This is a genomic window from Frankia nepalensis (assembly GCF_016786325.1).
Taxonomy (GTDB): domain Bacteria; phylum Actinomycetota; class Actinomycetes; order Frankiales; family Frankiaceae; genus Pseudofrankia; species Pseudofrankia nepalensis.
The window spans coordinates 1-42,520 of record NZ_JADWYU010000152.1; the positions used below are offsets into that span (position 1 = coordinate 1).

At 73.0% G+C, this 42,520-nt stretch carries 33 protein-coding genes and 1 pseudogene; 13 read left to right on the forward strand and 21 right to left on the reverse strand.

The features are described 5' to 3' along the window. Positions 1-73: 73 nt before the first annotated feature. The 4 genes from I6A81_RS23760 to I6A81_RS23775 form a co-directional block, all read right to left on the reverse strand. Positions 74-1,687: an AMP-binding protein gene (locus I6A81_RS23760; RefSeq protein ID WP_407661354.1), complete on the reverse strand. Its 1,614-nt coding sequence runs from the start codon at positions 1,685-1,687 to the stop codon at positions 74-76. Between the two features lie 199 nt (positions 1,688-1,886). After that, the gene (locus tag I6A81_RS23765) at positions 1,887-3,170 is read right to left on the reverse strand and encodes an amidohydrolase family protein (protein WP_203005333.1); all 1,284 of its coding nucleotides are present in this window, start codon (positions 3,168-3,170) and stop codon (positions 1,887-1,889) included. 266 nt (positions 3,171-3,436) lie between these two features. Next, positions 3,437-4,297 (reverse strand): mycofactocin-coupled SDR family oxidoreductase, encoded by an 861-nt coding sequence (locus tag I6A81_RS23770; RefSeq protein WP_203005334.1) that lies wholly within the window; start codon positions 4,295-4,297, stop codon positions 3,437-3,439. 57 nt (positions 4,298-4,354) lie between these two features. Further along, entirely contained in the window at positions 4,355-5,737 is a 1,383-nt protein-coding gene (locus tag I6A81_RS23775) for an acetolactate synthase large subunit family protein (protein ID WP_203010308.1), read from the reverse strand. 142 nt (positions 5,738-5,879) lie between these two features. On the opposite strand from I6A81_RS23775, the gene I6A81_RS23780 reads away from it, so the two are divergent. From I6A81_RS23780 to I6A81_RS23795, 4 genes are all read left to right on the forward strand, one after another. Further along, on the forward strand, positions 5,880-6,632 hold the full coding sequence (locus tag I6A81_RS23780) for an NIPSNAP family containing protein (protein WP_203007970.1): 753 nt from the start codon (positions 5,880-5,882) through the stop codon (positions 6,630-6,632). A gap of 61 nt (positions 6,633-6,693) precedes the next feature. Continuing rightward, entirely contained in the window at positions 6,694-7,800 is a 1,107-nt protein-coding gene (locus tag I6A81_RS23785) for an acyl-CoA dehydrogenase family protein (RefSeq protein ID WP_203007969.1), read from the forward strand. An 84-nt stretch (positions 7,801-7,884) separates the two neighbouring features. Then, positions 7,885-8,187, forward strand: a complete 303-nt coding sequence (locus I6A81_RS23790) for an ArsR/SmtB family transcription factor (RefSeq protein WP_203007968.1) — start codon at positions 7,885-7,887, stop codon at positions 8,185-8,187. After that, a complete protein-coding gene (locus tag I6A81_RS23795; protein ID WP_203007966.1) occupies positions 8,184-9,155 on the forward strand; it encodes a threonine/serine dehydratase in 972 nt (323 codons plus the stop codon). Before I6A81_RS23790 ends, I6A81_RS23795 begins: the two co-directional genes overlap by 4 nt. Positions 9,156-9,225: 70 nt before the next feature. Here I6A81_RS23795 and I6A81_RS23800 read toward each other — a convergent pair whose 3' ends face one another. The 6 genes from I6A81_RS23800 to I6A81_RS23825 all read right to left on the reverse strand — a co-directional run bounded on the left by I6A81_RS23800 (position 9,226) and on the right by I6A81_RS23825 (position 18,477). Then, the gene (locus I6A81_RS23800; protein ID WP_307874865.1) at positions 9,226-9,993 is read right to left on the reverse strand and encodes an enoyl-CoA hydratase-related protein; all 768 of its coding nucleotides are present in this window, start codon (positions 9,991-9,993) and stop codon (positions 9,226-9,228) included. A gap of 117 nt (positions 9,994-10,110) precedes the next feature. Continuing rightward, a complete protein-coding gene (locus I6A81_RS23805) occupies positions 10,111-10,956 on the reverse strand; it encodes an SDR family oxidoreductase (protein WP_203003778.1) in 846 nt (281 codons plus the stop codon). Positions 10,957-11,292: 336 nt separating this feature from the next. Continuing rightward, positions 11,293-12,162 carry a mycofactocin-coupled SDR family oxidoreductase gene (locus tag I6A81_RS23810; protein ID WP_203003777.1) on the reverse strand — a complete coding sequence of 290 codons (870 nt, stop codon included), beginning with the start codon at positions 12,160-12,162 and terminating at the stop codon, positions 11,293-11,295. Positions 12,163-12,344: 182 nt separating this feature from the next. After that, positions 12,345-13,394, reverse strand: coding sequence for a beta-ketoacyl-ACP synthase 3 (locus tag I6A81_RS23815; protein ID WP_203003776.1), 1,050 nt, complete (start codon positions 13,392-13,394; stop codon positions 12,345-12,347). A 358-nt stretch (positions 13,395-13,752) separates the two neighbouring features. Next, a complete protein-coding gene (locus I6A81_RS23820; protein ID WP_203003775.1) occupies positions 13,753-14,688 on the reverse strand; it encodes a Panacea domain-containing protein in 936 nt (311 codons plus the stop codon). 282 nt (positions 14,689-14,970) lie between these two features. Further along, complete coding sequence (locus I6A81_RS23825; RefSeq protein ID WP_203010309.1) at positions 14,971-18,477, reverse strand: BTAD domain-containing putative transcriptional regulator; 3,507 nt, start codon at positions 18,475-18,477, stop codon at positions 14,971-14,973. A gap of 262 nt (positions 18,478-18,739) precedes the next feature. Here I6A81_RS23825 and I6A81_RS23830 point away from each other — a divergent pair, with 262 nt between their 5' ends. The 3 genes from I6A81_RS23830 (at position 18,740) to I6A81_RS23840 (ending at position 22,130) form a co-directional block, all read left to right on the forward strand. Next, a complete protein-coding gene (locus I6A81_RS23830; RefSeq protein ID WP_203003773.1) occupies positions 18,740-19,426 on the forward strand; it encodes a hypothetical protein in 687 nt (228 codons plus the stop codon). A gap of 4 nt (positions 19,427-19,430) precedes the next feature. Then, positions 19,431-19,928, forward strand: coding sequence for a cupin domain-containing protein (locus I6A81_RS23835; protein ID WP_307874866.1), 498 nt, complete (start codon positions 19,431-19,433; stop codon positions 19,926-19,928). A 75-nt stretch (positions 19,929-20,003) separates the two neighbouring features. After that, positions 20,004-22,130, forward strand: coding sequence for a WD40 repeat domain-containing protein (locus I6A81_RS23840; protein WP_203003772.1), 2,127 nt, complete (start codon positions 20,004-20,006; stop codon positions 22,128-22,130). A 54-nt stretch (positions 22,131-22,184) separates the two neighbouring features. Here the strand turns inward: I6A81_RS23840 and I6A81_RS23845 are convergent, their stop codons facing one another. The 6 genes from I6A81_RS23845 to I6A81_RS23870 all read right to left on the reverse strand — a co-directional run bounded on the left by I6A81_RS23845 (position 22,185) and on the right by I6A81_RS23870 (position 31,011). Then, positions 22,185-22,796 carry a TetR/AcrR family transcriptional regulator gene (locus I6A81_RS23845; RefSeq protein ID WP_203003771.1) on the reverse strand — a complete coding sequence of 204 codons (612 nt, stop codon included), beginning with the start codon at positions 22,794-22,796 and terminating at the stop codon, positions 22,185-22,187. Between the two features lie 103 nt (positions 22,797-22,899). Further along, positions 22,900-24,831, reverse strand: coding sequence for an acyclic terpene utilization AtuA family protein (locus tag I6A81_RS23850; RefSeq protein ID WP_203003770.1), 1,932 nt, complete (start codon positions 24,829-24,831; stop codon positions 22,900-22,902). Beyond that, entirely contained in the window at positions 24,828-25,625 is a 798-nt protein-coding gene (locus tag I6A81_RS23855; protein ID WP_203003769.1) for a TIGR03084 family metal-binding protein, read from the reverse strand. Before I6A81_RS23855 ends, I6A81_RS23850 begins: the two co-directional genes overlap by 4 nt. Beyond that, on the reverse strand, positions 25,625-27,775 hold the full coding sequence (locus I6A81_RS23860; protein WP_203003768.1) for an ATP-binding protein: 2,151 nt from the start codon (positions 27,773-27,775) through the stop codon (positions 25,625-25,627). The genes I6A81_RS23855 and I6A81_RS23860 overlap by 1 nt, the downstream gene beginning before the upstream one ends. A 359-nt stretch (positions 27,776-28,134) precedes the next feature. Then, complete coding sequence (locus I6A81_RS23865) at positions 28,135-29,766, reverse strand: acyl-CoA carboxylase subunit beta (protein ID WP_203003767.1); 1,632 nt, start codon at positions 29,764-29,766, stop codon at positions 28,135-28,137. A 528-nt stretch (positions 29,767-30,294) separates the two neighbouring features. Further along, the gene (locus tag I6A81_RS23870) at positions 30,295-31,011 is read right to left on the reverse strand and encodes an endonuclease V (protein ID WP_203003766.1); all 717 of its coding nucleotides are present in this window, start codon (positions 31,009-31,011) and stop codon (positions 30,295-30,297) included. A 690-nt stretch (positions 31,012-31,701) separates the two neighbouring features. Here I6A81_RS23870 and I6A81_RS23875 point away from each other — a divergent pair. Together I6A81_RS23875 and I6A81_RS23880 are read left to right on the forward strand one after the other, a co-directional pair. Beyond that, on the forward strand, positions 31,702-31,938 hold the full coding sequence (locus I6A81_RS23875) for a hypothetical protein (RefSeq protein WP_203003765.1): 237 nt from the start codon (positions 31,702-31,704) through the stop codon (positions 31,936-31,938). Continuing rightward, positions 31,935-32,339, forward strand: coding sequence for a type II toxin-antitoxin system VapC family toxin (locus I6A81_RS23880; RefSeq protein ID WP_203003764.1), 405 nt, complete (start codon positions 31,935-31,937; stop codon positions 32,337-32,339). The genes I6A81_RS23875 and I6A81_RS23880 overlap by 4 nt, the downstream gene beginning before the upstream one ends. A gap of 118 nt (positions 32,340-32,457) precedes the next feature. On the opposite strand, the gene I6A81_RS23885 is transcribed toward I6A81_RS23880, so the two are convergent. Continuing rightward, the gene (locus tag I6A81_RS23885) at positions 32,458-33,984 is read right to left on the reverse strand and encodes an NAD(P)/FAD-dependent oxidoreductase (RefSeq protein WP_203003763.1); all 1,527 of its coding nucleotides are present in this window, start codon (positions 33,982-33,984) and stop codon (positions 32,458-32,460) included. A gap of 125 nt (positions 33,985-34,109) precedes the next feature. Here I6A81_RS23885 and I6A81_RS23890 point away from each other — a divergent pair, with 125 nt between their 5' ends. Both I6A81_RS23890 and I6A81_RS23895 read left to right on the forward strand, forming a co-directional pair. Continuing rightward, positions 34,110-34,805, forward strand: coding sequence for a TetR/AcrR family transcriptional regulator (locus I6A81_RS23890; protein WP_307874867.1), 696 nt, complete (start codon positions 34,110-34,112; stop codon positions 34,803-34,805). Between the two features lie 323 nt (positions 34,806-35,128). Next, positions 35,129-35,401: a type II toxin-antitoxin system VapB family antitoxin gene (locus tag I6A81_RS23895; RefSeq protein ID WP_203003762.1), complete on the forward strand. Its 273-nt coding sequence runs from the start codon at positions 35,129-35,131 to the stop codon at positions 35,399-35,401. Between the two features lie 71 nt (positions 35,402-35,472). Here the strand turns inward: I6A81_RS23895 and I6A81_RS23900 are convergent, their stop codons facing one another. From I6A81_RS23900 to I6A81_RS43810, 4 genes and pseudogenes are all read right to left on the reverse strand, one after another. Beyond that, positions 35,473-35,790: a hypothetical protein gene (locus tag I6A81_RS23900; protein ID WP_203003761.1), complete on the reverse strand. Its 318-nt coding sequence runs from the start codon at positions 35,788-35,790 to the stop codon at positions 35,473-35,475. 105 nt (positions 35,791-35,895) lie between these two features. Beyond that, on the reverse strand, positions 35,896-36,984 hold the full coding sequence (locus I6A81_RS23905; RefSeq protein ID WP_203003760.1) for an amidohydrolase family protein: 1,089 nt from the start codon (positions 36,982-36,984) through the stop codon (positions 35,896-35,898). 104 nt (positions 36,985-37,088) lie between these two features. Further along, positions 37,089-38,447, reverse strand: a complete 1,359-nt coding sequence (locus I6A81_RS43805; protein WP_238429340.1) for a CaiB/BaiF CoA transferase family protein — start codon at positions 38,445-38,447, stop codon at positions 37,089-37,091. Next, positions 38,392-39,813, reverse strand: a pseudogene (locus I6A81_RS43810) (CaiB/BaiF CoA transferase family protein); the annotation flags it as partial. The gene I6A81_RS43805 and the pseudogene I6A81_RS43810, both read right to left, overlap by 56 nt. Positions 39,814-39,908: 95 nt before the next feature. Here I6A81_RS43810 and I6A81_RS23920 point away from each other — a divergent pair. Beyond that, complete coding sequence (locus I6A81_RS23920) at positions 39,909-40,592, forward strand: TetR/AcrR family transcriptional regulator (protein ID WP_203003758.1); 684 nt, start codon at positions 39,909-39,911, stop codon at positions 40,590-40,592. A 207-nt stretch (positions 40,593-40,799) separates the two neighbouring features. Next, complete coding sequence (locus I6A81_RS23925) at positions 40,800-42,101, forward strand: ABC transporter substrate-binding protein (RefSeq protein ID WP_203003757.1); 1,302 nt, start codon at positions 40,800-40,802, stop codon at positions 42,099-42,101. Positions 42,102-42,520: the final 419 nt, after the last annotated feature.

Consider the following 42,520-nt stretch of genomic DNA (forward strand, 5'->3'; position numbering starts at 1 on the left):
GTGCTGGCCGGCGACGCGTCGCCGGCCAGCACAAACGAAACTCCAGGCGGATCAGTGAACTGGGGCCGGCTGGTCAGGCTGTGAACCGCTTGCGCAGGGCGTTCTTGGCGATCTTGCCCATGTCGGTGCGCGGAAGCTCGTCGAGGAACTCGAGCTGCTCGGGAAGCTTGAACTTCGCGAGGCCGGCCGCCAGGCCGTGCGCCGCCAGGTCCTCCAGCGTCACGGGGGCCGCGCCGTCGGCGAGCCGGACGACGGCGCAGCAGCGTTCGCCGGTGCGGGGGTCTGGCAGGCCGATGACGGCGACCTCGGCGACGGCCGGGTGGGTCTCGAGGATCTCCTCGACCTCGACGGCGGCGATGTTCTCCGCGTTGCGGATGATGACGTCCTTGCGCCGGCCGGTGATGCGGACGTGGCCGCGCGGGCCGACGACACCCAGGTCGCCGGTGCGGAAGAAGCCGTCGCCGTCGAAGAGGTCCGCGATCTCGCGAGCCGGCACGCCGAGGTAGCCGGCGAAGAGCTGCGGGCCGCGGACCAGCAGTTCGCCCTCGACGCCGGGCGGGCAGCCGGCGCCGTCGAAGCCGACGACCCGCAGCTCGACGCCGGGAGCCGGGCGGCCCTCGGTGACCGTGAGCTCGTCGTCGGTGTCGTCGAGCCGCGCGTGCGTGGCCAGCGGGAACTCGGTCATTCCCCAGCTGGAGAGCACCCCGCGCCCGCCCAGCTCGCGCGCCACCTCCTCGTGCAGGCCGGCGGGCTTGGGGGCGCCACCGCTGTAGGTTGCCCGCAGCTTCGGGTAGAGCACGACACCAGGATCCTTGGCCCTCTCGGCCGCCTGGGCGCCGATGTAAGCCCGTAGGAACGGCAGCGCCGAGCCGAGCATCGTCGCGCCATGCGCGGCCATCGCTCGCGGCGTGGCCTGTGGGTCGAAGCTGTCGATCAGCATCAGGCGCAGGCCGGACAGCAGCGACGAGGCCAGCATGACCGCGCCGCCGATGTGCGCGATCGGGAACGCGATCGGGTAGAGGTCGGCGGGCGTCGGCTCCGCCCCCGCGACGTTGCCGCGCGCCGCGACCGACACGGAGACGTCGGTGTGCAGGACGCCCTTCGGGGCGGCGGTGGTGCCCGAGGTGGTGTAGATCCAGCGGGCCTCGCCCGGGCCGGACGGCGGTGCCGGTGGCGGGACCGGCTCCCCCTCGGCGACCATCGGCAGGGCGAGCCCGCCCGCGGCCGCGGCGGCGCGGTGGTCGACGAGCAGCAGGTCGGCCGTCCCGCCGCGCTCGGCGATGATCGCGCGGAACATCGCCTCGTGGTCGAAGCCGCGCCAGGTCGGCACCGTGATGAACACCGAGGTCGCGGCCTTCTCGGTGACGTAGGCGACCTCGCGCTCCCGCAGGGTCTGGATGATCGGGTTCTGGACCGCGCCGAGGCGGGCCAGCGCGACCATCAGCACCGCCGTCTCGAGCGTCGTCGGCAGCTGCCAGCTGACGACTGTGCCGACGCCGATCCCCCGCGCGGCGAGCGCCGCGGCGACGCGCTCGGCGGCGCCCTTGAACTCGGCCGCGGTCAGCGACCGGCCGAGGTCGTCGAGGAGCAGTTCGGCGTCGGGGGTGGCGGCGGCCCGGCGCTCGACCAGGTCCCAGTACGTGGCCGCGTCCCAGTCCGGCGCGGGCGGACCCTCGTAGGCGCCCACGCTCCCGGTGCCGTCCACGGTGCTTCCTGCCCGAGTCTCGCTCACGCCGTCTCCCGCCCGCCTCGTCCGATCATGGTGTTCCGCGGAACCGTCGACCGCCGGGTTCGCGCGCGCGCCTGCCAGCGACACCCGCCCGGAGGCGGATGCCGCTGACGGTGGCGCCTGGTCGGGCCTTCGCCGGGCCCTGGTCAGGCCTGGGTCAGGCCGTGGCCCGGCTGGTCATCTCGGCGAGCGAGATGCCCTCGTGCTTGATCTCGAAGCGGCCCTTGTCGAAGGGGCGGATCTCCACGTCGTGGCCGGCGGTCTCGGCGCGCAGCGCGCCGACCGTGGACTGCTCCTTCGACCGGTGCGCGAACGGGTCGAACGAGTACCAGCGCATCGCGTTCTCGTACGACATCTTGTTGATGTCCTCGTCCGGCACGCCGACGCAGGACTTGAGCAGTTCCTCGCCCGGCCACGGCCAGCTGGAGTCCGAGTGCGGGTAGTCGCACTCCCACGCGATGTTGTCGATGCCGATCTTGTGGCGCAGCTCGACGCCCACCGGGTCCTCGATGAAGCAGGTCAGGAAGTGCTCCCGGAAGACCTCGCTCGGCAGCTTCCCGCCGAAGTTCTGGCCGGTCCACAGGTGGTGCATGTCGTAGGTCCGGTCGAGGCGCTCGAGGAAGTACGGGATCCACCCGGTGCCGCCCTCGGACAGGGCGATCTTGATGTCCGAGTACTCCTTGGGGATCCGCGACCACAGCAGGTCCGCCGCCGCGCTGCAGATGTTCATCGGCTGCAGGGTGATCAGGACGTCCATCGGGGCGTCGGCCGCGGTGAACGTGAGCTGGCCGGACGAGCCGAGGTGGATCGAGAGCACCGTGTCGGTCTCGACCAGCGCCCGCCACAGCGGGTCCCAGTGCGCGCTGTGGAAGCTCGGGTAGCCCAGGGTCGCCGGGTTCTCGGTGAAGGTCAGCGAGTGGCAGCCCTTGGCCGCGACCCGGCGGACCTCCTTGGCGGCGAGTTCCGGGTCCCACAGCACCGGCAGCGCCATCGGGATGAACCGGCCGGGGTAGGCGCCGCACCACTCGTCGATGTGCCAGTCGTTGTAGGCCTGTACGACCGACAGCGCCAGGTCCTTGTCGTCCGCGGCCGCGAACAGCCGGGCGCTGAACCCCGGGAACGACGGGAAACACATCGAGCCGAGCACGCCCGCGGCGCTCATGTCCTTGACCCGCTCGTGGATGTCGAAACACCCAGGGCGCATCTCGTCGAAGGCGGTCGGCTCGACGCCGTACTCCTCCTTCGGCCGGCCGGCCACCGCGTTCAGCCCCACGTTCGGGATGACCGTGCCGTTGAACGTCCACACGTCGGAGCCGTCGTCGCGGCGGACCACCTTGGGCGCCACGTCGTCGAACCTCGCGGGCAGCCGCCCCTCGAACATGTTCGGCGGCTCGACCAGGTGGTCGTCGACGCTGATCAGGATGAGGTCTTCAACGTTCATACCGAGCCTCCGCTCGTCCGCGCTGACGACGCCATCGTCACGCGATCCTTCTCGTCGTGTACAGGGTTCTCGGGTGCTCCTGGGTCAGCCCGCGGGCGAGGGGGCGGCCACGGGCAGGGGCCCGTCCCCTCCCCGACGTCACCGTCCGCCGGCCGGCGGACGGCGGACGGCGGACGGCGGACGGCGGACGGGACCACTCTCTTGATCACGAAATATATCTTAATCTTTCAACGTCGCCGGGTCACCGGGTCGATCGGCCGGGACGGTCAGAACATCGGGGTCTTGAGCATCGCGCCGGCGTCGACCCGCAGGTTGAGGCCGGTGATGTAGCGGGAGTCGTCGCTGGCGAGGAACAGCACCAGGGACGAGATGTCGTCCGGCTCGACGTAGGGGATCGGCATCGCCTGCATCACCGGGAAGGCGAGCTCCGCCTCCTCGCGGGTCGGCGCCCGGCCCTCGGCCACGATGTCCGGCCGGAACGCCTTGTACACGACCTCGTTGTGCAGCAGGTGCGTGTTGGTGTTGGTCGGGTGAATGGCGTTGAGCCGCACGCTCGCCGGGGCGAGCTGCAGCGCCAGCACCTCGACGTAGTTCGCGATCATCTTCTTGGCCAGCGAGTAGGCCACCCCGCCGGTGTTGCCCATGGCCTCGGTCGTGCCCTTCATCATTCCGGCGGTCGAGCCGGTGACGATGACCGAGGCACCCGCGCCGAGGTGCGGCAGCGACACCGCGACGGTGTTCAGCACGCCGACGAAGTCGACGTCCATGCCGTCCACGAAGCCACTGGCCAGGTGGGAGTCGATGGCGGGACATATGCCCGCGTTCGCGCAGACGATGTCGAGGTGCCCGAACCGGGCCAGGCCCTCGTCGAGCGCCGCCTGCAGCGTCGGGCGCTCCCGTACGTCGGCCTTCACCGCGACGATCTGGCGGCCGAGCGCCTCGACCTCCTTCACGGTCGCCGCGAGGTCCTCCGGCGTCGCCAGCGGGTACGGCACGCTGTCGATCTGCTCGCAGATGTCGACCGCGATGATGTCTGCACCCTCGCCGGCCAGCCTGATGGCGTGGCTGCGCCCCTGCCCACGTGCCGCGCCGGTGATGAACGCGACCTTCCCGTCGAGCTTGCCCACGTCGCCCTCCGTACCACGAAATGGATCTACCGGCCGAATACTGAACTGTGATTCAAACTACTCGGATCCGTGCCCGGTTCCCTCCGGACTACGACCGGATTTCCAGGCGATCACCGGGCCCGCCGCCGCGGTGAGCGAGCCGAGCGCCGCGTAGTCGACGGGAAGTTCGAGGACGCTCACACCCAGCGTGACCAGGGCGCCGGCCAGCCGCTCACGGTGCTCGGCCGACGACAGCGGCGCGCCGCGCTCCCCCCAGACCTCGACGACGAGGCTGACGCCGAGCTTCTCCGCCCACGCGAGGCAGTCCGCCGCGACGCCGGAGGTCGGCGGCCGGTCGACCACGGCCACCGCGGCGCCGGCGCCACGCAGGCCGGCCGACAGCGCCCCGGCGATCGCGGTCCCGGCCCGGCCGGCCGCGGGCACCCGGACGCTGCCGAGCCGGACCGTCGAGAACGTCCTGGCGATCCAGTGCGCCGCCGGGCCCGGCTCGGTCCAGACGTCACCCGCCTCGCCGAGGACCGCGGCGAGGTCGGCCGCCGCGCACGCCGGGTTCAGCGGCGCGCCGGTCCGCGCGTAGAGCGGCTGGACCACGGCGAACAGCTCGCGGTAGAGCGCGGGGCGCTCGCCGCCCTCGACGACCGGCACCCGCGCGCGCAGGGACTCGGCGGCCGCAGGCAGATCGGTGACCTCGACGGTCAGGGTGCGCGCCGGGTCGAGGCCCGCGGCGGAGAACAACGCGGGCGCGCACTCGTCGGCGTCGAGCCCGACGGTGACGACGAGCGCGTCTGGGTGGGCGCCGGCGAGCGCCAGGTCGCGTTCCTGCAGGCAGCCGGTGCCCAGGTGGTAGGGGCTCGCCCAGTGGAAGACGCCCTTGGCGGCGAAGGTGTTGAGCACGCCCAGCCCGGTGGTCGCGGCGAACCTCTGTAGCGCCGCCGTGGCGTCGGCCCGCACGACCCCGCGCCCGGCGAGCACCAGGTCGGCCTCGGTGATCCCGCCGTCGCCGGGCAGCCAGGGCCGGCCCGTGAGCCGGGGCGCCAGGCTCGGGTCCTCGTGGCCGGCCCGGCCCGGCGAAGCGAGGCCGGCGCCGGGACCGCTGCCGGGGCCGGCCGACGCCGGGTCGAAGCCGAGGCGGACCGCGACCGCGCCGGCGCCGGACTCACGGGCGGACCGGGCCACGTCCGCCAGCTCGTCCGCCGAACGGGCGGTGACGGGTTCGCCGGCGTCGACCCGGCGGGACAGCAGCGTGAGCACCTCGCCGTCCCAGAGCGCCGCGAGGCCCGCGCCCATCGTCGCCTCGGCCTCGGCGAGCGCGAGCGCGCACGCGAGATCCGGCGCGGGCACCGGGCGGATGCCCGGCAGCGCGCGCCCGGCGGCCGGGCCGCCGGGCGTCGTGACGACGTACGGCAGCCCCCACCGGCCCAGCCACTCACCGACTGACACGTTCACCTCGCCCTCGACGGAAAGTATGTTATATACAATCTGCGCTGGCCACCCCCGTGAGCCACCAACGGCCCGCCCGGACCGGCCAGCGCGACCGTGGGCGCGCGACGCCCGCCACCTCCGGCGAGGAGAGGCTGGCCTCATGAGCACCGTCAACACCAAGGTCTATACCCACGAGTTCATCGACATCCGGGGCTCGAACCGGGCGAACTACGTCCACCACATGACGGCGAACTGGAGCCCGATCGCCCAGGAGGAGCGCGACCAGCTCTGCTACGGCGTCTGGGGCGTCATCGGCACGACCGGCCGCTGGCCACAGGTGATCAACATGTGGGAGGAGGACGGCTTCGACGGGCTCGCGGCCGGCCTCGATCACGAGACCAAATCGGCCACCTTCCAGGACCCGAAGCTCGCCAAGTGGTGGGAGGAGGCGGCCAACTACCGCAGCGGCGGCCTCGACCGGGTGGTCGTGCCGGCGCCGTGGGCGCCGACGATCTCCCAGCTGTGCGCCGAAGGGGTACGCGGCGACGTGTACGCGCACGAGATGGTCAGGGTTCCGCGGGGCACGGCCCGCGACTTCCTGGAGATCGTCGCCGAGGAGGCGACGCCGGTGTTCGAGCCGTTCGGCTGGAAGCTCGCCGGGGCGTTCCGCACGGCGCTCGCGGACGACTCCGAGTGCCTGCTGCTGTGGGCGATCGAGAGCATGCAGGCCTGGGCCGAGCTGGAGAAGGCGGCCACCTTCGGCGGCGACGCGGTGAACCGGTGGAAGAAGCGGCTGTACGAGGTGAGCGACTCGTTCGGCCGGTTCCTGATGCGGGACGCGCCGCTGTCACCGATGCGGATCGGCCGCCAGCCCAGCCGCGCCGACCGGCACGAGGGCTGGACCGACCTGTAAGCAGTCGAAGGATCTGTAGGCGTCAAGGAAGGCGTCCTCGGTGGCGCCCGGGAGGTCTGGCGTGAGCGTGTCGTTCAGTGAGGAACGCGAGCAGTTGCGCGGCGTCATGCGCGAGTTCCTCGCGGACGTCGCCGGCGAGGAGGCGGTACGCGCGAGCATGGTCACGCCCACCGGCTGGGACCCGGCCGTGTGGCGCGGTCTGGCCGAGGACCTCGGCGTCCTGGGCTTGGGCATCCCGGAGGAGCTCGGCGGCGTCGGCGGCGGCTTCGCCGAGATCGGTGTCGTCTTCGAGGAGAGCGGCGCCGCACTGCTGTGCGCGCCCCACCTGGCTACGGTCGCCGCCGCGCAGGCGCTGCTCGCCGCCGGCGACGACGCCGCGGCGGCCGACCTGCTGCCGCCGGTCGCGTCCGGGACCGTCGCGACGCTGGCGGTCACCGAGGCCGACGGACGCTTCGAGGAGTCCTCGGTGCGGGCGACGGCCGAACGCGGCGCCGGCGGCTGGCGGATCTCGGGGACCAAGATGTTCGTCCTGGACGGCGCCACCGCCGAGCTGGTCCTCGTCGCCGCCCGCACCTGCGGCGGCGTGAGCCTCTTCGCGGTCGACGGCGACGCGGACGGCCTGCGCCGCGTCGGTCTCGCGACCCTGGACCAGACCCGCCGGCAGGCGCGCCTCGACCTCGCGGGGGTGCCCGGGCGGCTCATCGGTGCGGAAGGTGCCGCCTGGCCGGCCGTCGAGCGGGCGGTGCGACTGGCGATCGTGGCGCTGGCCGCCGAGCAGGTCGGCGGCGCGGGCAGGGTGCTGGACATGGCCGTCGAGTACGCGAAGACCCGGGTCCAGTTCGGCCGGACGATCGGCTCGTTCCAGGCGATCAAGCACAAGTGCGCGGACGTGCTCGTCGAGGTCGAGTCGGCCCGCTCGGCGGCCTACGCCGCCGCCGCGGCGGCCGATCGACCGGACGACCCGGAACTCGCACTGGTCTCGAGCCTGGCCAAGGCCTACTGCTCCGACGCCTACGTGCACGCCGCCGCTGAGAACATCCAGATCCACGGCGGCATCGGCTTCACCTGGGAGCACCCGGCCCACCTCTACTTCAAGCGGGCGAAGAGCTCACGGGTGCTGTTCGGCGACCCCGCGTACCACCGGGAGCTGCTCGCCCAGCGGCTGTAGCCGGCGGGCGTGGCGGGGTCGGTCAGCCGTCGATCACCCGCGGGACTTGCGGAGCCGCGCGACAAGATAGTTAGCTAATTAGCTATGAGCCTCGGTGAGACGTTCCACGCCCTCGCCAACGAGAAGCGGCTGACCATCCTGCGCTGGCTGCGCGACCCCACCCGGCACTTCCCGCCGCAGCGGTACGGAGACCTCGTCGAGGACGGCGTCTGCGTCATGTTCATCGCCGACAAGCTCGGTGTGGCCGCGCCAACCGCCACCGCTCACCTACAGGTGCTGGCGAGGGCCGGCCTCGTCACGGCCAGGCGAGCCGGGCAGTGGACCTTCTACAAACGCGACGAGAACGCGATCGAGAACCTCAAGCGGCGGGTCGGAGCCGAGCTGTGAGCGACGCCGCTGCCCGCGGCATCACCACGACGGATGCTGTCACTCCCGAGGTCATCGCGTCAGTCGACGAGATTCTGCGGCCTTACCTGCGGCGAACTCCAGTCCTCGGAATCGACCGGGCCGATTTCGGACTCGCGCCCGGGCCCCTCGCTCTCAAGCTCGAACACCTCCAGCACTCCGGGTCGTTCAAGGCACGCGGCGCATTCGCCAACCTGCTGCTGCGCGGCGTCCCTGAAGCCGGAGTCGTCGCGGCCTCCGGCGGCAACCACGGCGCCGCCGTCGCGTATGCCGCCCACGTCCGGGGAGTTCCGGCGCGGATCTATGTGCCGGAGGTCTCCTCGCCGGCGAAGATCTCCCGGATACGTGGGTATGGCGCCGAGCTCGTGGTCACGGGCGCGACCTACGCCGAGGCTCATGAGGCCAGCGGCGTCTGGGCGGCCGGTTCCGGTGCGTTGCCGGTGCCTGCCTTCGACCAGATCGAGACGATCCTCGGCGCGGCGACGCTCGCCGTCGAGCTCGAACGACAGGTTGGCCAGACGGCGACCGTGTTGGCGTCTGTCGGCGGTGGCGGGCTGCTCGCGGGCATCGCGGGATGGTGCGTCCACCGAACACGCGTCGTGGGCGCCGAACCTGAGAGCGCGCCGACCCTGACGCGGGCTCTGGCGGCGGGACGCCCGGTTGACGCCCCCGCCGGCGGCGTCGCGGTCGACTCCCTCGCGCCTCGCCGGGTCGGCGAGCACACCTTCCGGATCATCAGTCGTTACGTCGACCAGGTGGTTCTGGTGACCGATGACCAGATCCGGCAGGCCCAGGAGATTCTGTGGGACCGGCTACGCCTCGTTGCCGAGCCGGGTGGTTGCGCCGCCCTAGCCGCCGTTCTCGCTGGCAGGTACCTACCCGCGCCCGACGAGGCCGTCACCGTCGTGATCAGCGGCGCGAACACCACCGCGGTAAGTTTCGCCCCCTGACCATCGGTTTGGCCGCCAGGTCGACCGGTCTCACCGATCAGTTCGGCGGGCGCGTGGCCCTCGCGGGTCGCTACCTCCTGGCCGCGCGCAGCCGGTCGCGCAGTTCCCGGACGTGGTCGGCGAAGCCCGGCCGGGCGACCGACCACTCCTGGGCGGCCAGCTCCAGGGAGACCGCCTCGTCCGAGGACGTCATCGCCAGGCTCGCCCGCAGCGTCTCCTTGGTACGTGTCACCAGGTCGCGCTGGCGGCCCGCGGCGCGGGCCGCCAGCGCGCAGGCCCGGTCCAGCAGCTCGTCGTCCGGCACGCAGCGCCAGGCGAGCCCCGCCGCGGCCGCCTCCGCGCCGGTCAGCCGGTCGCCGCAGAGCACCAGCGCCGCCGCGCCCTGCGGACCTACCCGGTGGGCCAGTCGCCACAGGTGGCCCCCGCCGGGGTGGATGCCGACGTCGAGGAAGCGCGGGTCGAACGTCGCCGACGGCGAGGCGAGCACGACGTCGCAGGCCAGCGGCAGGTTCACCCCGGCGCCGATCGCCGCGCCGCCGACGGCGGCGATCGTCGGCACCGGGGCGTTCGCGACCGCGAGCATCCCCGCGTACAGCGCCCGCAGCGGCGCCTTCGGCGTGATCAGGTCGTCCAGGTTGCCACCGGCGGAGAACACCGGTGGGGTCGCGGCCAGCACGATCGCCCCCGCGCCCTCCGCCAGCGCCGACCCCACGGCGGCGGCGAGCGCGTCGGACAGTTCCAGCGACAGCGCGTTGCGGTGCGCCGGGTCGTCGAGTGTGAGCACCGCGTACCCGTCGCGGAACTCGACGGCGACCAGCGGCCGCGCCTCGTCCGTCACGTGGACCTCCGATCGCAGGTGTTCGGCCCGCGGGCGTTCGGCCCGCGGGTACCGGCGCGGCCGGCGCCGCGGGTGGGCCTCGGCGCCGTCGGCCGAGGTGGTCGGACCCGCCGGGTGTCAGAGCTTGAAGTTGCCGGTCACGGGATCGATGTGGTCGTCGTAGTCGCCGGCGGTGGCCAGCTCGCCCATCGTCGCCAGGGTCGTGGCGTCGACCGGCGCGCTCGCGGGGTTGAGGGTGACGTCGTCGACGGCGATGGCCGGATGCGCGAACGCGAACGCGACCGTCTCGGCGATCGCGACGCCGACGTCGTCGACATGCATGTATTCGGCCGTGACGAGGCCGTTGCTCGCCCACTTCGGCAGGACCTCGCCGAGCACCGTGTGGTCGAAGTCGTTCGCGATCTCGGTCGGCATGGTCGCGCCGATCGTGAGCCGCAGGAAGCGGTGCTCGGGGTGCTCCAGTCGCCAGGTCCGCAGCGAATGATCCAGCGCCGCCTTGCTCGCCCCGTAGGCGCCCATACCGTGCGCCGGCTGCGCGACGTTGGCCGAGGAGACATAGAGGAAGAGGCCGGGCTCCCGCCGGGCGCGGATCGCGGCGGCGGTGACCAGCGCCGGGCCGGTGACGTTCGTGGCGAACGCGGTCGACCAGGTGGCGGCGGTCAGGCGCGTCATCATCTGCAGCGGCGAGATGCCGACCGGGAACAGCACCGCGTCCACCGAGCCGAGCGCGTCCGTCGCGGCCGTCACGACGCGGGCGCACGCGTCCTCGTCGCGCAGGTCGGCCGGGATCGCGACACCTCCGCCCGCCGCGGCGACCACCTCTTCCAGTTGCTGGGCGCGGCGGCCGACGACGGCGATCTCGCCGCCGCGGGCCGCGACGGCGAGCGCGGTGGACCGGCCGACGCCCGACGAGGCTCCGACCACCACGATCCGGCGACCCTTTAAGTTGATCTCGATTCCCATGGACTGCTCCCTGGAAGGGCGGGGACGGGGGCACGTCCGGACCAACGGCGGTGAGACCGAGCGGACCAGTGGGCCGCACCAGACGCAGATTGCATACTATATCCGACGTTCCAGTCGACTCCGCAACCCATGATTCACCCTGGGCCGACCGGCTCAGCATCGGGATGAGACCGGTCGAGACTGACAAGATCGGTCGAGACTCCGGCGCCGCCGCGGCATGGGCCCGGGAAGGGGCCGGCGGACCGCCGCGGCTCCAGCGGGCGCCGGGGCTCCAACCGACGCGTGGCGCGTCAGCACGGCCGAGCCGTGCTGACGCGCCACGGGGTACGCGCGGGCTCAGCTGCCGATGGCGATCTCGCCCTTGAGCATCGCGCCGGCGTCGAGCCGGATGTTGAGGCCCGTGATGTAGCGCGAGTCCTCGCTGGCCAGGAACAGCACCAGCGCGGAGACGTCACCGGGCTCGAGGAACGAGATCGGCATCGGCTGCATGAACGGGAAGGCGACCTCGGCGTCCTCGCGGGTCGGCGTCTTGCCTTCCGCGACGAGGTCCGGGCGGAACGCGCGGTAGATGTCGTCGTTCTGCAGCAGCCGAGTGTTCACGTTGGTCGGGTGGATCGCGTTCAGCCGGATGTTGTGCGGCGCCAGCTGGAGCGCGAGCGTCTCGACGTACTGGAAGACCAGGCGCTTGGCGAACGAGTACGCCACACCGCCGGTCTTGCCCATCGCCTCGGTGGTGTTCTTCATCAGGCCGGCGGTGGAGCCGGTGATGATGATCGAGGCACCGGCCTGAAGATGCGGGGCGACGACCGCGACAGTGTTGTGCGCGCCGACGAAGTCGACGTCCATGCCGTCGATGAAGCCCTCGATCAGTGTGCGGTCGTTCATCGGCAGGATGCCGGCGTTCGCGAGGACGATGTCCACCTTGCCGAACTGGGCGAGGCCCTGGTCGAGCGCGGCCTTCAGCTGCTCCTTGATCCGCACGTCGGCCTTGACGGCGACGATGCTGCCGCCGGCCGCCTCAACTTCTTTGACGGTCTGCGCCAGGTCCTCCGCGCTCGCCATCTCGTAGTTGACGGTCGGGATGTCCTCGCAGATGTCGACCGCGATGATGCTGGCACCCTCGCTCGCGAGCTTGATCGCGTGGCTACGCCCCTGCCCGCGCCCGGCGCCGGTGATGAAGGCGACCTTGCCGTCCAGCTTGCCCATCTAACCCTCCTGAATCGATCGCGGTCGCGATCGTGGCCTGGCGTCGCGATCGTGGCGGCTGCGCCCACGATGCTAAGACGACATCGTAGTTCTCCTATGCGGAGATCCGCATTTCTTGCGTATCGCTGGCGTATCACCGAAAGGGCTGGTAGTAGGCCAGAAGCCCGATGTCCGCGGTTGTGTCAGGGAACCCGGACCACCTGTGCGGCCCAGGCCAGTCCGGCGCCGAACCCCACGAGCAGGGCGAGGTCGCCGGCCCGCACCGCCCGGTTGCGGTGCAGCCGGTGCAGCGCGAGCGGGATGGACGCGGCCGACGTGTTGCCGGCGTCGGCGCCGTCGCGCGCGACCACCGCCCTGACGGCGCCGAGCTTCTCGGCGAGGGCGTTGACGATGCGCAGGTTGGCCTGGTGCGGGATGACGGCGGCGAGGTCCTTGGGGGCGACGCCGGCACGCTCGCAGGCGGCGAGCGCCACCCGGTGCACGCTCCCGGTGGCCCACCGGAAGACCGCCTGGCCCTCCATCCGCATCCGCTGGCTGTCCGGCTCGACCTGGATGAGCGACGCTTTCGAGCCGTCGCTGCCCCAGGTGACCGGGCCGATCGCGGCCGGCTCCCCCTCGGCGCCCGCCTCGGCCGGCCCGATGACGACCGCGCCGGCGCCGTCCCCGAAGATGATCGACGTGCCCAGGTCGGCGGGGTCGATGTAGTCGGTCATCCGCTCGGCGCCGACGACGACCGCGTGGCGGGCCGTGCCCGCGCGTACCGAGTCGGCGGCGGCCGCGACCGCGTAGCAGAAGCCCGCGCAGGCCGCGTTGAAGTCCACGGTCGCGGCGGCGGGCGCGCCAAGGCCGGCGGCGACCTCGGCGGCGACGACGCCGGCCCGTGGCTGGCTGCTGCAGGTCGCGACCATCACCAGGTCGACGTCGGCCGCCGTCAGGCCGCTGTCGGCCAGCGCTTCCCGCGCCGCGGCGAGCGCCATCACGCCGATGGTCTCGTCGGCGGCGGCGACCCCGCGGGTGACGAATCCGGTGCGGCCCTCGACCCACTGGGCGGTCCGGCCGAACCTGCCGGCCAGTTCCTCGCTGGTGAGCCTGCCCACGGGCCGGTAGGCGCCGAGGCCGAGCAGCCGCGCGCCGCCGGGCGCGCGGCCGGTACCCCCCGGGCGCGCGACTCGGGGAGCGGGTATGGGGATCCGCGAGGTGCCGCTGGTCTCGGGGGTGGCGGCGGCTGTCATCTTCCGGTTCTCCTCACTGCCGCCGGTGCCGGACGCGCCGGAAGGGCGGCGCCGGGAGATTCACCGATGAGGCATCCGCGCGGATCGTAGAAGCATTCCGGCGTCCCGTCAGGAGGGTTAAAGGTCACTTACTCGCCAGTCACAAACTTCCAGGCGCGATAGCGCCGTTCTGACGACCAGATTCAACTACGCGGCGTCGTCGGCGATGAACACCGTGAAACCTCCGCCAGAGTTGTCCGGGCCGCGCGCAACCGTTGGGCGAACAACCTCCGCGCTCCCGTTCGAAATCCGGGCGCTTGTATGGCCGGCGGCACGGAGCACACGAACACCGCCCACGGATTGCGACGGCTTCCGCGGGCTACCTGCCGCGGCCGCCGTCGGCGTCGTCGGGGTCAGGAGTGACGGCCAGGACCGTGGCGAACCCTTCGCCGCGCCGGTCGAGGTCCGCGTAGAACCCGGCCAGGCAGCGCCAGGAGATCTCCACCTCGCCGCCACCGCTGGCCAGCGCGCGGCTCGCCTCGCGCCACGGCCGCTCCCCACACGCGAACGCGCGCAGCTGGCTCAGGCTCAGCCGCCCGTAGGAGTCGAGGATCATGTCGATGATCGCCCGCTCCCCGCGAATGAGGTGTTCCGGCACGCCACGAATGTCGCCGGGCCGTAGCTGGAAACCCCGGGAAGCCTGGTAGAGCGCGGGCACGACAGGACCATCCCGCCAGCCGTGGACCGGCTCGGGAAAGATCGCCCGCCGATGCCGGGCCAGGCTCCACGCCTGCGCGTAGTACACGAGAATCTGTAGCCTGGGCGCCGCCATCGACCCCCGCTCGCGCAGGATGTAGGCGGCGACATCCAGCACGCTGGCCACCCCGACGACGATCCCGCCGTCCTCACCGGACCGGAAGGCGTTCCGCCCCGCGATAGTGATGGCGGGAGCCATGACACGGGCGTCCTCGGTCGTCCACCAGTAGAACCTCGTCTCGTCGTAGCCGACGACGAGCAGGGCACGCACCGTCGCCGGCCCCCAGCCTCGCGCGCGTAGCTCCTCGTCCCAGGCGTCCTTCAGCCACCCTGGCGGCCCGTCCTCGAAGCGGCGCAGCGACACGCAGCCGGCGCCCCGGCAGCCGAGTTCCCAGCCGCCCGCCAGCAGCCAGGCCTCGACGGCCGACGCGAGCGCCCTGCCCGAACCGGCCTGCGCCACCGCCATCTCCGCCCGCGCCGTTCGGATGTCGAGCGGCCGCCCGGTCGCCTCGTCCGCGCGCCGCGCACCGCCGTCATGGGTGTTTGTCAGAGAGCACACAGGAACAGCGTAGGGCATTTCGGCGATGCCACCGGAACCGGGACCGGTTATCACCCCGAAGAAGGCCACCCATTCCTGGTTCACGCCATCGATGGAGCTTTTGAAAGCGCTTACCGTGCCGCCACGGCGCAGTCGACCAGATCGATTGCAATCCGGCGTCAATATCGAGGTTTGTTTCCATGGAATCCATTCGCATCCGCGTGGGCGGCCTGGCACGCGCGCGCTTCGCGGCAGTCCGACAGGACCGGCGGGCGCGGTCGGCGGCCCCACGGGGACGGAGCCCTAGGGACCGGGCCGGAGATACGGGAGGCGCATGCCGATCGCCGCGGCGTCCCGGGCGGCGGCACGGTCGAGGTCTGCCGCCTCGGCCTCGTGGCCGGCCCGACGCAGCGCGAGCGCGAGCCGCCGCCGCGCGCGGACCGCGAACGGCACGCCGCCGGCGGCCCCGGCCAGCTCCAGCGCCGCGCGCAACTGCCCGATGGCCTCGTCCACCCGCCCCAGCGCGAGGGCGAGCCCGCCCCGGTACAGCGCCGCGGGACCCATGCAGACCAGGCCGGGGATGAACGTGACCAGCGTGTCACCGTACGCTGTCAGCCGGTCCAGGAGGGCGTGCGCCCGCTCCACGAGATCAGGCGCGGGCTCGTCGAGCTGGGCGATGATCTCCGCGAGGTTCACGACATACACGGGCTCGAGCACCCCCGCCGGCACGTCGGCGAGGTCCGGCCGGACGAGGCGGCGCACCTCCGTGGCGGCCGCCGGCCCCCGGCCGTTCTCCACGAGCGCGAGCGCGCGGATCAACGCCCACTCGGCGATCACCTGCTCCTCCAGGTCCTCCATCTGGGGGAGCAGCTGGCTCATGGCGCCGCGGTCCCAGGCGGTGAGGCCGTGGATCGTGCCGACCGACTGCGTGAGCAGGGTGACCGCTCCCGTCGTCACCTCCGGCCGGGGCGTGGCCAGCAGCGCCGCCACCTCGCCGGCGGCGCCGTACCGCCCGGCGTGAAGATGGCGCATCGCCTGCCAGCAGCGGTCGAGCAGGTCGAAGTCGGGGTCGCGCGTCTGGCCCAGCCGCCGGGTGAAGACCGCCGACTCGGCGTCCGCGCCGGCGACGTCACCCAGCTCCCACAGTGCCGCCCGCCGCAGGTGCCGGGCGACCAGCTCGGTGCCCGCCGGCCCGCCGGCGCGGGCGAGCAGCGCGTCCGCGAGCGCCAGCCGACGCGAGGCGTGCTGAGGTGTCCAGGCCGCCAGAGCCCGGGCGACCAGCAGGCCCGCCGGCTCCGCCGGCCCAGCCGCCTCGGGATCCGCCAGCTCGCCCGGCTCCGGGGGCGCCCCGGCGCGGGCCGCCGCGGCGGCCAGGCCGATGACCCGGCTCGCCGTGTCCGCGTCGTCGTAGCAGGCGCGGACCGCCGCCGCGGTGAGCAGCCGGACCCGCCGCGCGCCCTCGTCGGCCGGCAGCGCGGCCGCCGCCGCCTCCAGGTCGGCGACGAGGCCCGGGGCGGGGCTGTAGAACAGGGAGCTGTAGCCACCGACGGCGTCACCCGCGCGAGCCAGGGTCGCGAGCGCCGCGCGGACCGGGTCGCCGTTCGTCGCCGCGAGCCGCGCCGCCTCGGCGAGTACCCGCTGTGCCTCGGCATGGTCGGCATACCGACGGCGCGCGGCGCCCAGTGCCGTCATCAGGTCGACCACCAGGCTCACCTCTCCGCCCGGCGCCAGGTCGAGGCCCTGACCGGCGAACGCGGCCGCGTCCTCGAACGCGAACTGGGCGAGCGCCTCACGCGCCGCCGCGAGCTGCGCCCGCGCGGCCCGCGCGTCCACGCGCCCGGCCGCGGCGGCGCGCAGATGATGCGCGAGCACCGCGGCGGGCAGCGCGGCGCCCTGGTGGGCCACGAGCGCGTCGGCGACGAGTCCGGAGAGCCTGGCGTGCTCGCCAGCCCCCAGTCCGGCCAGCACCGCGTCGCGGACCAGGTCGTGGGTGAACCGCGCCCGGCCAGGGCTCGGGGCCTCGGCGAGGTCCGCGGCGACGGCCGTGTCCAGCGCGTCGAGCGCCTCGGCCTGGGTGAGGCGCGCGGCCGTCGCCACCACCGGCAGCGCCGCCTCCCGACCGGCGACGGCCATCGTCCCGAGCAGGCGCCGCATCGCGGCGGGCATCGCCGCCAGGCGCGCGAGCACCGCGTCGCGCACCCCGGCGGGCAGCGCCCCGGGCGCGGTGGCCCGCTCGACCGACGTGGCCGCCGCCAGCCGGGCCAGTTCGACGACGAAGAACGGGTTGCCGGCCGTGCGCTCGCGGACGGCGGCCGCCGAAGCCTCGGTCAGCGCGGCACCGCTCACCGCGCGAAACAGCTGGTCGACCTCCGGCGGCGCGAGCCCGGCCAGCTCGGTCCGGACGAGCGCGGGATGACGGGCGAGGACGCCGAGCAGCCGGCGCGGCTGCTCGCCGGACACCGGCCCCGCGCCGGACGTGTCCGGCGCGGCGGGAGGCTCCGGCCGTAGCGTGCAGACCAGCAGCAGCGGGACGTCCCGCAGCTCGGTGGCGAGGATCTCCAGCACGGCCATCGACGCGGCGTCGGCCCAGTGCAGGTCCTCCAGCATCGCCAGAACCGGGCCGGCCGCGGCGAGGTCGGCCAGGTGGCGCCCGATCGCCAGCGCCACCTCGAACCGGGCGGGCCCGTCGGTGTCCCGGCCCGCGCCGAACGCGCCGACCACGTCGGCGGGCAGGCCACGCAGCAGCTGCCGCCACGGCCAGTAGGCCGGCGCGCCGGAGACCTGGGTGCACCGCCCCCACCGGACCTCCGCCCGCACCGACCGGGCGAGCTCCTCCACCAGCCTGGTCTTGCCGATGCCCGCCGGGCCGCGCACCACCGCGATACCCACCGACCGGCTCGCGACGGCCCGCTCCCACGCCCGTGTCAGCGCGGCGAGCTCGCCGTCCCGCCCGAGCAGGCCCGGACCGCCGTCTTCCTCGGGACGCGCCGGCGCGGGCCCCGTCGCCAGGGCCCGCGGGCCGGCGAGGGCGGGGTCCTGGCGCAGGATCCTCGTCTCCAGATCGCGCAGCTCCGGGCCCGGTTCCAGGCCGAGACCGCCGGCGAGCGCGCGCCGCGCCGCGCGCAGCGCGTCCAGCGCCTCGGCCTGCCGCCCGCCCCGGTACAGCGCGGTGGCGAGCAGGGCGTACGCGCGCTCGCGTGAAGGATGCCGCTCGGCGAACACCCGCAGCTCGCCGACGATCCCGTCGTGCTCCCCCAGGTCGAGCCGAACGGCGAGCAGATCCGCCTCGGCGGTGGCGCGGTCCTCGGCGAGCCGCACCCGGGTCGCCTCGGCCGCGGCGTGCGCTTCCAGGTCGGCGAACGGCTCGCCGCGCCACAGCGCGAGGGCGCGCTCCAGATGGGCGCGGGCACCGGACACGTCGCCGGCGGCACGCGCCCGGCGGGCCAGGGCCCGCGACTCGTCGAACCGCCCGCTGTCGAGGTCCATGGCGCCGGCGGCGATCAGGTAGGCCGGGCCCCGGGTGACCAGCAGCCGGTACGGCGCGCCCGCGCCCGGCTCCAGCACACGGCGCAGCGCCGACAGGTGGGCCTGCAGCGTGGAACGGGCCGCCGGCGGGGGTTCGCCGTGCCACAGCTCGTCGGCCAGCGCGTCCATCGTCACGGCGGCACCGGGACGCAGCAGCAGGAGGGTGAGCAGCTCCCGGCGCCGGCGAGGCCCGAGGTCCAACGAACGGCCATCCCCGAAGTCGGCGACCGTCGGGCCGAGCACGCCGAACCGGACGGAACCGGCGGCCGGTGAAGTACCGCTCACGGCGTCGATCTGCCCCTCCCCCGCTCGCGCCCCGAGTGAGCTTCCAGGCTCGCCGCGGCGTCGCGGCGAGCGTGTGCCACCGGGCACGAGATGGCGGCGGCTCCTCGATGGCGGCGGCTCATTGTGCCCAGCCGGCTCCAGGCACGCCAGCGGCCCGCAAGGCGGACGCAAGCCAGCCGCGGCCGGTTCACCAGCGCGGATCGGCATGGTATCCGCGCGACGGGCCCAGCGACGAGGCCGGCCCGGTGAAAAAGGAGAGACCATGTCCACCCTTCAGCCAGCGGCAGCCGCGACCGGGGAGCCGTTCGCGCCCCGCGGACAGGCGGCCCCCGTGCCCGGCACGGCGGACGACACGCGGACACGCCGGGCGATGCTCGGAGCCGGCGGACTCCTGTTCGCCGTCGGAAACCTGCTGCACCCGCTCGAGCACAACGAGGCCGCCGAGCACGCGGCGACCTGGGCGGCGGCGCACGTGATCTTCGCGATCGGCGCGGTGCTCATCGCCGCCGGCCTGCCGCTGTTCGCCCGCCGGTTCGGCGCTGGCCGGCTGGCCGCCGTCGCCCGGGTGCTCACCTGGGTCGGGTTCGTGACGATGCCGGCGAACGCCGTCGTCGAGGTGTTCGTCGCGCCGAACGTCGACCACGAGACCCTGCACGCCGTCGAGTCCGACATGACGGTCGCCGCGGCGCCGCTCGGTTTCGCGTTCATCCTCGGCGTCCTGTTGTTCGGCGTCGCCGCGCTGCGCGCGGGCGGCCCGCTCCGGCCGGTCGGGACGGTGCTCGCCGCCGGTGGCGCGCTGCTTCTCGTCGGGCCTGGCCTGCCCATCGCGGAGGGTTACTGGATCATCCCCACCACCGCCGCCATCGGCCTCGCGTTCACCGGCGTGGCCGTCATGGCGGTCACCGCCGGGAGCCGCGGCACCGGCCGGCGGCGGGGTGGCGGGAGCTGACCGGGTGGACCCCTTCCACGTCCGGCCCGGCGCCGGGCACGGCGAGATCCGGGGCGCGGCCGCCGCTGGCGCCCCGGATACGCGCTCAGCGCCCGATCCGCTCGCCACGGCGGCGACGACCGGCGGCGCGTACGGCCTGCTCCGGGTCCGGCTGCTTCCCGAGGACGACGCGCCCATGCTCGCCCACCACGGCGAGGACCGGTCGTTCGTCGTCCTGGCCGGCCGGGCGCTCATCGAGGTCGGCGACGAGCCGAGGCGTTTCCTGGCCACCACCGGCGACCTGGTGTTCGTCCCCCGCGGCTGGACCCACCGCTGCGTCGCCCAGGAGCGGCCGGCCGACCTGCTCCTGCTGTTCACCCCCGGCGGCGCCGAGGGCCTCCACCTCGCGGCCTGGCCTCCCGGCGCTGACCCCGACCTCACGGTCCGCCTCGCCGCCGAGTACAACGTCGACGTTCTCGTCCGCCAGGCCGTGACGGACGACGGCGGGCCGCGGCGCGGGTGACCTCGGGCTGTCTCCGGTCGCTTCTACGATCGACCCGGCGAGGTTGAACCCCGGGCGGCGGACGGAGAAGCGCGGGTGCTGCGGAGGCGGGCGGTCGAGCGGCTGCTGCGCGCCGCGGCCGGACGAGGATGGCGATCCCGGGACCGGGGAGTCCGGGCACTGGCCGAGGCCGTCGCACGGGGTGACCCGCTGCGGGACCGGTCCGCGGCGGCCGTGCCGCTGCTCCTGGACTACCTCGGCCTCCAGCCCGCGGTCATGGGCCCGCCGGAGAGTCGCCCGCCGCCGGACGCGCTGGTCGACCTGTTGCGGGCCGCCGCGCGGTCGTTCGTCGACCAGGCCGCGCGGGAGGCGGTCTGCGCGCGTGCGCGCAGCGGCGACGAGGAGGCCGTCGCGGCCGTCCGGGACGCCGGGTACCTGCCAGTGGACGAGGCGGACCGCGCGGCCGTGCTCGCGGTGACCCGGCAGTGGGACCGTTATCACGATCTCGACCCGGACGGCCGCCTGCTGGCCACGGTCTACGCGGACGCCCCCGAGCGGACGCGGTTCACGCTGCGCGCGGCGGCCCGCGCGGACGGCCAGGCGGACATGATCCGGATGATGCTGGGCACCGACCCGGCGGACCGGCTCCGCGCCTTCAGGGTCGGCGAGAGCGGCGATCTCGTCGACGGCACCATCGCCGCCGGCCGGCACGACGACCTGTGGCGGCTCGTCCCGCGGCTGCGGTACCGCGACGCGCTCTACGCGGCCGGCCGGCTGGAGGAGGCGGGATGGCGGCCCGGCCGTCCCGACGAACAGGCGCTGTTCGGCACGCTGCGGGGCGCCCTCGGACAGACCGTCCGGGACGACACCCGGATCGCCGTCCCCGCGCACGACGTGCTGCTCACCCGGCTGTCGCTGGCTGTCCGGGTCGGGCAGACGTCCCTGCCCTGGCAGGGAGGAGCCGACCCGATCGAGCTCGCGATGGCCCCGGACGGCTCCATGGTCACCGTCGTCGGGCGAAACGCCGTCTGGGTCTGGAACGTCGCGACCGGAGCGGTCCATCAGCACGCCGGGACGCGGTTTCGGACGCAGCTCGCCGGGGCGCTGCCCCCCGGCCCCCGGCCGGCCGCGGTCGTCGCCGGTGGCCACGACCGCGACGGGCCCGTCTTCCTCGTCCGTGGGGGTGAGGACGAGCCGGCCACGGTGCACGCGCTGGCCGCGGGCACCGACCGCCAGCTCGGCCAGACGCCGCGGCCACGGGCGCTGCTCCCGCTACCCGCCGATCCAGCCGCCTCCGGCGACCCCGCGTCGCGCGCCCGCGTGCTCACCGTGGCCGGCGGGCCGACGGTCCAGCTCTGGGGCACGACCGGCGAGCTCGGCCCGGCCCGGGTGCTGCCCGACGCCGGGCCACCGAACCGGCCCTACCGGGCCAGCCCGTACATGAACGCGTGCGCCATCTCGCTGGACGGCCGCCGGCTCGCGGTCGTCGACGCCGGCAACTGGGCGCACGTCTACGACCTGACCACCGACGCCGTGCTGGGCCACGCCTCGTTGCGGGCGCACTCGTCGACGCCCTTCCACGACGCCACCGTGCGGTTCACGCCCGACGGGCAGCACCTCATCGCGGTCGGCGGAAGCGGCGACGTGATGGTGCGCGTCGCCCCGGAGCTGCCGGTCGTCGCCACCAGCACGTCGGGGCACTACCTGCCCTGGAGCGCCGTCGTGCTCCCCCGGGCCCGCGCCGTCGTGTCCGTCGTCCCGCGGTCCCCGCTCGTGGTGCACTCCCTGTTCCGCGGCGCGGAGACGCAGACGATCGACGTGGGCGGGGCGCCGACGGCCGTCGCGGCGTCCGCGGACGGCGACTGGCTCGCGGTCCTGGTGGACCGGAGCCAGATCTGTGCCTACGACCTGCGCGCGGCGCGGCTCGCGATCGTCCCGCTGGGCGACGCCACCCCGGACGACCTGACCACCGTGGAGAGCCTGCTGTCCACCCGGCGCGAGTCGCTCGACGCCCACCAGCGCGCTCACCTGGCCGCGCTCGCCGCCCTGCTGCGGCATCGGCTCCGCCACGAGATCCACCTCGTCGGGGCCGTCCCGGTGCCGGAGGGACGAAACCCGGCCCCCGCCGCCCGGCATGACATCGAGCTGGGCGACACCAGCCCAGGCGACACCGACTCGGGCGACACCGACTCGGGCGACACCGACTCGGGCGGGCCGGCATGACCGACGGGCGGGCCCGAACAGGAACCCCCTTTCCGATCATCGCCCGGCGGTCGGTCAGGCGGCCGGCCCGTCGACGGCCGCGTGGTCACGCAGGCCGAGGCAGGCGAGCGCCGCGGTGGTGAGAAGGGTGACCAGGTCGGGGCGAGAAAGGCCGCTGTCGTAGCTGACGACGGACTGGATGGCGCCGATGGCGGCGTGAACGAGCGTCTGGGCCGCCGCGTCCGACAGCTCGGGACGCAGCTCGCCGAGCGTGGTCACCCATTCCTCGTTGTAGCGGCGCTGCATACGGCGCAGGCGGCGGCCCTCGTCGGCGGGCAGGGTGGGCGCCTCGCGGCGGTAGAGCCCGACCATGTCGCGGTGGTCGATCGAGAAGTCGACCTGGGCCCGGACGAGCAGGAGCATCGTGGTCGCGCTGTCGTGACCGGCGTCGACGACGCGGGCGGCGTCGTCGAGCAGCTCGGTCATCGTGCGGTCGAGCAGCGCCGAGAGCACCTGGGCCTTGCTCTCGAAATGCCGGTAGACACCGGAACCGACGATGCCGGCGGCCTGGCCGATCTCGGCCATCGTCACCGCGTGGTACCCACGGGCGGCGATCAGCTCCGCCGCCACGACGAGGATCTTGTCCCGTCGTTCCGGGTCGCGCACCCGGCCGGACGCCGCCGTCATGCCGGCCGGCCCGCGCGCGCTTCGCCGCGGGTGCTCCGGCCGCGCGCGCCGGCGGCGGCGTGAACTCCTCGATCACGGCGGCTGGTCGCCCCGGCCCGCGGGCTCATGGCGTCTCGAGGAGGGCGGTAGGGATGTCCACGAAGCGGGAGCGTACGTACTCACCGAGGCCCTTGGCCTGCGGGTCGAGACGGGCGCTGGCGGCGACGCCCGCGCCGAGCAGGCCGACGACGACGAAGTTCAGCGCGCGCAGGTTCGCGAGTTCATGGCGGCGCACCGGCAGGCCGCGCGCCTCGGGGAGCAGCTCGACGAACTTCTCGGTGGTGAGGGTGGCCGCGAGCCAGCGGTAGGCGGGGTCGGTCCGCGCCCACAGCCCGACGTTGGCGTTGCCGCCCTTGTCGCCCGAGCGGGCGCCGATCAGCCGGCCGAGCGGGACCCGCACGGTCTCGTCAGCCGCTGCCTCCTCGGCCGCCGCCTCCACCGCCGCCGCCTCAACCGCGGTCCCCTCGGCCGGCGCCGCGCCCGCCCGCCCAGGCATGTCACCCTCAGCGCCGCCATCGGTGCCACCGCCAGCGTCGACGCCGTCGATGCCGCCGCCACCGGTGCCGTCGACGCCGCCGGAAACGGCGGGATCCGCGGCTGACGGGCTGTGCGGGACGACCAGCGACGCGCCGTCGTCGAGCACGACGCGGTGCTCGACGGCGTCGCGGGCGACCAGCGTCGGCCAGTAGACGCCGTAGGAGCTCGCGCCGCCGGGCGGGGTGGTGGTGTGGAAGCCGGCGTAGCCGCCGAGGAAGAGGCTGCCCGCCGCGTCGGAGAACCGCCGGCCGACCTTCGCCGGGTCGCGGTCGCGCACCGTGACCCGCAGGTGCGCGGTCGCGAGCGCGTTCGTCTCGGCGTCGGGGCGGTCGAAACGCAGCAGCTGGACGTCCACCGCGTCGAACGAGCCCTCGCCGCCGAGCAGGTCGAACAGCTCCGCCCGGGCCCAGGCGGCCTTCTCCTCGATGTCGAGGCCGGTGAGGACCATGGTCACCGTGTTGCGGTAGCCGCCGAGGTAGTTCATCGCGACCTTGAGCGTGTCCGGTGGCGGGGTGCCACGCGTGCCGGACAGCCGCACCCGGTCCTGGCCCCACTGGGTGACCCGGCAGGTGTCGAAGTGGGCGACGACGTCCGGGCCCGCGTAGGCGGGCGCGGCGATCTCGTAGAGCAGCTGGGCGGTCACCGTGCCGACGGTGACGGCGCCACCGGTGCCCGGATGCTTGGTGATGACGCTGCTTCCGTCGGCGGCGACCTCGGCGACCGGGAAGCCGGGGTAGCGGCGGTCGGCCACCTCGTCGAGGAACGGGTAGTTGCCGCCGCAGGCCTGCGGGCCGCACTCGATGACGTGGCCGGCGGCGACGGCGCCGGCGAGCCGGTCCCAGTCGGTGCGTTCCCAGCCGTGCCACCAGGCCGCCGGGCCGACGACCAGGGAGGCGTCGGTGACCCGCGGGGTGATGACGACGTCGGCGCCCGCCGTCAGCGCCGCCGCGATGCCCCAGCCGCCGAGGTACGCGTTCGCGGTCACCGGCTCGACGCCGGCATCGGCGAGGCCGCGGCCGGTGTCGAGGTGGGCGAACGGCTCGCCGCCGGCCCGCAGGGCACCGATCCGGTCGGCCAGGTCGTCGCCCGTCACGTAGGCGACGCTGGCGCGCAGGCCGAGCCCGGCGGCGACCTCACGGACCTTCTCGGCCAGGCCGGCGGGGTCGAGCCCCCCGGCGTTGGAGACGATCCTGATGCCGCGTTCCAGGCAGGTGCCGAGCACGTCCTCGACCTGGCTGAGGAAGGTCCGGGCGTAGCCCACGCCGCCGGGCCGGCCACGGGTCTTCCACAGGATCAGCATCGTCAGCTCGGCGAGGTAGTCGCCGGTCAGCACGTCGATCGGACCGCCGTCGACCATGAGCCGGGCGGCGTCGATCCGGTCGCCGAAGAAGCCGGAGCAGTTCGCGATCCGCGCCGGCCGCCGCACGCCGGCCGCCGACGCGGGCACGGGCGTCGTCATGGGCGCTGCCCGCCCGGCGCGCGGCCGGGGGCGGGCGGGCCGGCGAAGACCTGGGCGACCTCCAGGAAGGCCAGCGCGTCGTCACCGGTCGCGGTGAGCGCCAGGTCGCGGTGGTGACGGCGCTGGGTGACCAGCAGGCAGAAGTCGAGCGCGGGCCCGCGCACGACGTTCGCCGCCCCCGGCGGTCCCCAGACCCAGGTGTCACCGGCCGGGGCGGTGAGTTCGACCCGCGGCGGCGCGGCCGGCGCCGGGCGGCCGTGGACGCTGAAGCCCCAGGGGATCGTGGCGACTCCCAGGTGCGCGACATGCCGCAGCCGCGCCGAGGGCGTCCGCGGCACGCCGAGGGCGTCGGCGACGTCCTGGCCGTGCGCCCAGGTCTCCATCAGCCGGGCGGTCAGCGACGTGGCGGCGCTCATCGGCCGGCTGAACCAGGGCAGCTTCGCCGCGGCCGGCACCGCGCCGAGTGTGGTCAGCAGATGTGCGCGGGCCCGCTCGAACCAGCCGAGCACGTCCGCGCCCGTCCGGTCGCGAAACCGCGCCGCCACGACGTCGGGGAAGTCCTCACCAAGCGCGACCAGCGCCTTCCTCTCGGCCTCGAACGCCGCCGCGTCGGTGGCGGCGAGTGTGGCGACCTCGTCGAAGAAGGCCAGGTGGGCGACCTGGTCGAGGACGTCCCAGCCGACGGCCGGAGTCGGGACACGCCAGTCCGCCTCGTCGAGGCCGGCCACCAGCGCGGTCAGGTCCGCCGACTCGTCGGCCAGGTCGGCGACGAGGGTCGCGACGTCGACCGCCATCAGGCCACCTCCTCGGCCGCGTCAGCCGCCGCGGCCGGCGTCGTCGCAGCGGCCGGCATCGCGGCCATGCCGGACGTCGCGGCCGCGGCCGCGGCGACCGGGGTGAGGACGGCGAGCACCTTGCCCGCGTCGACGATGTCGCCCTGGCCGAAGCGCAGCTCGGTGACGACGCCGTCGTACGGCGCGGTGATCGTGTGTTCCATCTTCATCGCCTCCAGGACCGCGACGATCGCCCCGCTGGCGACGGTGTCGCCGACGGCGGCGAGCCGGACGACCGTGCCGGGCATCGGCGCGACGAGCGAACCGGGCGGCGTGACGGCGCCCGGTTCGACGAACCGGGGCACCTCGCGCGCCGCCGTCGACCCGCCGCGGCCGTCCAGGTAGACCAGGTCGCCGCGACGGCCGCCGGCCGGTCCGCCGACCCGGGTGACCGTCACCCGGGCACGCACGCCGTCGACGGTGAGGTCGGCGAGACCCGCGTCGGCGTGGTGGACCTCGACGTCGAGCGCCCGACCGGCGACCGTCGCCTCGACCCGCCGGCCGCCCGCGCGGGCGGTGACCCGGTGGCGGTAGGTGACCTCGACGGTGCCGCCGGCGGCCTCGAACTCGACCCGTTGCGGGGCGGAGGGCACGTTGCGCCAGCCGGGCGGGACGCCGGGCAGGGGCGCGCCAGCGCGGCGGTCGGCGGCCCCGGCGAGCGCGGCCGCGACGAGGTGGGTGGCCAGCACCTCCTCATCCGGCGCGGCCCCGGCGAGCGCGGGCCCGCCTCTGGCCCCGGGCGGGCCGGCGGAGCCGAGGGCGGCCGGGTCGTGCCGGTCCAGGTAGCCGGTGTCGATGTCGCCGGCGCGGAACTCCGGTTCGCGCAGGATCGCGACCAGCAGGGACCGGTTCGTCGTCACCCCGTGCACCCGGGTGCCGTCGAGCGCCTTCGCCAGCCGGCGGACCGCCTGCTCGCGGCTCGCGCCGTGGGCGATCACCTTGGCGAGCATCGGGTCGTAGTGCACGCCGACGACCGACCCGTCGGCGACGCCGCTGTCGACCCTGATCCCGGGCAGGGCCGGGACCTCGAACCGGTGCACGGTGCCGGTCGACGGCCCGAACCCGGCCGCGACGTCCTCGGCGTACAGCCGGGCCTCGATGGCGTGCCCGGTGATCCGCGCGGTCAGGAGCTCGGGCGGCAGCGGCGCGCCCTCCGCGACGAGCAGCTGGGTCCGCACCAGGTCGAGCCCGGTGATCTCCTCGGTGACCGGGTGCTCCACCTGCAGCCGGGTGTTGACCTCCAGGAAGAAGAACCGGCCCGAGCGGTCGAGGACGAACTCGACGGTGCCGGCGCCGACGTAGCCGATCGCCGTCGCCGCGGCGACGGCGGCCGAGCCGAGGCGCCCGCGCAGCTCGTCGTCGACGGCGACGGACGGCGCCTCCTCGATGATCTTCTGGTAGCGCCGCTGGATCGAGCACTCCCGCTCGAACAGGTGCGTGACGTGGCCGTGGGCGTCGGCGAAGATCTGGACCTCGATGTGCCGGGGCCGCTCGACGTAGCGCTCCAGGAACACGGCGCCGTCACCGAACGCGGACGCGGCCTCGCGCCGGGCGCCGGCGACGGCGGCGGGAAGCTCCGCCGGGGCGCGCACGATCCGCATGCCCCGCCCGCCGCCGCCGTGGACGGCCTTGACCAGCAGCGGGAACTCGAGCGACGCGGCCGCCCTGGCGAGCGCCGTCTCGTCGGCGGCCAGCTCCTCGTCGACGACCAGTCCCGGCAGCACCGGGACGCCGGCGGCGGCCATCAGTTCCTTGGCGCGGGTCTTCGAGCCCATCGCCTCGATCACGGCCGGCGGTGGTCCGACGAAGACGAGCCCGGCGTCGGCGCAGGCGCGGGCGAATCCCGCGTTCTCGGAGAGAAACCCATAGCCAGGGTGGATCGCGTCGGCTCCAGTACGCAGGGCGGCGGCGATGACGAGGTCGCCGCGCAGGTAGGTCTCGGCCGGGCTCGCGCCGGGCAGCCGGACGGCCTCGTCGGCGGCCGCGACGAAGGGCGCGTCCGCGTCCGCGTCGGAGAACACCGCGACGCATCCGATGTCCAGCTCGCGCGCCGTCCGCAGCACCCGGGCGGCGATCTCGCCCCGGTTGGCGACCAACAACTTGGTAATCACGGAGGCGTCACATCGTTTCTTTGTTCGTCTCGTCGCTTCACTCGATTCCTCCGGGAGCGGCACCACGAAGACCGCCTACCCGAAACCGCCAGCAACCCAACCCAGCACGACCCATACCTGCCAACCGAACCGAAACCACAAAGACCGCCTACCCAAGGCCGGCAGGCAACCCGACCCCAGCACGACCGCCACCTATCGGCCGAACTGAAGCCCACACAAAGACCGCCTTTCCAAGGCCAGCAGGCAACCCGACCCCAACGCAACCGATACCTATCGACCGAACTGAAGCCCAGCGGAAGGAGGCAGTAGAAAGCAACCACCCAGCCAACTGGAACGGAGCAGCGAAAAGCAACCACAAGCTACATTCGGAAGACGCCGTAGCCACGGCGTCCCTCGATCGGGGCTGAATGCGCGGCCGAAAGCGCGAGGCCGAGCACGGTGCGGGTGTCACGGGGGTCGAGCACGCCGTCGTCGTAGAGCTTTCCGCTGATGAAGAAGGCATGTGACTCGGCGGCGATCTGGCGCTCGATCGCCTCCCGGCGCGCGTCGTCGGCCGCCTGGTCGAACGGCCGGCCGGACTCGGCCGCCGCGGCCCGCCCCACGATGGACAGCACGCCGGCCAGCTGGGCGGCGCCCATCACGGCGAGCCTGGCGTTCGCCCAGGCGAACATGAACCGCGGGTCGTAGGCCCGCCCGGACATGCCGTAGTTCCCGGCGCCGAACGAGGCCGCCATGTTGATGGTCAGGTGCGGCACCGTGCTGTTCGCGACAGCATTGATCATCTTGGCGCCGTCCTTGATGATGCCGCCCTGCTCGTAGGCGGCGCCCACCATGAAGCCGGTGGTGTTCTGCAGGAAGATCAGCGGGGTGTCCACCTGGTTGGCCAGCTGGATGAACTCGGCGCCCTTCTTCGCTTCCTCGCCGAACAGGATCCCGTTCGCGTTCGCGAGGACACCGACCGGGAAGCCGTGGACCGACGCCCAGCCGGTCACCAGGCTCGTGCCGTACTCCGGCTTGTACTCGCCGAACCGGGAGCCGTCGACCACCCGAGCGAGCACCTCGCGCGGGTCGAACGGCATCCGGAAGTCCGCCGGGGCGATCCCGAGCAGCTCGTCCGGGTCGTGGAGCGGCTCGTCGGCGGGCAGCGTCGGCCCTGGGCCGCGCTTGCGCCAGTTCAGCTCGGAGACGATCCGCCGGCCGATCCGGATCGCGTCCAGCTCGTCGACGGCGAAATGGTCCGCGAGGCCGGAGACCCGGGCGTGCATCGCGGCGCCGCCGAGGTCCTCGTCGTCGGACTCCTCGCCGGTCGCCATCTTCACCAGCGGCGGCCCGCCGAGGAACACCTTCGCCTGCCGGTCGACCAGCACCGCGTAGTCGCACATGCCGGGTACGTAGGCGCCGCCGGCCGTCGAGTTGCCGAAGACGAGCGCGACCGTCGGGATCCCCATCGACGACAGCTCGGTCAGGTCGTGGAAGATCTTGCCGGCCTGGACGAACAGCTCCGACTGGCTCGGCAGGTCGGCGCCGCCGGACTCGACCAGGTTCACCACCGGCAGCCGGTTGCGCCTCGCGACCTCGAGCGCCCGCAGCGTCCTGCGCAGCGAGAACGGGTTCATCGCGCCGCCGCGCACCGTCGGGTCGTGCGCGATGACCACCACCTCGACGCCGGCCACCACGCCGATCCCGGTGACGACGCTCGCGCCGACCGCGAACTCGCTGCCCCAGCCGGCCAGCGCCGACAGCTCGAGGAACGGCGAGTCCCGGTCGACGAGCAGCTCGATCCGTTCACGGGCGAGCAGCCGGCCACGCCTGTGGTGACGTTCCCGGTAGCGAGCCCCACCGCCGTCGCGGGCCTTGTCCAGCTCCGCCTCGAGCTCGGCGAGCACCGCGAGCTGGGCGGCGCGGTTCGCCCGGTACCGCTCGGCGCCCGTGTCGAGCCGGGACCGCAGCACGGTCCCCTCGGCCGCCCGCCAGCTCTTCCCAGCCTCCACCCAACCTCCTAGTGATTTAACGTTAACTAGCACCGCTCAAAGATCGAGCAAGCACGCGGTCTTCGAGCGGTCCAGCCGCCCATGACGGGGCCTTAGTGAATTTAGAGTCACTAATGGGTCTCGCGCAACCCCGGACGAACCGGGCCACGGTCCCACTCGTGGATCTCATGCGCGGACCGGCGAGGACACGGCCCGACAGACACTCGGACCAGCGGAGGCACCGGCCGGCAGGCGTGGACCCGCCGAGCGCCGATCCGCGCAGACAGCCATCGATCACCAGGCCCCTCGCGGCCCGGCCTGCCGGATGGATCACCAGGTCTGCGCGAAGTTCCGATCAAAACGGTCAATAACCGCCGAACAGCGCACAGATCGGGCGGCCATGGAGGCCGCGCGACGCCTGACCGTTCTTGATCGTCAGATGTGCGCGCGGATCGGCGGCCGGGCACACCCAGACAAGATCACAAGGACGGCGCCGTCGACGCCGACCGGATCAGGCGCCGAAATCCGGGCGACCTCAGAACCTTCTTCTCAGCCACCGGGGGGCGAGACACGTCGCGCGTCCTGACCGGCGGGGCGCAGAGCGGCGCGGGAAAGGGCGTCGGCGCGGCGGGTGGGCTCCGGGAGGCGGTAGTGGGGGCTGAGAGCCAACGTCAGGTCGGTGGCCTCGTCGAGAGTCACGCGGTGGCCGACGGAGACGAAGACCGGCTTCACGTCGCTCTGGGTACGCACCGCCCGGCCGAGGGTCTCGGCGCCGTCGAGGAGCGGCGACCACTGGCCGCGCTCGGTTTCGGGTGCCTCGAAGGTCGCGGTGAAGGCTGTCTTGGCGACCCCGAACGACGGCAGTCCGGTCACGACGCCGAGATGACACGCCAGGCCGAACCTTCTCGGGTGAGCGATCCCGTAGCCGTCACAGACGAGGACATCCGGCCGATCGGTCAGCTTCGCCAGCGCTTCCAGCAGGATCGGGACCTCCCGGAAACCCAGCAGCCCGGGGACGTAGGGGAAGCTCGCCGTCCCGGTCACGACCGCCGACTCGCGCGTCGCGAGGGTCGCCACGTCGATCAGGACCGCCGCCGCCGCGACCCGCGACGACCCGGCCTCGTACGACACGTCGAGCCCGGCGACGGTCACCGGCCAGCCGCGCAGCCCGCTGACCAGTTCCACCCGGGCCCGCAACTCCTCCTGCGCCGCCTCCGCCTCGGCCACCGTCGCGGGCGACACCGCGGGTCCGAGCAGGTCCGTCATGGCCCGGAGGGTACCGATGTCCGTCGGCGCGCCGATCTGGCGCGTCGACCAGACCAGCCCACCGCCGGCCGTGGCAGCACGGAGACGGCAGAGTGCCGCGTCGACCGGGTTGTCAGGTCAGCGCCGCGGTGCGCTGGTTCGACCTCGACGCCGACGTGGCCGAACCGCGCCGTGGTGGGTGCGGATGGAACCGCGTCGCCGGCCAAGCGCTGTCCATGACGGCGCCGAACGCACCCAGCGACCGGAGCCCGGTCGTTCAAGCTACTTTTAGCGCCCACCCAGCCATTCATAGCCAACCTATAAAGAGAACGATTCAAGAGCGCTTATCTAGCGCTCGCCGAATCGCGACTTCGCCGCGAGCTTGCCAAATCGGCAATTTCGCATATCCTCATTTTTCGAGAGCTCCCTCTGACCCTATCGCCCCTGGCCCTGGCGCCCCGGCCCTGGCGCCCTGGCCCTGGCGCCCTGGCCCTGGCGCCCCTGACCCTAAGGATGAGGATGTCCCTCGAGATCAGCCCGAGCGGCGTGGCTCGCTCAGTGGTACATACCGACGCGCAGTCGCGACCACATCGTCGGGCTTCCGAAGCCAGCCGATCCCATGCTGGCACATCGCCCTGGCGGCTGGTCCTCCACGCGTTCAATCGGACGGTTCGGCCCGCCACAAGGCCCGCCAAGGCCTATCCTCAATCTATGAGTAACGGCGACCCCGTGTACCGCGATCTGCACGAACTGGTCGACCGCCTCCGTCCCGAGCGCCTCGAAGAGGCGAAGCGGACGTTGCAGTGCATGATCGATTATGACGAGCGGCGGACGAACGGCCGGCGGATGAGCGTGCGAGACCTGCCGCGCTTCGAAGGTCCCGAGGACCTCAGTGAGCGGGTAGACGAGTACCTGTATGGCATCAACCGCGGGGACCGGCGGGAGTGATCGTCGACACCAACGTGATCGTCGCGGCGATGAACCAGCGAGACAAGAACCACAAACAGATGACGTCGCTACTGGAGGCACACGACAACGAACTCGTCGTCACACCGTATGTGGTTGCGGAGACATCCTACTTAATCACAAAACGAGTAGGAGCGAGCGCCGAGATCCAGTTCATCGACTCAGTCCACCGAGGCGCGTTCCGACAGGCCGATCTCACCGCCGCGGACATGTCTCGGATCGTCGAGCTGATGCGGCAGTTTCGCACGTTTCCCCTGGGAGCCGCGGACGCCTCGGTCATCGCTATCGCCGAGCGACTGGGAGAGCGAGACATCGCGACGATCGACGGACACTTCCGCGCGATCCGGCCGCACGGCCTGGACTACTTCAACCTGCTGCCGTGACGACGATCGGCACGCATCACGCGGTGAACTGATCGAGCCGCCGGACCGGGCCGGACTGTTGGTGCATTCGCCGCTCGGCGCATCCACCAAACGGTGCATTCCTCACTCGGGGCCTTGCTCAGTGGGGCGGGCTCGTTCGGCGGGGGATCACCGGCGCGTCCCTGCCCGTGCCTGTGATCCGCTCCTTCGCCGGCCGGGTGGGCGAGCCAGCGGCTGGGCGCTTTTCCTCGTGGTACTCCTCCTCGACGTTGACCGTCCAGACATCGTGCGCGGTGCCGTCGAGGATGTTCTCGACCGTGAGCATGGCGGTGAGCATCGAATGGTCGGCGTTGTTGTACCGGTGCATGCCGTTGCGGCCGACCGGATGGACGTTCGGGACATTCTCCTCGAGCCATTCCCGCATGATCTCGACGTTGCGGCGGTAGTACTGATCGTAGGTCGGATACGCCTTGGGCACCCGGACGACGTAGCCTCTCTCCACCGCGCCGGGCCGCACCAGCCTGAGCGACTCCAACTCCCGGGTTGCCAGCGCGATCAGCTCGTCGTCCGGCTTCGTCCACATGTCGTCGCCCTCGAAGACGAAGAACTCGAGACCCAGACAGGTACGACCCTCCTGCACCAGGTAGGGCGACCAGGAGCCGTAGTTCTGGATGCGTCCGACCCGGACGCCGGGGTCGTGGATGTAGATCCAGTTGTCCGGAAAGCTGAACTCCGCCGGGACGACGAGCGCCACGGTCAGGTAGTCCCGGTAACGGAGGTCGCGCGCCGCCTCGACGACGCGGGCGGGCGCGGGCGGGTCCATAGACAGGATCAGCGTCGACAGCGGCGTCGATGAGATCACGTGGTCCGCCGGCACCCGCTCGACCTCGCCGGCGCTCGTGGTGACCGTGATGGCGACCGCCCGGCCGTCTGCCCGGTGCACGGCGGTCACGGCCGCGTTCAACGTGACGCCGCCCCCCAGCTTCTCGACCTTGCGGGCGGCCTCCTCCCACATCATCCCCGGGCCGAGCTTGGGGTAGTGGAACTCCTCGATCAGGCTCGTGATCTCCTTCTGGTTCCGCCTCGGCAGGACGGCGTTGGCGATGGCGGAGGAGAGCGACAGGTTCTTCACCCGCTGCGCGGCCCAGTCGGCGGGCATCTCGCTGACCGGTATCCCCCACAGCTTCTCGGTGTACGTCTTGAAGAAGGTGCGGTAGAGCCGCCAGCCGAACCGGGCGACGAGCCACGCCTCGTAGTTGTCCGCCTGGTCCTTCGGCGGCCGCGCCCGCGCCCAGGCGTAGGAGCCGATGGCGAGCGCGGCCTGCGCGGGACCGAGGTTGCGCAGCGCGTTCAGCGCCCGCAACGGATAGTCGTAGAGCTTGCCCTGGTAGTAGATCCGGCTCATCCGTGGGCGGAGCAGGAAGTCCTCGGCCGGCAGGATCTCGCGCCACAGCGCCTCGACGGCGGCGACCTTGGTGAAGAAGCGGTGCCCGCCGATGTCGAACCGCCAGCCGTCGCGCTCCACCGTGCGGCTGATGCCGCCCACCACGTCGTCCGCCTCGAAGACGCGGACGGGCGCGCCGTGCGCCGTCAACTGGTAGGCGGCGGTCAGGCCGGCCGGGCCGGCTCCGATGACGACGGTGCGGGGAACCGCGGGCGAAGACACTTCGACTCCTGGCCTTTCCTTGATCCGAAAGCCGGCCACGACCAGCGGAGGCAGCACCGCCCACCTTGATGGACATGACTGTCCAAATTTCTGGTCGATTGAGTCCAGGATAGTAGCCTGTGCCCGTGGTCGGCGAAGCAGGCGGGGTCCGCGAGGGGACGTCGAGCCACCGGCCGCGCGCCAAACGCGAAGCGATCATGGAGGCCGCTTTCGAGGTCTTCGCCCGCCAGGGCTACGCCGCGACCAGCCTCGACGACATCGCCGCGGCGACTCCGGCCTCGCGTCAGACCGTCTACAACCACTTCGGCGACAAGGAGCAGCTCTTCCTCGCCGTCATCGACGCCCAGATCTCGGTCAGCCTCGACGAGCTGCGCGCCGCGACGCTGGCGTTCCCCGACCGGGTCGACGGGGCAGACGACGCGGCGAAGTACCTCGTCGACCTCGCGCACCGCCTCGTCGAGGTGTTCATGAGCCCGCGGACCGCGTCCCTGCGGCTTCTCGTGCAGACCGAGTCGCCGCGCCATCCGGGGCTGCTCGCCCTGTGGCGCTCACGGGTGGCCACGCCCGTCTGGCCCACCCTGATCGGCAACCTGGCCCGTCTCGCCCACGCCGGCGCGCTGCGCATCGACGACCCGGCCCGCGCCGCCGGCCAGTTCGTCACCCTCGTCTCCGGAACCTCCTGGCAGATGACCGAGCTCGGCACCTTCGCGATCTCCCCGCCCCCCGCGCCCGGCTCCCCCGAACTGGACACGGCCATCCGCTCCAACGTCGGCCTCTTCGTCCGCGCCTACGCCCCCGACACATCCAACGACGGCACCTGACCTCTCCACCGCTCCACCCGTCCACTGGCGCCAATGCGGGCATTTCTCTTCGTCACCGAGCGCCTTCGGCGAAACTTCTACCCTCAAAGCCTTAAAGCGCAGGCAGGCTATACGAGCACCCCGATAGGACAGCGAGCGATTTACTAGCGCTTCACGAGCGCTCAGCTTTGTTCCATAGACTGGTCACCGACATCCACCGATGCTTCGCGGGCATCGAGAGTGGCAAGTTCCCGCCACCCCCAACGTATAGAGAGCCCGAGGAACGCGGACTTCCGGATAAGTTCTTCCTGGTAGAGGTACACCAGATCACGTATGGTTCCGCCATGGCCTTGAACGTCAAGGATCCGGAAACCGAGCGGCTGGCGGTGGAGGTGACGGCACTCGCTGACGAGACGACGAAGCGGGCGATCAACGCCGCATCGCGGGAGCGGCGGCAGCGCCCGATAGCGACCCGAACGGCGCCGGATCGGCGCGCGCGGCTGTTGCGGTTCCTGACCGACGAGGCGTGGCCGCGGATCCCGCCGGACCACCTCGGCCATGCGCCCACAAAGGCCGAACGCGAGCGGATCCTCGGCTACGGGCGGGAGGGCGGGTGATCGTCGGCAAGGGGCATGCCAGTGTCGTCGCCTGGTGGAGCCTGGGGCGCCGGCCCGGGCTGGAGGTCGGGCTAGTCGCTGGAAGGTAGCCGGGCGGCCTGCTTCTCCACGAGGGGTACGCCGTTCGCGGTGAGGGTTCCCCTGCCGGACCTGGTGACCAGCAGCTCCAGCGAGTCCTCGCCGTCGAGGACGAACCGCTTGCCGAGCTGGCTGCCGCCCAGCAGCGCGGGATCGGCCGCGAGGTCCGGGGCAGGGGCCTCACTGTGCGCGATCAGCGGGGCACCGCCACAGCCGAGCTCCAGGGAGCCTCCGCCGGGGCGGACCACGATGACCTGGGTTTCGCAGACCTGGCTGGTCAGCCGGGAGCCGGCCTTGACCGTCGCTGCCATGGAGATGCCCTTCTCAGGAGTCGATGCGTTCGGTCCGACGGGCGACCAGGCATGCCGGTCAGACGTCCGGTCAGACGGACCGGCCGGACGGGCCGGACGGGCCGGTCAGACGTTGAAGATCCGCTTGGCGTTCCCGTAGACCATCTTGTGGGCCTCGTCGTCGGGGACACCGGCCATCAGGTCGGCGACGACCTTGCGGGAGTTCGGCCAGGTGCAGGCCGGGTGCGGAAAGTCCGTGGACCACATGATCCGGTCGACGCCGATCTCGTGGCGCATCTCGACGCCGCGCCGCTCGTCCATGAAGGTCAGCGAGATGTTGCGGTGGAAGTACGCGCTGGGCTTGTCCTTCAGCGCGGGGAACTCGTAGCCGTGCGTGGTCATCGAGTCGAGCGTGTTCAGGTACCACGGCACCCAGGCCAGGCCCGGCTCGACGAGCACGAACTGCAGGTCGGGGAAACGCTCGAACAGGCCGGACAGCAGCAGCATGCCGAGCTGCTCGGCCAGCCGCAGCGGCTGCTGCGAGGTGAAGACGCCCATCTGCGGGGTCGGGTCACGCGCGGCGATCTCCCACGTGGCGTCCGAGACGCCGAGGTGGATGCAGACCGGGATCTTCATCTCCTGCAGCCGGGCCCACAGCGGGTCATAGCGCGGGTCGAAGTACTCCGGCAGGCCGCACTCGTTCGGGCTGGTCGGCAGGTGGATGGTGCGCGCCCCGTGATCGCTCACCAGTCGGTCCAGCTCGGCGACGGCATGGTCGATCTCCCGCAGCGGCAGCTGGTAGGCGACGAGCAGCCGGTCCGGGTCCGCGGCGGCGAAGTCCGAGCTGAAGTCGTTGAACGCCCGCGCGGTCTCCTTCCAGCCGTCCAGCATCTTGTAGAAGATCCGGAACGACGACAGGTCGGAGAAAAGGATCTCGACGTCGACGCCGTCGTCGTCCATCGCGGCGAGGCGCGCCACCGGGTCGAAGTAGCCCGGGTTGCGTGCGGCCTCGTGCAGGTAGGAGCCCAGGCCCACGGGAGGCAGGCCGCGCAGGTGGACGGCGGCGCGCTTGGGTGCCTCGACCAGCCGGTTGGCGTGGTCGATGGCGTCGTGGAACTTCGCGGACGTGCGTTCTTTCAGCGCGTCGACCGTGCACTGGTAATGCGAGTCGACCGAGATGAGCCGATCGAGGCCGTTGGGAACAGAGCCGGACATGGTGCCTCCCTTTCCGGAGCGCTGCCGGGGTGGCCGGATGGCGGATGGGGCGCGGATGGGGTGCGGCGATTCAGCGGGTGCGGCGATTCAGTGGGTGCCGCGGTTCAGAGGGCGAGGACGGACCTGGCCTCGACGAGCGCGGCGGCCGCGGCGGCGTCGTAGCCGAGCTCGGCGAGGATCGCGCGGGTGTGCTCGCCCGCGAGGCACGGCGGGCCGGGCACCCGCCCGGGGTTGTCGGCGAGGCTGACCAGCACGCCGGCCTGCTCCAGCGTCCCGACGCCGGGGACCGTCGCGGTGACGACGTCCCCGAGCGCGCGCAGCGCCGGGTCCGTGAACAGCGCGGCGCCGAACGTGTCCACGGACAGCTCGCACGGCAGGTCGCGCTTCTCGAACGCGGCGACGACGTCGTCGGCGTCGCGGCGGGCGAACAGCGGCTCGAGGGCGGCTCGCAGCTCGGTGTCGCGCGCCACGCGGGCGGTGGCGTCCGCGAAGCGCGGGTCGGCCAGGAGTTCCGGCGCCGCCAGCGCCTCGCACAGGTCGGGCCACGCCGCCTCGTCGAGGACGGCGATCGACAGCCAGTCGTCGCCGGCGAGTCGGTAAAGGCCGTGCAGCGCCGACAGGCCCCGCTGCCTCGCGTCGATCCGGGGCCGGTCGACGGGGGTGCCGTCGGCGAGGCTGTAGGCGTAGGACGTCGCCAGCAGGGTCGCGTTGATGATCGCGGTCGACACCTTCTGGCCCTGCCCGGTGCGCTCACGGTGGTAGAGGGCCTGGATGACGGCCGTCGCCCACAGGAAGCCGTTGCCGGTGTCACCCATGTTCACCCGGCTCCACATCGGCGGGGCGCCGAGCCGGCAGGCGCCGTCCTCGTACTCGGTGCCGGCCAGCGCGTTGGCGGTCTGGTCGGTGCCGGGCTGGCGAGAGCGCGGGCCGTCCTCGAAGCCGCGGGTGTGGCAGTAGACCAGTCGCGGGTACCTGGCGCGAAGTTCGTCGTAGCCGATTCCGAGCCGCTCGGCGGCGCCGGCGCGCATGTTGTGCGCGACCACGTCCGCGGTGGCGAGAAGCCGCTCCAGCACCTCGCGGCCGGCCGGGTCCTTGAGGTCGAGCGCGATCGAGCGCTTGCCCCAGTTGGTGGCCAGGCCCATGTGCGTGCGGGTCCAGTAGCCGTCGTGCAGCGCGTGCACCTTGATGACGTCGGCCCCAAGGTCGGCGAGGACCTTCGCCCCCCAGGGACCCGCGACGCCGAGGCCGAGGTCGAGGACCCGCACGCCGTCGAGCGGGCCGCGCGGCAGCGCGCGGGCCGGCCCCGGGGGCGCGGGTGCCCGGATGGGAGCAGGCACCGGGGCGGCGCCGGGCACCGGGACGGGCGCGGCGGCCAGGACCGCCGCGGTGTGCTCCCCCCCGCCGGGGCGCCGGGCCCTGGACCGCGCCAGGCGTCTCGGAGAACTCCAGGACCACGCCGGCATGCCGGATCGGCCCGGCGTCGGGGTCGTCGACCTCGACGACGCAGCCCTGGGCGAGCAGGGCCGGGTCGGCGAACGCCTCCTCCGGCGAACGCACGAGCGCGATGCCGAGGTTGCGGGCCGCGCCGAAGGCGACCCACTGCTCGGACGGGAACTTCTTGAATGCCTCCTGGAGGAGCCCGTAGTACAGGTACAGGATCGGCACCTCGTCGGCGTCCATGCCGATGCGGATACCGGACTTCATGTCCTCCTTCGGGCCGTCGAGCACCAGTTCGTCGCCTTCGGCGGCCTCCAGGACGAGCGAAGGTCGGATCGTCCAGAAGTGCACCCAGCGGCCGTCAGCGCATTCGAACAGGCCCTCGGGCGAGCGCCGGTCGGTGACCCACATCCAGAAGCCGGGAGCGTCGAGGTTCTCAGCCCACTGCCAGTTCGGCGCGTTGGCCGCGATCGCGCCCCGAGCGAGCGACGTCTCGACCAGGTCGCCCCGGCCGGTGACCTCGCGGGCGCGAAGCGCCGCGCTCACGCCGACGACGGCGTTGTAGGCGGCGCCGAGGCTCGGCCAGGTCGACCGCAGGAAGACCGGCCCTTCCTGGTCGAACCGGTTCGCCGGCAGGTCCGGGATCTCGACGTCGGCGTTCGGGATGGCGGCGCCACGGATCCTGTTCAGCGGAGTACCGAGAACGCCGCGCGACTCCCACTGCAGGCCGGTTCTGGCGGCGACGAGCGAGTCGTAGCCGGGCCGGTGCGCGTCCGGCCCGTCGGGGCCATAGCCGGTGATCGAGCAGTAGACCAGCCGCGGGTTGCGTGCTCGCAGCGTCGGCGCGTCGATTCCCAGGCGAATGGTGACGCCCGGCGCGAACGACTCGACGAGCACGTCCGCGGCGTCGGCCAGCCGCAGGAACGCGGCGCGCTGCTCGGCGTCGGTCAGGTCGAGCACGGCGGAGCGCTTGCCCCGGTTCCAGACCTTGTACGCGACGTCGTCGCGCACCGGGTCGCCCCCCGGCGGCTCGACCCGCAGCACGTCGGCCCCCGAGTCGGCAAGCAGCATGGCCGTGATGGGCCCCGCGACACCCCAGGACAGGTCGAGCACCGTCAGGCCGGCGAGCGGGCCTCTCGCCCGCGCCGTCGCGCCGCCGACGGGTGGCGCCGTCGGGTCGCAGTGTCGCGTCTCGGCCATTCTTCCCTCCCGCGTGCCCCAGTGGTCAGACCGGCGGGACTCGCCGCTCGGCGTGATGACCAGCACGATAGCACTTACTATGTTGTAGACACCAAAAATACCGAACCCCCTGCGCGCCAGGGAGAACGCCGACGCGTCACCCTCGCGGGCGCTCGACGTGGCCGACGGGACACCCCGCCGGCGGCGCGCCATGAAAGGATCTGGTCAACAACGGCCCGAGGCCCTCCAGCGGAACGAGGCCCACGCACCCAGGTCGAGCCGACGCCGGTGCTACCACGAGGAGCGACGTGTCCGAGATCGCCGAGAACCTCGCCGGCGGCGTGGCCGGCCACACCGCCGCGCAGCCGCCGCGGGATCGGTCCCGCCGGCGCCGGGCGAGCCGCGACCCGGCGGGGCGCACCCAGATCCTCGACGCCGCCGTCGCGTGCATCCTCGAACTCGGCTTCTACCGGGCCAGCACCAATGAGATCGCGCGGCGCGCCAACGTGAGCTGGGGCGCGATCCAGTACTACTTCGGCTCGCGCGAATCCCTGATGATCGCGGCCGTCGAGGAGCTCAACCGCCGGTTCATCGCCTCGATCGCGCAGCGCCACGTCGAGGGCGAAACCCTCGAGGAGCGCGTCGAGGCGCTCTACGAGCTGCTCGCGCAGTACTACAGCGCGCCCGCCTACCTCGCGCGGATGCAGATCATGCTGAACCTGCAGAGCGACCCGGACACCTCCGCCGAGGCCTCGGCCGCCCTGGCCGACATGTCGACGCAGGTCGCCGACCAGATCCGCCGGCTGCTGACCGAGGCGCTCGGCCCTGACGCCGACCCGGCCCGCAACAGCGCCCTGTTCCACGCGATCCGCGGCTTCGCCGTGTCCCGGCAGCTCGCCGAGTCCATCGACCCCGAGCACGGCCGGCACGACGACGAGGTCCGCCGGATCTTCCTGGCGAGCATCGTCGCCACCGAGCGGCGCTCTCACTAGGCCGCTCCCGGCCTACCGGGCCGCCCCCTGCGACGCCCCGCCCGGGCCACGCGCGCCGACACGGCGGCGAGCGCCGGGCCCGCCACTTTCGGTGGGATCGGGCGACCTCACCCGCTCCCACCTGCTCCGGGCGCGGTAGCGTGCGGTCCTCTACATCGCAACTACGATGTAGTAACTCTCCGTATGTGTCAGCGGCAGGAGATGCTCATGAACCGTCGGCGCACGCGCGCGCGGACCGCCACGGCGGCGGTCGCCCTACTCGTCGGCTTACCCGGGGTGCTCGCGGGTTGCGACTCGTCGCCCGCCACGGGTCCCGGCAGCGCCGACGCGGCCTGTTCCGCGCCGGGCGTGACCGCCGACTCCATCAAGATCGGGCTCATCTTCCCTGACAGCGGCGGCGCCATCGCCACCAGTTTCGGCGCGGCCCGCGGTGCCGCGGAGGCCAGGATCGGCGCCCAGAACGCGACCGGCGGGGTACACGGCCGCCGGATCGACCTGGTGTGGCGCGACGACGCGTCGCGGGAGGACCAGTTCGCGCGGGCGGCGCACGAACTGGTCGACACCGAGGGCGTCTTCGGCCTGATCGCGACCTCGATCGCGCTCGGCCCGTCGGCGGACTGGCTGGCCAGCGACCGCATCCCCGTGACGGGCGTGGCGACCGGCGACGCCTGGGGCAAGCACGACAACCTGTTTCACTTCGGCTCGCTGTTCAACCAGGGTGGCGCCGTCGACACGTTCGGCAGGTTCGCGCGGGCGCGGGGCGCGACCAGGGCGCTCATCGTCGTGGACCCCGGAGCCGCGGCGTCGGGAGGCCTCGCGCACCAGTACGCGCCCAGCCTGCGCAGCCAGGGCGTCGAGGTGGTCGGCGAGGCCGCCTTCACCTCCGGCATCTCCAGCCCGGCCAAGGTCGTCAGCCAGCTGCGCGCGACGGGCGCCGACGCGCTGGTCGGCGCGATCCCGCTCGAGACGTTCATCGACATCTACGCGGCCGCGAAGAACGACGGGGTCCGGCTCAGGGTCGCGCTGACCAACAACGGCTACAGCTCGGCCATGCTCGCGCGGCGGGGCCCCGACATGGCGGGCATGTCAGTGATCGTCGGCTACCACGCGTTCGAGCAGAAGTCGCCGGCGATGCTCGCCTACCAGGAGGCGATGGCCAGGTACGCGCCGGAACTGGCCGACCCGAACGGGGAGCTCGCCCTCGGCGCCTACGTGGCGACCGACGAGATGATCAAAGGGCTCGAGGTCGCCGGGCCGTGCCCGAGCCGGGAGTCGTTCATCGCGAACTTGCGCCAGGTCCACGACTTCGACGCCGGCGGCCTGGTCGCGCCGACCGACCTGAGCACGCCGAACGCCCCGGCGGCCTGCTTCAACTTCCTGACGGTGGATCCGGCGGGCACGGCCTACACCGTGGTGCCGGGCAACCAGCCGGACGGCTTCTGGTGCGGCGGGCCGGTCGACGAAGCGGCTGGCGTGTCCGCCGCGGGGGACGCGCCAGCCGGGGGCTGACCGGCCAGCAACCTCTCATTGAGTTGCTACATAGTAGATGCTATCATTGCCCCGATCGCAGCTCGTGTCGATTCGGCGATGGCGGAATCCCACCCGAGGTCACCTGGCACACCCCGCGGCTCTACTGCCACGCCATGTCTGACCCCACCCGTGGCTGACGCCGGACGTCGGCGCCAGATCCGAGGCCCGGCTGAAGGACCTGGGCGCGAGCCTGCCCCGACGGCCCGGTGAGCGCCCCCGCCGCGCGGCCGGCCGTGGCTCCCCGCCACGGCTGGCAGAGCGCCTGGCACCGCGCCGCGCGGTCATCCACCGTCGCGGCCCCTCAGATGGAGGACGTCATGCACTTGTTACGGACCCGTCGCGGGGCCCCCCGGGGGCCCCGCGGCGCCCCGGGGGGGGGGGCCCCGGGCGCGCGGGGG

Coding starts and splice junctions, on each gene's coding strand:
- I6A81_RS23765 (WP_203005333.1), bottom strand. CDS start 3,170: ATGAACGTTGAAGACCTCATCCTGATCAGCGTCGACGACCACCTGGTC.
- I6A81_RS23780 (WP_203007970.1), top strand. CDS start 5,880: ATGAGCACCGTCAACACCAAGGTCTATACCCACGAGTTCATCGACATC.
- I6A81_RS23790 (WP_203007968.1), top strand. CDS start 7,885: ATGAGCCTCGGTGAGACGTTCCACGCCCTCGCCAACGAGAAGCGGCTG.
- I6A81_RS23805 (WP_203003778.1), bottom strand. CDS start 10,956: ATGGGAATCGAGATCAACTTAAAGGGTCGCCGGATCGTGGTGGTCGGA.
- I6A81_RS23810 (WP_203003777.1), bottom strand. CDS start 12,162: ATGGGCAAGCTGGACGGCAAGGTCGCCTTCATCACCGGCGCCGGGCGC.
- I6A81_RS23815 (WP_203003776.1), bottom strand. CDS start 13,394: ATGACAGCCGCCGCCACCCCCGAGACCAGCGGCACCTCGCGGATCCCC.
- I6A81_RS23830 (WP_203003773.1), top strand. CDS start 18,740: ATGTCCACCCTTCAGCCAGCGGCAGCCGCGACCGGGGAGCCGTTCGCG.
- I6A81_RS23845 (WP_203003771.1), bottom strand. CDS start 22,796: ATGACGGCGGCGTCCGGCCGGGTGCGCGACCCGGAACGACGGGACAAG.
- I6A81_RS23850 (WP_203003770.1), bottom strand. CDS start 24,831: ATGACGACGCCCGTGCCCGCGTCGGCGGCCGGCGTGCGGCGGCCGGCG.
- I6A81_RS23855 (WP_203003769.1), bottom strand. CDS start 25,625: ATGGCGGTCGACGTCGCGACCCTCGTCGCCGACCTGGCCGACGAGTCG.
- I6A81_RS23870 (WP_203003766.1), bottom strand. CDS start 31,011: ATGACGGACCTGCTCGGACCCGCGGTGTCGCCCGCGACGGTGGCCGAG.
- I6A81_RS23875 (WP_203003765.1), top strand. CDS start 31,702: ATGAGTAACGGCGACCCCGTGTACCGCGATCTGCACGAACTGGTCGAC.
- I6A81_RS23895 (WP_203003762.1), top strand. CDS start 35,129: ATGGCCTTGAACGTCAAGGATCCGGAAACCGAGCGGCTGGCGGTGGAG.
- I6A81_RS23900 (WP_203003761.1), bottom strand. CDS start 35,790: ATGGCAGCGACGGTCAAGGCCGGCTCCCGGCTGACCAGCCAGGTCTGC.
- I6A81_RS23905 (WP_203003760.1), bottom strand. CDS start 36,984: ATGTCCGGCTCTGTTCCCAACGGCCTCGATCGGCTCATCTCGGTCGAC.
- I6A81_RS43805 (WP_238429340.1), bottom strand. CDS start 38,447: ATGCCGGCGTGGTCCTGGAGTTCTCCGAGACGCCTGGCGCGGTCCAGG.
- I6A81_RS23925 (WP_203003757.1), top strand. CDS start 40,800: ATGAACCGTCGGCGCACGCGCGCGCGGACCGCCACGGCGGCGGTCGCC.